Raw genomic sequence first — 57,434 nt, forward strand, 5'->3', positions numbered from 1 at the left:
ATCATGCGGGCATTGCGCCCGTCGAACAGGGCGGCGACCTTCTTGAGATTCATGCGCTGATGCGCAGGGGCCACGACGCAGACCGCCTGTTTCTTGTCCACTTCGACAACCAGCGTCTTGAGCACGTCTTCAGGTGGCACGCCGATCGCATCCGCAGCCTGCATTCCGATCAGACCGCCATTAGGGGCATAGTCATAATCATGAATGCTGAAGGGAATGTTCCGGGCCATCAGGAAAACGGTTGCGGCTGTTTCTCGGGTCATGTGCGTGCTCCGTTTCCAGAAGCAGGCCATATACGCCGGGCGGCTGAATTCCAGCAAAAATCAGCGAGGCCATCCCAGGTGGGACCTGCAGTATCGTGTTGCCTGTATGGGCGCGCGGAGGCGGGTTGGCAACATGACGGATGCTGGAAAGAGGCGGCCCGTTCTGCGCTAGGCTGACCCGGAGTTGCGAGATGTATCGTTATTCATGAGACACATGACGTTTTTTTCGTTATTGTTTAACGCTAAAGAGATTGCTGGCCGCTCTGGGGGCGGGAGAGTCGTCGTGACGATCCAGCAGGTCGGAAAGCTGTCGGGAGAGGCATCGTGAGTCAGAAAAGCATCTGGATCGGGACGAACTGGAAAATGAACAAGGGGCCGGCCGCAGCCATTGCGGACGCCCGGGCCCTCGCGTTTTTTCGGCCCCCCGAAGGCGTCCGGTGTTTTCTGGCCCCGCCCGCCACGTCTCTGCGGGATGTGGGAGCGGTCCTTCATGACAGTCCCCTGATGGTTGGCGCGCAGAACATGTACTGGGAAGAGAACGGGGCGTGGACGGGCGAAATTTCCGCGCCGATGATCGCTGAATGCGGTGCGTCCATTGTTGTGTTGGGGCATTCGGAGCGTCGGCTGCACTTCGGGGAGACGGACTGGACGGTCAATCTGAAGGTCCGCGCAGCGCTCCGGCATGGTCTGCGTCCCCTGATCTGCATTGGCGATACGCTGGACGAATATGAATTCGGCGTTTCGCAGGAGACTCTGGCGCGGCAGACGAAAATCGCGCTGCACGGGGTTTCACAGGAAGACCTTGAACGGGTTCTGGTGGTCTATGAGCCCGTCTGGGCCATTGGAGCGGCAGGCCGTCCTGCCGAACCGGCTTTCGTCTCGCAGATCCATACGACGCTGCGCGGCGTCGTGCAGGGGATCGTGGGTCAGGGCAGCTCCGTGCGGATTCCGCTGCTTTATGGCGGGAGCGTTTCGCGGGGCAATATCCGCGATTATGTGGCCCTGCCGGATGTGGACGGCGTGCTGATTGGCCGGGCAGGCTGGGATCCTGCGGATTTTATGGATCTGGTCGAGAGCGTGCGTGACGTGGTGTCTCCGAAGGTTCCTGCATGATGAATGCCCTGCTTACGGAAGGGCAGGCACTGTCCGGCCGCCGGCGCGGGATCCTTGATTATGTCACCGAACATGGCGTGGTGCCGGTCGCGGACCTGCTGAAACGCTTTTCGCTCAGTCGGGCGTCGATCAACCGGGATTTGCTGGCACTCTGCGCGCAGGGGCTGGTGCGGCGGGTCGGAGCAGATATTACGGCTCTTCCGAACATCAGCGCAGCGGGCAGCGTGATGTATCGAAGAGGGCAGGCTGTTGCCGAAAAACAGGCGATTGCGACGCTGGCCGCCTCCATGGTCAGCCAGGGCGACACCATAGCGCTCGATGATTCCACGACTGCCGGAGCAATGGCAGACAGATTGTTCGACATTGCCGGATTGACGGTCGTGACGAACAGCCGTGGGCTCGTCAGCCGTCTGGGGCCTTGCGAGACGGTCGGGTTGATTGGTCTCGGGGGGCGGTACAGTCCGACGTTCGACGCCTTTGTGGGCAGGATCTGCGAACAGACCGTGAGGTCCATGCGGATCAACACGGCATTCGTGTCGGCAGCGGCAGTCTCTGGAATGGCGGCCTATCATCAGGTCGAGGACATCATCCAGGCCAAGCGTGCCCTTATGGACGTTGCGGATTGCCGCGTTCTTCTGGCGGACAGCCGGAAGTTCGACACTTCGGCCATGAACCGGCTGGCGCTCCTGTCCGAATTTGATGTCGTGATTACCGATGACGGGATTGATCCCGTCCGCGCCGGGCTTTTGCGGGATGCAGGCATAGCCCTGAAGATTGCGGACGTGCCCCGTCCCGGTTCCGGAGTTACTCCGGACTGAGGGCCTTCTGCCGCGTTATGACCGGGGCGGCCGGCCAGAATGTGACGGAGACTTCCGCCTGCAGGGCTGAGAGTTCGTCCTGGATGTAGGTCATATATTCATGCAGTCCGCGGGAAATGATGTCCTCGGCCGTCTGGTCTTCGAGCGTGGCTCTTAGATTAATGATGCGTTCCTGAAGCGGCCCGCACTGGTGGCGGAGATTGTAGTGTGTGGACAGGGCGTTCAGCGTGCTTTCCACCTGCCGCAGATTGAGCATCAGCGACCGCGGAAAGCCCTCGTTCTTGAGCAGAAATCCCACGACATTGGCGGGTGTGGTTGTCACGGGCTGGAGGCGGCGGAAGGCGTGATAGGCGGCGGCCGAGCGCAGGACGGACCCCCACTGCGTCAGATCCAGCTGCGAGCCGAAGGTTTCGCCGCCGGGCAGCAGCGTGTGATAGCGGATGTCGATCAGACGGGTGATCTGGTCGGAACGCTCCAGATATTTCCCCAGCAGATAGAACAGCCATGCCTGATCGCGGTACAGCGTGCCCTCGGTGACGCCGAAATGCGTCTGGCAGTCCTGTTTAATGCGGTTGCACAGCCCGGACAGGCCATTACGGCGGATGTCGGGCGTTGAAAGCTCCATCATGCTCTGGGTGAAGATGTTGAGCTGCATCCACATTTCAGTTGAGATCAGCGGGCGCGCCGAACGGGCGTTTTCCCGAACCATGTGCGCCATGGCGCGGATGGAGGTGGGGTTGGTATTTTCCGTGATGTAGAAGGCGAGGATATTGTCTTCCGTCGCGGGCAGCGCATAGAGGGCGGCATAGCGCTCCTCATCCGAGTTGATCTGAAGGATGGAATCCCATCCCGGACTGCCGTCGGGATTGCGGACGAAGGCTTCCGTTACTTCCAGAATACGGGCCAGATTCTCGATCCGCTCCATATAGCGGGCGAGCCACATCATGCTTTCGCCATAGCGCGACAGCAGCGTGTTAAGATTGGCGAGCATGGCGGGAAAGCGTGTGCCAGTCTGTGTCATCGGGCCATCACCCAGGTGTCTTTCGAGCCGCCGCCCTGTGAAGAATTAACGACCAGCGAGCCTTTGCGAAGGGCCACGCGGGACAGACCGCCGGGGAGAACCCATGTGTTTTTCCCCGTCAGGGCAAAGGGCCTCAGATCCACGTGCCGCGCCTCCACGCCGCTGGGACAGAGCGTGGGGGAGACCGAGAGGTCGATGACGGGCTGGCTGATATAATTGGAGGGATCTTCGAGCAGCTTGGCGCGGAATTCGTCCAGTTCGGTCTGCGTGGCCTGCGAGCCGATCAGCAGACCATACCCGCCCGACTCGCCGACGGGCTTGATAACGAGTTTGTCCATGTTGGCGAGCGTGTAGGCCAGTCCCTCCGGCTCGGCGCAGATATGAGTCTGGACGCTGTCGAGGATCGGGTCTTCGCCAAGATAATAGCGGATGAGACGGGGCATGTAGGCATAGACGGCCTTGTCGTCCGCAACTCCCGTTCCCAGCGCATTGGCCAAGGTGACATTTCCACGGCGATAGGCCTCTACGAGACCGGGCACGCCGAGCATGCTGTCCGGATTGAACGCCAACGGGTCCAGATACTCGTCATTGAGGCGACGATAGATCGAATGGACGGGGCGGAGGCCTGCGACCGTGCGCATGTAGACGCGATGGTTCTCGACGATCAGGTCCCGGCCTTCGACGAGGGGCACGCCCATCTCGCGGGCCAGAAAGACATGTTCGAAATAGGCGGAATTGTAGATGCCCGGCGAGAACAGGACGACCTGCGGATCGGTCACGCCCTCGGGCGCGACCTCGCACAGGGTCTGATGCAGCTTGAGGCCGTATTCCTCAACCGAACGCAGCGGCATGCCTGAGGCAAGGTCGGGCATCAGGCGCAGCATCATGTGCCGGTTCTCGATGACATAGGAGACGCCCGACGGCGTGCGCGCATTGTCTTCCAGGACCATGAAACGGCCACTGCTGTCGCGGATCAGGTCGGTTCCGTTAATATGGACGTAGACGTCCCCCGGAACGCGGACGCCGACCATGGCTTCGCAGTAATTGGGGTTGCCGAGCACCAGACTGGCCGGAATGATGCCGTCCCGCAGGACATGACGCTCGTGGTAGATGTCGCGCAGGAACAGGTTGAGGGCCCTGACGCGCTGCTGCACGCCGCGGTCGATATGCTCCCATTCCGAGGCAGTCAGAACGCGCGGGATCATATCGAAGGGGAGAATGCGGTCGATCGCTTCGCGGTCGGAATAGACGGTGAAGGTGATGCCCAGTCGATAGAGCTGGGTCTCGGCCGTGCTGGTGCGATGGCGCAGTTCCGACAGATCAAAACCGGCCAGACGGTCGCGCACGGTCTTGAGCGACGACGGCATTTCGTCCGTCCGGCGCATGAGTTCGCAAAAGAAATCCGGCGTGTCATAGGCGGCGAAAATGCCTGCCGCAGCCTTCGCGGGGGGCAGTGCGGAGAGACTGTTCGTGGAGGGAGTGGTCGCGGAGGGATTGGGAGACTGCAAAACCGGCTTGTTCATTCTCTGCCTCACACCCTGTTTTTCCCCGACCCTGTGTGCTGAGGGAAAATCCGATCAGCCGTGCCGGTTCATTACGATAGTTTATTAACGGAGCAAGATTCCGGCGCTTTGCCAAGCGTGAAATTTGGCGTTTGGACAGATCGGGAAAAGTCTGGTGGAAATTGTTGCGGTTCCCGACAGGGCTGATAGGGTAATGTTCTGAACTGCCATCAGACCCGGTGGTTGCCGGAGCGGGATGGCCCGAAAATCCTGTGCCTGGAACGCGTTTCTGAAACTGATTGTCCACAGGGCCTGCCAAGCATGAATTCCCGCGTCATACTGCGCCACCATACCCGATATCAGTATGACCGGCCTGTCTTTCTGGGACGCCAGACCGTGCGGCTGTGCCCGGTGTCCCGGGTGGAGCCAATTATCCGGAATTATGCGCTCGACGTGTCGCCGGACAATGCGGATGTGCTGTGGCGTCAGGATGCGTATGGCAATCGCGTGGCGGAAATCCGGGTTCCGGAGCGTGTGACGGCGTTTGATGTATCGGTCAGCATGGACGTAGATCTGGGCAGCCGGCAGGATGCGGCCGAAGGGGTGGAAATGCCGCTCTGTGCGGCCTACCGGGATGTGGATGCGGCTGGGACGCAGGTGTCCCGGTTTGTCGAGGCCTGGCGGGTGGCGGGTGAGCAGAGGGCCCCATCCGTGGTGGCGGACCTCAACCGTGCCGTGGCGGAGCGTCTGACCTATCAGCGCAGGCTTGAGCCGGGCGTGTGGGCACCGGAAGAGACGTTGCGGCGGGAAAGCGGTTCATGCCGTGACAGCGCATGGCTTCTGGTGACGGTCCTGCGGCATCTGGGGTTTTCGGCGCGGTTCGTGTCCGGCTATCTGATCCAGCCGGATGACGCCGAAGGCCTGAGCTGTGACCTGCATGCCTGGGCCGAGGCCTGGATTCCGGAGAGCGGCTGGGTCGGTTTTGACACCACGTCCGGGCTCACGGTGGCGCAGCATCACATTCCGCTGGCGGTTGCCGGCCGCCCTGAGGAGGCCGCGCCCATTTCAGGAATGCTCGACCGGTGCCGCGCGACGTTTGATGTGACGATGCGGGCGGAGCCTTTTCTATCCGGGAGCGATACCCCGGAACTGGTCATGATCGGGCAACCCGGTGTAATGCGATCCTATGAAGCTCTTTGAGTGCCAGTCCTGCGGACAGATTCTCTTTTTTGAAAACACGGTTTGCGAGCATTGCCGCCATCCGATCGGGTATCTGCCAGAACAGTCGCTGCTGACTGCGCTGGACCCGGCTGGAGAACGCTTGTGGCGTCCGCTGGAGCCTTCGGCCCGTCAGGAAAGCGTGCTCTACTGCTCCAATCACGACTATGGCGTCTGCAACTGGTTGGCAGAGCCTGATCCCAATAATGGCAGGCCGTTCTGTTTTGCGTGCAGTTTCAACCGTACGATCCCAAGCCTTGATACGGCTGAAAACCTTGAGCGGTGGCGGAAAATAGAAGTCGCCAAGCACCGCCTGTTCTACACGCTGCTGCGCCTGAAGCTGCCCATCCGGAATCGGCGGCAGGACCCTGAAAACGGGCTGGTGTTCGACTTCCTTGATGATGCGCCCGATGGCTCTTCATCCGTCATGACGGGGCACTCCAACGGCGTCATCACTCTTGCGATCCGTGAAGCCGATGATGCGTCCCGTGAGCGGATGCGGATCGAGATGGGAGAGTATTACCGTACGCTCCTGGGGCATTTCCGGCATGAGATCGGACATTATTACTGGAATCTTCTGGTGCGTGATGCCGGAAAACTGGATGAGTGCCGAGCCGTCTTCGGAGATGACAGGGCGGATTACCAGCAGGCGCTTCAGGTCTATTATGACAGCCCTCCGCCGCCCAAATGGCAGGAGAGTCACGTCAGCGTCTATGCGACCTCTCACCCTTGGGAGGATTTTGCGGAAACCTGGGCGCATTACCTGCATATCGTCTCTACGCTCGAGACTGCGTGTGCCTTCGGAGTCAGCGTGAATCCGCGGCTTGAGGGGATCGGTCATGCTTCTGGTCGGACGTTGGGAGACCCTTATACGGAAGCGTCTTTCGAAGACATCATGCAGGCCTGGCTGCCCCTGACCTATGCGGTAAACAGCCTGAACCGCTCGATGGGGCTAGCGGATTTCTATCCGTTCGTGCTGACGGCAGGAGTCATGCACAAGCTCGCCTTCATCCATCGTCTGATCCGCGGAAGCCAGAGCGCCTGAGTTCAGGAAAAACTCTCCGGAACGGTTTTGCACGTCATGATGTAACGGGGCTGCTTCTCCTCAGTCCAGTCGGACTGAAGGGCGGACAAAGGTTTCGACCCAGTCCGAATAACAGGACATCAGACCCCGGTAATAGCCGAAAAGTTCCATCTGGTGCTGGCGGTAGAGCATCAGATGCGCCATGCGTGCCGAGAAGCCGTGTGAAATGCCTCCGCCCCAGACGGTGCCGCCGGGGAGGGCCGCCCAGCCGTTATATTTTCCAAGAGCCACGATCGCGCCCTTGTTATGGAAGACGCAGCCCGGGACTTTCCGGCCATGTTCGATCCATGCGGGGAGATACCGGGCAAGATGTTTGGCCTGCTGTCCCGCGACCTGAGCCGTGGCGGGCAGGGGGTCATCCTGAATGAAAGAGCAGTCTCCAAGCGCGAAAATACGTTCGTCATCAATGGATGAGAGGTTCGGATTGACGAGGATCTGACCAGTGCGGTTGATCGCCAGTCCGCCATAGGCGGTGGTGACTTCGGGGGCTTTGACGCCTGCCGCCCAGACACGCAGCTTGGCGGGGACGTAGGATCCGTCTTTCAGAATAAAGCCGTGGGCATCCGCCCCCGCAACGCGGGCATTGGTCTGAACGGTCACGCCGATATGCTCAAGTTCCTTCTGGGCAGCCGCAGAAACGGATTCCGGAAAAGCGGGAAGGATACGCGCGCCTGACTGAAGCAGCGTGACATGCAGCTTGGGGGGCGCCTTGCCGAAAGCGTGCAGATTATAGGGTCCAACGATCTCCAGAGCCTTGTGCAGTTCCGCGGCAAGCTGAACGCCGGTCGCACCGCCCCCGACAATCGCGATGTCCAGTTCCGAGGTGTTGGCGAACGCGCGAAGCAGTTCCATACGGAATTTCTCGTTGAAAGCGTTGGCCTCCACGAGATTGTCGATGGACATGCAGTGATCTTTAACGCCCGGCGTGCCGAAATCATTGGCGCAACTGCCGATCGCAATGACGATGGTGTCATACTTCATGCGGCGGCTTTCCAGAATGACCGAACCGTCGGCTTCCAGAAGCGGGCTGAGGATCACTTCGCGGTTTTCGCGGTCAATGGAAGCAACTTCGCCGGGCCAGAACTCAAAATGATGACCGCTGGCCTGTGAGATGAAATTCACCTTGTCGTTTTCATTGCTGAGCGTGCCGGAGGCAAAGCAGTGCAGCATTGGTTTCCAGACATGGGAGAAGCTTTTGTCGATCAGCGTGATACGCGCTTTTCCGGGTTTCCCCATCGACTTTCCGAGGCGTGTTGCGAGAGAAAGGCCGGCAACACCACCTCCGACAATCAGGATTTCAGGTCGAGACAGCATCGGTTTTCAGGCCTCCGTTGAGGGGACGGGCATCAGAAAAAGATACACGGGGAAAAGCTGTTCACGCCTCGCCACGGCAGTAAACAGTGAGGTTCGGAAGAGACTATTATGGGCATTCCGGATATGACGAAAATCATATTCAGGTGACTGTAATAAAGTCCGATGAGTTCTTTCCTGTTTCGCGTAATTTCAAATAAGCGTGATAAATTTTTACAAAATATACTGAAAGGGTTTTTCGCCCTGTCGCATTCCCCGTAGCGGGAAAGTCACGCTTTATTCGGAAGATCTAGAACCAGAAAATATCGTGGGCTAGTGCAAAATTGACAGAAAATGTCATTACAAAACGTTAAATGAAACAAAAGATTAACAAGAGAAATAATCAGAAACCAGTAAATGTCCCGCGCAGCGAGAGCAGATCTCCGTTTATTCCAGTTCAAGGCTCCAGAATGTCTTTCTCAAGTCGGTCTTTCGCGTTTGCGCTTTCAGTTTCCGTTCCGTGTCTTGTGCCTGTTGTCGCTTTCGCCCAGGATTCACAGAACGTTTTTTCTCTCCCTGCCCAGTCCCTGACATCCGCTCTGACGGCTTTTAGCCGCCAGACCGGTGTGCATGTCGCCTTCGATGCCAATGCGGCAAACGGTCTGCGTTCTGCCCCCCTTTACGGGAAAATGGACAATCTGAAGGCCCTGCGCAGGCTTCTTGGCAAACATGCCTTCAAGGTTGAGGTATCCAATCCGAAAAACATCACCTTGCGTGCAGGGGCTTCCAGAAAATCGACCAGTTCTGAAGCTGATATGGTGGACAACCTGACTGTAAGGGGAAGTCGCCATGAATTGCGGACCAAGCGTAATTTTGCAGGTGTCGTTGATTCGATCACTTATGATGATGCGTCCAATCTGGGCGGGGCGACGTCCATGGCCCAGTTGCTGACGCAGCTTCCGGGTGTCACGGGGATCCGTAATGGCGACGAACCGCGTTATATTAGCGTGCGCGGCGTCTCCTCGGATCTTAACCAGACGACACTGGATGGCATGACGCTTGCAAGTATCAGTGACGGCGGCAGCATCCGCAGGCGCGTGAATATGCAGAACATTCCGGCCGAAATGACCGGGGAAGACGATATTTACAAAACTTTTACGGCTGAACAGGATGGGGGTGCCATCGGTGCGGTCATCAACATGAATCCGCGCAGCGCCTTCGACCATGACGGGCTCTATAAATACATCAATGCATACGGGATTTACGGAACCGAAAAAGGATCGGCGGGCGCCAACCGAATTCCTGGGATGTCGCCGCATTTTGGACAGGGCGCCAAGGCTGTTTTCTCTGACCGGTTCGGGAAACACAAGGAATTCGGCATCATGACCTCATTCCGGTATCAGAGCCGGACCCGGAACACGACCAAGAAGTGGCAGGAAGACAGCTACAATTATTATAATACCAAGGGAAAAATCCTCAGCCCCAATGATCCAAGCACGCCGGGCTGGAATGGCATGACCGCCCCTCGCTATGTCGATGGCGGAAGTTATTCAAATAATCTGAATTCTCTGGGCGGCGCCGCGCGTCTTGAATGGCATCCCGAAAACAGCGGATTCAGTGCCTCCGTTATGGGATATGCTTACGAGAGGTGGGAAAACTCCTTTATGGAGCACAACGAATACCTGCTTGATGATACAGGGATCTGGAACCAGACCCCGACTTCCGGCCGTGAATACATCTACCGTGCCCGGACGATCGGCCGGAAAGACAACTGGCAGATGAATACCAATGGTGTTCTGGGAAATCTGAGCTGGCACGACAATATCTCGACGCTGAAATTGCGTGCGGGATACACGTGGGAAGATTATTATAATCACGAACCCTATGTGACTGCCCGGGTGTATCCGAAAGAGACTGCGAAAGGTGCTGTTTACGCCGATTATACGATCAACCGGGAAAACGTGGCCAATCTCGTCGACATTATCGACATGAACAAACTCCTCAACAGCGGTTACGCGTTCCAGACAGTCCAGCAGGAATACGATCGTGATCATGAAGGGGTTACAAACGTTCGTCTGGATTACACCCGCAATCTCAGTCCGGATTTTCACGGATTTGGATTTGCGAGCGGTTTTGAATGGAGAAGTCTGAATGCCACCAATTCTTCAGATCAGCTCTGGTATAAACCCGGTGGCAGTGCGACATCCAGCATGTTCATTCCGGATATGCAGAACCCGAACGGACCATTTTTTGACCTGACGAATTTCCCCTGGGACAAGCAGACCCTTGATCCGGCCAAATCCAAAAATTACACGCAGCTGGCGTATTTCCGGTATCAGGAACAGCTTTTTGATGGGTATGTCTCGCTGCACTACAAGTGGCGGAACTCACAGATCATAGCCGGTGTTCGTGCTGACTCGGTAAATTTCAACGCCTTTATTCCAGGCACTGACAGTTCGTCGAACCCGACAGGGAAAATTGACAAAAACCGGGGTGGCTACATCAATCCGCTCCCTTCCGTGACGTTTGTGCATGAATTTCCAAAGAACCTGATTCTGCATGCGGTTTATAGTCAGTCGGTTGGTCGTCCGCAGCCAACGGATCTTGCACAGGCTGCACAATATAGCTGTGGTGACTCCCAGAATACGCAGCCTGGAGATATCAACTGCTCGCTGTCACGGGGAAATCCTAATCTGATGCCGCGCAAAGCTCAGAATTTCGATATTTCCCTCGATAAATTCTTCAATCGTGGAAGAGGCGTCTTCAGTGTCGCTTACTTCGACAAAATGATCAAACACGACATCTATACAACCAGATCGACGGAAATCATCAATGATGAGCTGACCTACGTCACGCAGCCACGGAACGCCAACAACTCGTCTCTGATGGGGGTCGAGGTTTCGGTGGTGGATAAGAGCATCAAGGGACCGTGGAGGCAGTCGTTTGACATCAATGCCAGCGGAACCTGGATGCGCGGCCGGATGACGTATCAAGGTGTGAATGTTTCATACAAGCTGAAGCAGCTGACCGAACAGCCTTCATATGTCTTTAATGGTAGCGTGACATGGCACATCCCGCAGATCCGTGGTGCCGTCAAAGCGTCCTTTTCGTATTCCGCGAAGTATCTTGAAGGCCTCAATGACGACCCGACGCAGATGTATGGTTATGGCTCGCAGCCAAGTCTGGATATCGGAGCCTGGAACGATATTACGGACAGTCTTCGCCTGAAATACGAAGTCTATAATCTGGCCGGATCGCATACGCGGATGTATTACGGCGAGCATCTCAATCGGCTGGAAGCAAAAGAAGATTACGGCCGCAGCATCTATTTTGAACTGGTTTACAACTGAGGAGAATTCACGCGTCAGGACAAAGTCTGTCCTGACGCGTGATCTTATGCCCGCTGCCATTGCCCCCGGAGTTTGCTCCGGGGGCAACGTGCTTCAGGCGGCGAACACTTTTGAAATGGCGTCCTGTGCTTCCTGCTGAATGGCGCGCAGGTGATCCGCACTGACGAAACTCTCTGCATAGATCTTGTAGACATCTTCCGTGCCAGACGGACGGGCGGCGAACCAGCCGTTTTCGGTGACGACTTTCAGCCCGCCGATCGGAGCATCATTACCCGGTGCGCGCGTCAGCTTGCTGATGATCCTGTCACCGGCCAGCGTCTCCAGCGGGAACTGTTCGGGCGCGAGCTTGCTGAGCTTGGCCTTCTGTTCAGGATTGGCGGCCGCATCGATGCGCTCATAATATGGGGTGCCGAGGCGGGCGATGATCTCGTGATAATGGACGCTCGGGTTCTTGCCGGTCTTGGCCGTAATTTCAGCCGCCAGCAGGCCCAGAATGAGGCCATCCTTATCGGTGGTCCAGACTGAACCGTCGCGTCGCAGGAACGTGGCGCCTGCGCTTTCCTCGCCGCCAAAACCCAGAGATCCGTCCATCAGGCCGGGGACAAACCACTTCAGGCCAACCGGGACTTCGACCAGTTTGCGCCCCATCTCGGCAGCAACACGGTCGATCAGGCCGCTGCTGACGAGTGTCTTGCCCACGCCGAGTTCCGGGCTCCAGTCCGGACGGTTCTGGAACAGGTAGGAAATGGCCACAGCAAGGTAGTGGTTCGGGTTCATCAGGCCGTCGGGCATGGCGACGATGCCGTGGCGGTCCGCATCCGTATCATTGGCGAAGGCCACGTCGAAGCGGTCTCCCATCTCGATCAGGCGCGCCATGGCATAGGGGGAAGAGCAGTCCATGCGGATCTGTCCGTCCCAGTCGGCTGTCATGAAAGAGAAGGTGGGGTCCACCACATCGCTGACAATGGTGGCATTGAGACCATAGCGGTCGATAATGGGCTTCCAGTACGCGACGGCTGCGCCGCCCAGAGGGTCGATGCCAATCTTAACGCCGGCGTCCCGAATGGCCTGCATGTCGATGACGGAATCCAGATCGTTCACATAAGGTGTGATGAAATCGTAGCCCTGGATGCAGGCTTCCTGCCGCGCCTGTTCATAGGGCAGGCGTTTGACGTCTTTCAGGCCGTTGGCGAGGAAGTCGTTGGCCATGTCCTGAATGGCTTTGGTAATGGATGTATCTGCGGGGCCGCCATTGGTCGGGTTATACTTGAACCCGCCATCTGCCGGAGGGTTATGGGATGGTGTGATGACCACGCCATCGGCGAGGCCCGTGGTGCGGCCCTTGTTGTAGGTCAGGATGGCATGGGAAATGACCGGCGTCGGCGTATAGCCGTCATGTTCGTCAATCCGTACGTCAATGCCATGGGCCGCGAACACTTCGATTGCGGATTTCTGTGCCGGACCCGAAAGCGCGTGGCTGTCCATACCGATAAAGAGGGGGCCATCAATTCCTTCGGCCTTGCGATGGCGACAGATTGCCTCGCAGATGGCGAGGATATGGTTTTCGTTGAAACTGGTGTGGAGCGAGGAGCCGCGATGGCCCGAGGTTCCGAACGACACGCGCTGCGTGGAGACGGCCGGATCGGGGTTGCGATCATAATAGGCCGCGATCAGGGCGGGAATGTCGGTGAGCTGGGAAGAGGAAAGTGTTTTTCCGGCCAGAGGACTGAGATGGGCCATTGCTTCAGAGTTCCTTGCATCCACGTTGCAGCGTTGCCGTTCGTTGGCAGTCATAACGCATGAACGCCCTGTATGGGCGTGTCGTTCAAGGCAGGAGAACGTGTATCCGAAGCGATGTCCAGAGAGATGCGCCCATTTCATGAAGATTGAACATCAAGCGGTTCACGGGAAGCCAGACTTGAAAATATCCTTTTGGAATTTTGAGATATTTTTAAAATTTACGAATTCTTAAATAAAGTCAAATCAATAAACATCATAAATATCTATGCAATAATATATGGGAATACTTTAATAATAAAAGTTCCAAACCGATAAAAATTTATTTTTGTCATTGAAATAAATTTTCCGCATTTTAACGAATGATTCTACTTCGATAAAATATTCTCCGGGTATTGCAGAGTAAATTCATTTATATTTTTTTTGGAGCTTGTTATGTCATCTCCTCCATTAAGTCCTGAGGCACCCACTCCGCCCAAAGGGCCTGTGAAAGCACAAGCGACAGGTCAGGCGGGTCGTTCGACGACTTTGGATGCAGCGGAAATTTCAGCAAAAATTTCAGAATTAAAAACATCTTCCAAGGGGCTGACGTCGATGGAAGCTCAGGATCGTCTTGCCAAAGACGGTCCGAATGCCATTCAGGCCCATGAAGAAAGCCGCTGGAAAAAGCTTCTCGGCTATTTCTGGGGACCAATTCCCTGGATGATCGAAATTGCAGCGGTTATCTCTTTTCTGCGCGCAGACTGGCCGGATTTTTTCGTTATTTCCGGCTTGCTCCTCTATAACGCGGCCATCGGCTTCTGGCAGGACAACAAGGCAGCCAATGCACTTGCTGCTCTCAAAAAGGGGCTGGCTCTCAAGGTGTCTGCATGTCGCGACGGTGTATGGGGCACCATTGATGCGACTGATCTTGTGCCGGGGGATGTTGTAACGGTTGCATCGGGAGAAATCGTTCCCGCAGATCTTCTGTTGATTGACGGAAAATATCTGTCTGTCGATCAGGCGGCTCTGACTGGCGAATCTTTGCCGGTTTCGAAAAAAATCGGCGATGGCGCTTATTCCGGGTCGATTGCGCGTCAGGGGTCCATGATCGGTCTGGTCGTCGCGACAGGAAACAATACCTTTTTTGGTCGTACAGCAAAGCTGGTCGCATCGGCGGGTAGTAAATCGCATGCAGAACAGGCCGTCCTGCGTATCGGCGACTTCCTGATTATCCTTGCGGCGGCGCTTGCCGTTGTGCTGGTCGGGGCGCAGATCTGGCGGGATCTGGCCCATAACGGCGCTTGGCATTGGAGCGAGGCCGGGGCGATTGCGCAGTTTGTACTGGTGCTCCTCGTGGCTTCCGTGCCGGTTGCCATGCCTGCGGTCATGTCTGTGACAATGGCGCTCGGAGCCCTTGCGCTTTCGCGACAGAAGGCCATTGTTTCACGCCTGTCCGCGATTGAAGAACTGGCGGGCGTTGATGTGCTGTGCTCGGACAAGACCGGAACACTCACGCAGAACAAGCTGACACTGCAAGCCCCGATTCCCTTTGGCACCGCGAAGGCCGACGATCTCGTCATTGCCGCCGCCTTGGCGACACGAGCGGAAAGTACGGATGCCATTGATCTTGCCGTTCTCAAGGCACTGCCTGACAACAATCCACTGGCCGCATACAAGCGGGTGGATTTCATTCCGTTCGACCCCGTCAACAAGAAGACAGTCGGCATTGTGCAGGATGCTGCCGGACATAAGATCCGTTACGCCAAAGGTGCACCACAGGTTATCGCGACGCTGTGCGGGATTAAAGAAGAGCGGGTTGGCTCGAACGACAACTCCCCGACGACGGAATATTTCGGCAAGGTCTCGGAGCTGGCCAGTCACGGTACGCGATCGCTGGGTGTGGCGGTCTCGCATGACGACGGGGCGAGCTGGACCTTGCTGGGGCTTCTGCCCATGCTGGATCCGCCTCGTCCGGATGCGGCGGCGACTATTGCTCAGGCGAAAAAGCTGGGCCTGTCCGTCAAAATGGTCACAGGTGACGATGTCGCAATTGGCTCTGAAATTGCGCACCAGCTGGGGCTGGGCGAGCATCTGCTGAAGGCGACGGATATATTTTCATCCCATATGAACCCGAATAAAATTCCGGTTGATGCAGCACGTGCGGTTGAAGCCGCAGATGGGTTTGGGCGGGTTTTCCCCGAGCATAAATTTGAAATTGTCAAAGCCCTCCAGGAGCGTGGGCACATTGTTGCCATGACAGGTGACGGGGTGAATGACGCGCCTGCTCTCAAACAGGCCGACTGTGGTGTCGCTGTGAGCGGCGCAACGGACGCCGCCCGTTCGGCAGCTGCGCTTGTCCTGACAGCGCCAGGGCTCTCGACAATCGTGAATGCGATAGTGGAAGCCCGGGCGATTTTCGAGCGTATTACGTCATACATCTATTATCGTATCGCAATGACGATCGACATTATGTTTCTTGTTGTCGCCTCGTATCTTGTCTTCGGTTTTCAGCCTTTGACGGCTATCATGATTGTCGTCCTGGCTCTGCTTGACGATATTCCGATCATGACGATTGCTTATGATAACGTCGTAACCTCCGCCGAGCCGGTGCGTTGGGACATGCATCGCATCATTACGTTTTCTTCCATCATGGGCATTGCATCCCTGGCTGAAAGCTTTGGTCTTTTGCTGCTCGGAATTGCCTGGATGCATACGCCTTGGCTGATGGATATCGTTCCTCTTACGGCCGCTCATCTTCAAACGATGATTTTTCTGCAGCTGGCTGCTGGTGGCCACCTGCTTCTGTTCGTCGTGCGGACGCGGCATACGATCTTTCGGCCGCCTTATCCCAGTCGTCCGCTATTTCTGGCAGTGGTTGGAACGCAGATCGTGGCTGTGTTGCTCTGTGTCTTTGGTATTCTTGTTCCCGCATTGCCATGGATCATGATTGGCGTTGTCTGGATCTATGCCCTGATCTGGATGGTCATCATTGATCTCATCAAAATCGTTTCCAGTTCTCAAATAAAGCGTCGCGAAGAGAACAGCCTGAAACTCGGTCAGCCTGTTATTCACAACTAAATATAAAATTTAAAAAAAGGATATCTGTTATGGATTTGCGTCGTAAATTGATCGTCAAGCCGGGAACCACGGTTCGCCTTAAAGATGTCAACGCATCTTATCACGCTCACTACAAAACAGAACATGACGCCGACAAGGATATTGAAGAACATCAGGCACGTGTCAGCGCCTATCAGCAAAAACTATATGCTGAAAAGAAGCATGCCCTTTTGATTGTTCTTCAGGGAATTGATGCGGCTGGTAAAGATGGTACCTGTTGGCACGTCATGAAAGCGATGAACCCTCAGGGAACATCCGTGCATGGCTTCAAACAGCCAACAGAAGAAGAAAAGCTCCATGATTTCTTATGGCGCGTTCACCCTCACACGCCTGCTAGAGGACAGGTCAGTGTGTTTAACCGATCGCATTACGAAGATGTGTTGGTAACCAGAGTGCATGATCTGGTTACCAAAAAAATCTGGTCAAATCGCTATGACCTGATCAACGATTTTGAAAAAATGCTGGTTGCGAACAACGTGACCATCCTGAAGTTCTTCTTGTATATTACGCCGGAAGAACAGTTGGAACGCTTTCGTCAGCGTCTGGATGATCCGGCCAGACAGTGGAAAATCAGTGATGCTGATTACAAGGAGCGGGAGTACTGGGATAAATATACTGCCGCATATCAGGACATGATGGAAAAATGTTCAACAAAGCATGCTCCTTGGTACATTATTCCATCCAATAACAAATGGTTCAGAAATCTTGCCGTGTCTAATATTATCTGGAAAACCCTTCAGGACATGGACCTGAAATTTCCGGAACCTACTGTTGATATTGAGAAAATCAGAAAAGAATATCATCACGCGAAAAAGGAAAATATCTAATTCCGGGGCTCAGGGGCGGCCTTTTTGTTTGGGATTTGAGATTTCCGGTTTCTGGGCTGGTATGATTGATGAATATAACGCTTTTTATTTTCCTGATGGTTTATCTGGCAACGGGGCTGGGCAAATTGCCCGGCTTCAAAGTCGATCGTACAGGCGCGGCCATGATTGGTGCCATGGCGATGATGGCTGTGGGCAGTATAGGTGCCAAAGCTGCATGGGTGGCAGTCGATTATCGAACCATCGGTATGCTTTTCGGCTTGATGGTCGTGTCGGGTGCCTTCGCTGAATCCGGGTTTTATGAATGGACAGCACGCAAGGTTGCAACGCTTTCTGTAGGGCCAATAGCACTTCTGGCCGTCTTTGTAGCGGTGTCCGGTTGCCTGTCAGCGCTGCTGACGAATGATGTCGTTGTGGTCGCCATGACGCCTCTTCTGGTCTCCGTAACTTTGGCGCGTGGCCTTAATCCGGTTCCGTTTCTGCTGGCTTTTTGCTTTGCCGCCAATACAGGATCAGCCGGGACTTTAATTGGGAGCCCGCAAAATATGATTGCAGCTCAGGAACTTGGGATTTCATTTACAGGCTTTTTATCTGTCGCTGGAATACCGGCCTTGCTGTCCTTGCCTATTGTATGGGGGATTGTTGCCTGGATGTATCGTGGAAAATGGACTTTAGAACATGCAGGAGTTTCCAAGGAAAGAACCGGAACAAAAACGGAGCAAACTCCCTTAAATATTCAGGAGACCTGCAAAGCAATATTTATAACCATTTCCGTGATTATCGCATTTGTTTTGGATGTTTGGCCAAAAGAGCTGGTTGCGTTGACCGCTGCTGCAATTCTTCTTTTGAATAGAAAAATTTCATCGAGTGATGTTCTTCGTAGAGTTGACGCAAATCTTTTGTTGTTGATATCGGGTCTGTTTATCGTCAACGCGGCATTATCAAAAACAGGTTTGCCACAAAATATTCTACACCATCTTCATGGCTATGGAATTGATTTGAATGATCCCTTGTCCCTGTTTCTGACGAGCGCAACTTTGAGTAATATTATTGGAAACAACCCTACTGTCATGTTGCTGGTCCCATTCCTGAATTCAGGTGCAAACGTGAATGCCGTGGGGGCTGCTTTGGCACTGGGAACAGGTTTCTTCAGCAACCTGATCATCTTTGGCAGCCTTGCAGGGATTATTGTTGTCGAGCAGTCAGCGCGCTGCGGCGTGAAGATTTCATTCGCGACTTTTACGCGCGTGGGGGCCCCAATCTCTGCCGCCTGTATGTTGATGGCTGCAGGTTGGATCATTTTCCTGACGAGCCACCAGTCATACTGATGCCAGGAGGAATGAGGCTGGGCGGATACCATTTTTGATACCCGCCCGGTTTGACCGTCTCTGTAATAGGGGGGAAGGCGTTACGCTCTGGCTTTCTATGCGGCTGACTTCGGCAGGGATTCCATGGCAAGTCGGCAGGCTGCGAGATCCCACGCGGCACAGCCGACGCTTTTGAAAAAGACCGGCTGGTCCTGCTCAGGCTTCTCCTCAAGGAAATCCGCCAGAGCCCACACCTCTGACCAATTTTTCCCTGCCTGAAGAATGTCCCCCGCTTCGTGGGGTGCGCCAATGGGATCATCGACAACGCAAAGACTTTTCAGGACGATCCCCGGTCCGATCTCGATCATATCCGGTTTGTATGCGCCGACACCGATCACCAGTGTTTCCGGCGCAGCCTCCTGATCGAAAAGGATTTCCCGGCTGCTGGTAACGGAAATGACCGCATCGTAACGGTCTGCTGTCTCTCTCTCGGCCTGAATGCGAAGAGCGGGGTAAGGGCCCTCGATCAGGGGCTGGATACGCTGCGTGTTCCGCCCACGGATCGTCACGGAAAGGCCCGGATAGAGCTCATTCAGTGCTTCAAGATGAACCCGTGCCTGTGCGCCGGTCCCGATGAGCAGAACGTGTTTGAGGCGTTTTGGTCGAAAGCAGGACAGTCCAAGCATCGAGATCGCGGCGGTGCGCCGCTCGGTCGCGGTAATGCCGTCCATGGCGAACAAAAAACGTCCGTTTTGCCCATCCAGACACGTCACCTGTCCCTGAAGGGTCGGTAGAGCGCTATTTCCGGGAAAAATGGTCAACAGCTTGTGTGCGATCAGGTCCGGCCCACAGGCCACCATCGACAGCACCGTTCCAGTGCGGTCGGCGGTCGGCACGACAAGGCGTTCCGGACAGACGATGGTCCAGTCCCGATATTCCGTAATGGCTGTTCTCAGCGCTGCGATCAGGGGCTGAAAGGGCAGGGCCTGTCGTGTTTCGTCGGCAGAGAGAAGGCGCATGGAGGCTCCGGGATGGTGTCAGGGGAAGGGGAGTTTTGCCTCAGGAGCCGAGGCGTGCAACCAGCGTCATTTCGACTTTCCAGGCGGGGTCCACCAGACGGGCTTCCACCGTGGCCCGTGCAGGCTTGGCGTCCTGATCGAGCCAGGCGTCCCACGCTCTGTTCATCGCGCCGATCTCGGAAATATCCGTCAGGAAGATCTGGACGGAGACGATGTCGCTTTTCCGGCTTCCGGCCTGTGCCAGAAGGCTGTCAATCTGCTGGAGGACGTTGGCGGTCTGGCCTTCGGTGTCCAGGGTTTCGTCGGTGGTCACCTGACCCGCAAAGTGGATCATGCCATTGCAGATGACAGCACCGCTGAGGCGTTCGTGAGGATCCAGACGTGTGATCGACATTGCTGATGGTCCTTGTTCTTGGGGAAGGAAATTTCAGGAAATGATTTCGGGCAGCTGCATGACGTCCTGCAGATAGGCATCATAAAGACTGCGGAAAACCGGACCGGGAGCACCGCCGCCGACACCCACACCATCCATTTCGATAACGGGGACGGCGATCGTCGAGGCACTCGTATAAAAGACTTCCGCCGCGCCCAGAACGTCCGCCTTTGAAAATGGCCGCTCCACGATCGTCAGACCGTGACGTTTGGCAATTTCGATGATCGTGCGTCGCGTAATGCCCGGAAGAATATCCTGAGAAAGATTGCGCGTAATCAGTTCGTTGCTCGCACTAACGATGAATGCGGTCGAGGAAGCGCCTTCGGTGATCTCGTCGCCATCCAGCATCCAGGCCTCGTTCACCCCGGCCTGTTTCACGGCGTGCTTGGCCATGACCTGCGCCAGAAGCGATGTGGACTTGATATCCCGTCGCGCCCAGCGCAGATCGGGCACGGTAATGATCCGCCCACCGGTTTCGATGACCGGATTGGACTGGACCCGGTTGAACTGCGGGAACATCACCACGGTGGGCTCAAGACCGTTCTTGTACTGGAAAGCCCGTTCGGCCACACCGCGGCTGACCTGAATATAGATCAGCCCGTTGCGCAGTTCATTGCGGCGCATGAGTTCGGTCTCAACGCCAGTCCATTTCTCGATGCTGAACGGGTTGGCAATGCCGATCTCCGCCAGTGAGCGGTCCAGACGCCGGAGATGGTGGTCGTTATCCACCAGACGCCCCTCAATGACGGCCGTCACCTCATAGACGCCATCCCCGAAAAGAAACCCGCGATCCATGACAGGAATGACGGCCTCCCGAAGAGGAACGAATTTACCCATAACGAACCCGATACGGTTGTCGACAGTCGACACGATCCCTCCACTGCAAGCCGGTCTGTTGAGGCCTTGTATAAAAGAAGTTTCCCGCGCTGGCGTATCGGATATCCGGACTGGCTATTCATGGGCGTGATAGTGACCCACAACTGCCGATAGAGCGGACACTGGACGCACTCATGCCTGACATGGAGTATTTTTCGACTCGATATCATTCCCAGAGCAGGCAAGGACGACCTCCATGGACCATTTCGATCTCATTCTGAAAAACGGGACTGTCGTCACCTCGTCGCAGGAACGCGCCGATATTGGCTGCCGTGACGGAAAGATCGTCGCCATCGGAGATCTCGGTCGCGCAGAGGCAACCGAAGTCATCGACTGTACTGGTCTGCACGTCCTGCCCGGCATCATCGACCCGCATGTCCATCTGCGCGAACCGGGCAATGCCAGCGTCGAGACCATCCATGAAGGAACGAGGGGCGCCATTCTTGGCGGCGTGACGGCGGTTTTCGACATGCCGAATACGGCGGAATCAGTGGTTTCCCAAGAGGTTCTGGACCGCAAGCGCGCCATGATTCCGGGTAAGAGCTGGTGTGATATCGGGCTCTATGTCGGGGCGACGAAGAAGAACATCGACACGCTGGATATACTCGAAGTCCAGGACAATGTCTGCGCGATCAAGGTCTTTGCTGGATCATCGACGGGTGATCTTCTTGTGGAAGACGATGCCAGTCTCGAAGCCCTGATGCGGAATGGCACCCGCCGCGTCTGCTACCATTCAGAGGACGAAACGCGCCTTCAGGAACGTAAGAAGCTCTTTTCCGTCGGCCAGCCCTACCGCACGCATATGGAATGGCGGGACGTAGAATGTGCGTTTCTTGGCACCCGCCGCCTGATGTCGCTGGCGCGAAAAACAGGGCGCAAGACGCATATCCTGCATGTCTCCACCGCGGAAGAACTCGCCTATATGCGCGATTTCAAGGATATCGGAACGGTCGAGGTTCTGGTCAATCACCTTACGCAGGTCGGACCGGATGTTTACGATCGCCTTGGGGGTTACGCGATCATGAACCCGCCCATCCGTGACCAGCGCCACTACGATGCGTCCTGGGCGGCGGTCAATGCGGGAGATGTGGAGTGCATCGGCTCCGATCATGCCCCTCATTCCCGTGAGGCCAAGGAACGCCCCTGGCCGCTGACCTCTGCGGGTCTCACGGGCGTGCAGACGCTTGTCCCCATCATGCTTGATCATGTGAACGCCGGTCGTCTGCCGCTTGAGCGGATGGTATCGCTGATGTCCGCTGGTCCCGCGCGCGTCTATGGCGCGGTCGGGAAGGGGCATATCGCTCCGGGCTATGACGCGGACTTCACGATCGTCGATCTCGCGCATCGCCAGACAATCGAGGAAAGCTGGATTACGTCTCCCTGTGGCTGGACACCGTTTGCAGGGATGTCCTGCACCGGCTGGCCTGTCATGACGGTCATTCGCGGTCAGGCCGTCATGCGCGAGGACGAAATCATGGGATCGCCCCGCGGTGCGGTCGTGTCCTTTTCCTGATGCTCAAGGCTCTTTGGGAAGATCGGTCACAACCTCGCGGACGCGCTCCAGAAAAAAGCGTCCAAGTCGTGAAAGCGAGCGGTTCTCGGACCATATCGCATACGCGGCGACGGGAATGGCCGGTGCAAAGGGGCGGCTGACGAGTTTGAAGCGCCCCGACGAGGCCGTCAGCGGGTCCACAATTGCGACCCCCGCATTGGCTTCCGCAAGCGTACAGGCTGTGTTGGCGTAGCGGACTTCGGCAGAGAAGGTGAAACCCTCGTCTTCCTGATCGAAGGCCGCGCGTGTGGCTTCCCCGAGCTTGGTGCCGGATTCCAGAGCGATGAAATGATAGTCCCGCAGGTCCCAGGGGCGGATCTGCCGGCGTTCGCTGAGCGGATGACCCGGCGGCATGACGCAGACCATCTCGCCGCGATATAGAACTTCCGACGCCAGCCCTGGCTTGCCGCTGAAGCCGAGCGCAAATCCCAGTTCCGCCTTGTGGCTTTCCACACTGTTGACGACGCCTTCATAGCGCCGGACGTCGAAATACGTCCGGATTATCGGCCGAAGGGACTGCGTGCGCTGGATCGCCGTCGCCAGCATCCCGTATCCAATCGGCGGTGTGGCCACAAGCCGGAGCTGCCCGGCCCGGCTGTCCCGAAGATCCTGAATCCGGCCTTCGAGCCGTTCATGCAGGTCGAAGATTGCCTCCGCGTCATCCACGATGATCGTGGCTTCAGGCGTCGGGTAAATCCGGTTGTTGACCCTCTGGAACAGGGCGAAGCCCACCTGATCCTCCATCGTGCGGATGGCGTTGCTGATCGCAGGCTGCGACAGCCCCAGAACGCGCGCGGCTGCGACGGTTGTGTTGTGGCGAATGATCGCCCGGAGGATCTCGATCTGGCGGAGGTTCATCTATAAGTTTTTTGAATATGAAGGTGGGATATCTGATTAGCGGGATTATTGAGCTAACCGAAACAAAATGGCAATGAATTTGTAACCGGCCGGTGTGCGAAGGGGTTCGCCGTCGTGCTGCATATGAGACCCGGACGAGAGAAAATGACTATGGGACGGATCATTCGGATTGCCGCAGCCCAGATGGGCCCGACACAGAAAGCCGATGCGCGGAGCCATACGGTCGGGCGCATGATTGCCCTTCTGGAAGAGGCAGCCTCGAAAGGCGCCACGCTCGTTGTCTATCCCGAACTCGCGTTCACGACATTCTTCCCGCGCTGGCTGCTTGAGGGAGCGGAGCTCCTGAAGGAATACGAGCGTTCCATGCCCAATCCGGAGGTCCAGCCTCTGTTCGATCGGGCCAAGGAGCTCGGCATCGGCTTCTATGTCGGCTACGCGGAGATCACGCCCGAAGGCGAACGTTTCAATACCAGCATTATTGTTGCGTGCGACGGCACGGTCCTTGGCAAGTACCGCAAGGTCCATCTGCCGGGTTCGGTCGAGCCAAGGCCCGGCGCGCAGTTCCAGCAGCTCGAGAAGCGCTACTTCGAATATGGCGATCTCGGTTTCCCGGTTTATCGTGCGGGAGCGGAATGGTCCGGTGCCCTCATCGGCATGCTGATCTGCAACGACCGCCGCTGGCCGGAAGCCTGGCGCACGCTGGCCCTGCAAGGTATGGAACTGCTCTGCGTGGGCTATAATTCCGCCGCCTACGATCCAAACGGCGGCGATACCGAAAGTGCGGATCTGCGCACCTTCCATGCGCAGCTCGTCGCGCAGGCCAATGCGTATATGAATGCCTGCTGGGCCGTAGCCGTGGCAAAAGCGGGCGACGAGGACGGGTCCTGCCTGATCGGCGGAAGCTGCATCGTTGACCCGAACGGCCAGATTGTGGCCCAGACCACGACCCTTGCTGACGAAGTGATTGTCGCGGACTGTGATCTTGATCTCTGCCAGCAGGGCAAGACCAAGATGTTCAACTTCGAGGCACATCGGCGGCCGCAATGGTATACCCGCATCACAAGCCAGACGGGCGTCGTCTACCCGGAGGACGAAATCGGCTGATGACGTCGACATTCCGGACACTCCTGTCTCTGACGGCCTGTCTCCTCTGGGGGCATGTGGAGGGCGCACAGGCGTCTTCGGGAGTGCTCCGGATTGCGGTTAATCCGATTTATCCACCGCTTGAATTCCGCGATCCGGTCACGGACCGCCTGACCGGCTTCGACATTGATTTCGGAAATGCCCTGGCGGCCCGCATGGGTGTGAAGGCCGAATGGGTCGAGACGGCCTTCCCTCAAATGATCCCCTCGGTCCAGAGCGGCCGCACCGACATGATCCTCAGTGGATTTTCCGACCGTCCCGAACGCCGCGCCTTTCTGGATTTTCTGGACTATCTCAAATCCGGCGCACAGGTCCTCGTCCTGTCACAGGGCGATGTCCGGAGCCCCGAGATGCTGTGCGGCCAAAAGGTCGCCGCCAGCCGCGCCACATCCTTCCCGTCCATGATCCGGCAGTGGAGCCACGATCACTGCGAGGCGCAGGGACATCCCGCGATGGTGTTCTACCCGTCCGAAAGCGGGGCAGACGCCCGGATACAGCTCCTTCAGGGGCGCGTCGCGGCCATGGTGCAGGGGGGCGAGACGGTCGGATATTTTATCGACATCACCCATCACGCCTTCCGCCGACTGGGAAATCCGCTGTCGAACATGCTGCTGTCGATGGCTTTTTCCAAAGGACAGACTGCCCTTGAGGCACAGGTCGCGCACGCCTTCGCCAATCTCAGGGCAGACGGGACCTACGCACGCCTTCTTCAGCGCTGGTCCCTTCAGGACGCCGCACTTTCCGACCCGGACTCAGACGGATCAACACCATGACCAGAATGACAGAGTCTTCCCGGCTTCTTGCCCTGCCGCGTGGAAGGGGTATCGCATGGACGCAGATCGCCTCGGGCGTCGTGCTGCTCGCCCTCTGCGCCTGGATCATCCATGCCTTTGCCGTCGGGCAGATCGAATGGCGCTATGTCGGCCAGTTCCTGTTCGTGCCGTCCATCCTGCGCGGCGTCGGCGCCACGCTGCTGATGGCGATATGCGCCATGGTGCTGGGCATGATCGCGGGTATTGTTCTGGCGCTGGGCCGGCTGTCCACGGCCTGGCTGCCCCGGATCGTCTCGGGGCTGTATGTCTGGCTGTTCCGTGGCGTGCCGGTCATCCTGCAACTGCTGATCTGGTTCAACCTTGCGCTGATCTTCCCGCACGTCATCCTGCCGGGCATCGGCTCGTACCGGACGGTCGATCTCATGACGCCGTTTCTCTCGGCGCTGTTCGGGCTGGGCCTCAATCAGGCCGCCTATATTGCCGAAATCTTTCGCGCCGGTTTCCAGAGCGTGGATCGCGGACAGTATGAAGCCGCGTCCGCCATCGGCATGACGCGCCTGATGGCCATGCGCCGCATCATTTTCCCGCAGGCGTTCCGGACGGTTATCCCGCCGCTGGGCAACGAATTCATCAATATGATCAAGCTGACCTCGCTCGCCAGCCTCATCCAGTATCCCGAAGTCCTGCACAATGCGGAGACGATCTATTACGCCAACACGCGGGTGATCGAACTGCTGATCGTTGCAGGCTTCTGGTATCTGGCCGCCGTGACTGTTCTCTCGCCGCTGCAGCATCTGCTTGAACGCCGCTTTTCACGAGGAAAATCCTCATGACCGAACCTGCGATCTGGATCAGGAACCTGCACAAATCGTTTGGCACGAACCCTGTTCTGAAAGGTGTGTCGCTCGATATCCCACCCGGACAGGTCGTGTGCGTCCTCGGCGGTTCCGGGTCAGGCAAGACGACGATCCTGCGCTGCATCGCCCAGCTTGAGACAACGGAAGACGGACTGATCGTGATGAGCGGCGAACTGCTCGGCCTCCGGGAGCGGAATGGACGACTGGTCCCCCGAAGCGCGCATGACATTGCCCGTCAGAGACGTCTGGCCGGTATGGTTTTCCAGCGTTTCAATCTCTTCCCGCACATGACGGCGCTTGAAAACGTCATGGAAGGGCCGGTCCGCGTGCAGAAGCGCGCGGCTGCGGAAGTCCGCTCCGAAGCGCTGGAGCTTCTGCGCAGCGTCGGGCTGGAGCATCGCGCGGATCATTATCCCGCGCAGCTTTCCGGCGGCCAGCAGCAGCGCGTCGCCATCGCCCGCGCGCTGGCGTTGAAACCCACCGTCATGCTGTTCGACGAGCCGACCAGCGCGCTCGACCCGGAATCCGTAGGCGATGTGCTGGCCGTCATGAAAAGCGTCGCGGCCAGCGGCGTGACGATGCTGGTCGTCACCCATGAACTCTCTTTCGCCCGGGAAGTCGCCGATCGCATCCTGTTCATGGATGGTGGCGTCATTCTGGAAGATGCCCCGACCGCCGACTTCTTCGGAACCCCACGCGAAGACCGCACACGCGCGTTCCTCGCCGCCGTCCTCGGCCAGAAAACCACTGCCTGACTCTTCACACGCGGAGATACCCCATGACTCGCAGTTACGACGACGTTCCGATCCGCCCCTCGAACCTCGCAGGGGCAGCGCCTGAATTCCCTTGGCTCCACGGCATGCGGGCCGCGATGATGCTGTCCTTCGATATCGACGCCGAAAGTGCCATCACCAGCAAGGACCCGTCCCACGCGGACAAGCTCGTCTCGATGTCCTATGGCGGCTATGAAGCCCGTGTCGGACTGCCCAAGGTCCTCGAACTGCTGCGTGAACTGGACCTCAAGGCCACGTTCTTCACGACCGGCTGGGCAGCGGATGCCTACCCTGCGATGGTGGAAAGCGTTCTGCGCGACGGCCACGAAGTCGGCCATCACGGCTATCATCACCTGCTGCCCGATCCCGGATCGGCGCATATCGAGGACGAACTGGCACGCGGTTTCGAGGCGCTGGCCAAGCATGGCGTGCGCCCCGTGGGCTACAGGGCACCCTATGGCGAAAGCTGCGACGAACTGCGCACGGCGCTTAAGCGCGAAGGCATGCTCTATTCCAGCTCATGGCGCGACGATGTGCGCCCCTACCGTCAGATCCTGCCGGACCTGACGCCGGGCGTCGTCGAGCTTCCGCCCTCCTCCTGTTTCGATGACTGGATGCACGGCCTCAGCACCCGCTTTGGCGCTCGCTCGATCTTCCCGAAGGAACACGTGCTGTCCATGTGGAAGGACGAACTGGACGAAACACGCGCCTGGGGCGCCATGGTCGGCACCGTCCTGCACCCGCTTGTCAGCGGCCGTCCAATGCGCCTGCGCCTGCTGCGCAATTTCCTGGCCTATACGATCGAATGCCGCGACGTCTGGATCGCCACGGGCGAGCAGATCGCCCGTCACTTCGAGGCGTGTGAAGCGGCCGGATCGACCGCACCATGACCGCCCGTCCGATCCGCATTTCCGGCCTGCGACAGGCCGTCCTGTGGGACGAGCGCAGTGCGGGCCATGTCTATGCGCCCGACACCGACCTCGTGATCGAAGGCGGCAGGATCATTTTTGCCGGCCCCGCGTCGGAACTGCCGGACATGTATGCAGCACTTCCGGTCGATGTGGACGGGCGCGACCTCATGGCCATGCCGGGTCTGGTGGATGTCCACTCCCACCCGGCGACGGAACCCATGAGCCGGGGCATGTTCGATGAGCTCGGTTCCCCCGGCCTGTTCTATTCGTCCCTGTACGAATACATGCCGGTCTTCCGCGCCGATGCCGCCAGCAAGCCGGACTGCGCACGCGTGGCCTACAGCGAAATGCTGCTCTCGGGCGTGACCACGATCGTGGACCTCTCCACGCCGTGGGCGGGTTGGCTCGATGCGGCGACGGAAAGCGGGCTGAGGGTCTGTCTGGGGCCGATGTTCCGCTCCGCCGCGTGGAAAACTACGAACGGCTATACCGTCGATTACAGCTGGAGCGAGGACGGCGGCCAGCGCTCGATGGATGAGGCGCTGGAAACCGTGGACGCTGCACACGCCCACGCATCGGGCCGTCTGTCCGGCATGATCGTCCCCGCCCAGATCGACACCTGCTCCCCCGAAATTCTGAAAGCCTCCTTCGCCGCGGCCGAAAAACGGGACCTGCCGTGGCAGACCCATGCGGCGCAGTCGATCGTAGAGTTTCAGGAAATCACCCGCCGCCACGGCATGACGCCCGTTCAGTGGCTCGACAGTCTGGGCGTGCTCTCCAGCCGCAGCATCGTCGGCCATGCGATCTTTCTGGACGACCATCCGTCCACGCCCTGGCACACGAAACGCGATCTCGACATCCTCGCCAGCCGGGACGCGGGTGTCGCGCACTGCGCTACGGTTTTCGCCCGGCGCGGCTACGTCCTGCGCGATTTCGGGCGCTACAAACGCGCCGGAATCCGCATCGGTCTGGGGACGGACACCTATCCGCACACCATTCTCGATGATCTGCGTCTGACAGCCTATCTGGGCCGCGTGCAGGAACAGAGCCCCGAGGCCGTCTCCACGCGCGACGTGTTCGATGCCGCCACCTGCGTTGGGGCCTCGCTGCTTGGACGGGACGATATCGGCCGTCTGAAAACCGGTGGTCCGGCCGATCTGGTGCTGGTCGATCTGTCGCATCCGATGATGCGCCCCTCGATCGATCCGGTGCGCTCGCTCATTTTCTCCGCCGATGACCGCGCCATCCATTCCGTCTACGTGGCGGGCCGCAAGGTCGTGGAGAAGGGGAGGGTGCTCACGATGGATTATGAAGGTGCGACTTCCCGTCTGGTCGAGGAGCAGGCGCGGATTGTCGGCTCCGTTGCCCAGCGTGACCGGCTGGGCCGGTCCGTGGAAACACTCATTCCGCCGACTTTCCCGACCCGCCGCTGATGTGCCGCGCCATGCCCCCGTTTGTAGCGCGGTTCATGCCGCACTTCTTCGCGGTCATCGCGCTTCTGGGTCTCGGTGCCGCAAAAGCCGAGGCCCCTGATCTCCCGCTGGGGCTGTATCCCAGCTATCCGCCGCTCGACATGCGCGACACCACGACGGGCGTGCTCGAAGGCTTCGATGTCGATCTCGCAACGGCCCTGAGCCAGCGGATGGGCATGACGCCCCAGATGGTCGAGACGGGCTTTGCGCAACTCATCCCCTCTCTTCTGACCGGGCGGATCAGGATGTTTTTCAACGGCATGGTGGATACGCCCCTGCGACGCCAGAGCGTCTCCTTTGTCGATTACCTGCAATCGGGCTTCCAGTTCGTGACCCTCTCGGGGGACGATCAGGCCCCGTCCAGCCTGCCTGAACTCTGCGGCCGCAGGGTGGCCGCCAGCCGCGTGACCTCCGTTCCCGCCGAGCTTCTGGCCTGGAGCGAGCGCAACTGCGTGGCCAAAAATCGTCCGCCCGTCCTTCTCTTCGCGACCGAAAACTCCGCAGATGCGCGCCTGCAACTCCGCGAAGGCCGCGTGGTTGCTGCCCTGCAGGACAGCCTGACGCTTCCCTGGACGGTTGAAATCAGCGGCCACACGCTTCAGGCTGTGGGTGAGCCGTTTCATCTGAGCCCTTTGGGCATCGGCCTACCCAAAGGGGACGCCGCCTTCACTTGCCGCGTCTCAAACGCGCTTTTGGCGCTTCAGCGGGACGGAACCTATCTGTCCCTGATCCATAAATGGCACCTGCCCGAAAATGCTGTCCTTCCGGCGCAGCCCGTTCCCAAGGAGTGCACTGAACATGCTCCCTTACCGTATCCTCGTCATCAATCCCAATTCCTCGTCTCAGGTAACGCGCGCGATTGATGCGGCCCTCGCTCCGATGCGCGACCGCACGTCCTTCCGCATCGACGTGATGGATCTTCCCGAAGCCCCGCCGGGTGTCGCGCTCCAGAGCGACGCGGACGAAGTGGCCCCCATGGTTCAGCGCGCTATCCGCGACAATCCGGCCGAGGCTTACGCCATCGCCTGTTTCAGTGATCCGGGCGTTGCGGGCGCGCGTGAAAACACGCCGTCCGCCGCGGTCCGCGGGATCGGGGAAAGCGCCATCCTGCACGCCCTGACCCGAGGGGACCGCTTCGGCATCATCGCCCTGTCCGAAAAATCGGTCTTCCGTCAGCGCCGTCTGGTACGCGGAATGGGCGTGGGTGAGCGCTATGCCGGCAGTCTCGGCATCGGCACTACGGCTGCCGGTGCCACGGATCATGCGCTGCTCGACAGGATGGTTGATGCGGCAAAACGCCTCGTCGATCAGGGCGCCGATACGATCCTCATGGGCTGTGCAGGCATGGCGCATTTCCAGCCGCATCTTGAAGACATCTGCCAACGCCCCGTGATCGAACCCACCCGCGCGGCCGTCGCCCTCCTGATCGGAGACCTTACCCTCAGGCCCTGATAGGGGCTCGGACACAGGCCAGCGCTCCAACCCCCGCCAGCCCCAAAAACACCAGCATCCCATCCGCCAGCCACCAGTCCCCGAGAAGCGTAACACTCCACGACATGGCCAGCGGCACCACCGCAACGGACAGGTTCCCCAGAAACTGCGTCCACGATGACACCTGCGCCGTGGATGCCCCGCCGAACTCCTGTACGCAGGACCAGATCGAGATCTGGCCTAATCCCAGAAATGCTGCGGCGATGAGGGCGAGAGGGAGCATGGCTGTGCCGCTCGACATCATCAGGGCCACGGCCAGAAAGGCTGTCCCGCCGCCGAGCCCTGCGATTCCAAGCGGAACCCGTGCGCGCCATTGCGAAAAACCCGCGCGCAGCAGCATGTCCGACGCGACGCCGCCCAGCAGCTTCGACAGCAGAATGACAAGATAGGATGCAGAAACGTACCAGGCGACATGGCTCATGTTCAGGTGGAATGTGTTCCTCAGGTACAGGGGAAACAGGGCCAGAAAAAATCCTTCGACGCCCATGAGACAGAAATAGGCCCCTCCGATACTGAACAGGCGGGACAGGGCAAAGGGTTCTGTCATGCTGGCCCTGTTCTGCGGCACCGAAGGTTCTGCCGCTTTGCGGCTGTAGGCCAGAAGAATGCCGAAGAGCAGGATCCCTGCTGTTCCGTAGATCGCAAAACACAGACGCCATGACAGTGATGTCATAAGAAAAACGGAAAGAGGCGCGCCCACGACGGCTCCAAGGGAGAGTGCGGCCAGCAGGATTGCGATGACGGAAGAGCGGTGAATGGAACTGAAGCGTTGCTGCACGGTGATGAGTGCGGCCGTCCAGTCCGGCGCCTGCCCGATGCCGAGGAGCGCGCGGCACAGGATCAGTTCTGCGATCGTGGTGGCAAAGGCCGTGGAAAGCAGGGCAACGGACCAGAACAGGCAGGCCACCGCATAGGTCCGGGCCGCGCCCAGTTGGCGGCAGACCCAGCCAGCGGGGATCTGGCAGAGGGCATAGGTAAAAGAGTAGGCGGAAATGACATTGCTGATCTGCCCCAGACTGCAGCCGAGGCTGTTCTGGATGCGGGGCGCCATGACGACCATCGCCTGTTTGTCGATGGCCATCAGGAATGTCGCGGGGAGAAGAACCAGTCCGAGAATGCACCAGGGACTGTTCCAGTATCCTCTTGTCCTCAGGTCGTGGTCCAGATCATGGCGGGCAGGCGGGAAGGCATCTGGACTCTGCATCGTTGTTAGAAATCGGAGCTCAGGGAGAAGGCAACTGCAAAATCGCCGCCGACATAATAGGTCGGTGTCCCGGCGGCGACTGCTGTTCCGAAAATCCCCTTTGTTGCGCGGGCGTTCGTGGCGATGCCGTTCACGCCGGACAGATAGTGCTCGTCGCCGATATTCATCAGGTTGAGCTGGATCTGCGGATGCTGGGCCGGGCCGATTTTCCTGAAGCGGTAACCGGCGGACAGGTTGGCCGTCTTGAATGCCGGAATGCTCTGGTCATTCATGAAAGTGCTGTATTGTGAATCCACGTAGTTGAAAGTGAAGTTTCCGAAGAAACGGGTGTCGTCGTAGCTCAGGCCGATTGATCCGGTGAATTTGGGAGCGAGAACAGCAGCTTTTCCCTTGGTCGGCAGGTAATCGTTTCCGACCTGGATGTTGTTGCCCATTTCGGAATGGAGATACTGGCCCGAAATATAGGGGGAGAAATGATGCCATGCAGGGAGGCTCAGTTCCGCCTGTACGCCGCGGATCGTCTGACCGCCGCCATTGACCGAGAAGGACTGCGGGCTGTTGTTGACGTAGGTGATGCTGGAAATCTGGCGGTTGGTCAGATTGTAGTTAAACGCTGCCGCCGAGAAGTTGACTGCGCCGTAATGGCGATAGCCGATTTCTTCGGAGATCGAATATTCCGGCTTGAGGTTGCTCGAATGGCTGCTGGTCTTTCTTCCCGTTGTGGCGCTGTAGATGTCGACATAGGCGCTCAGAGCGGCCGGTTCCTTGAAGGCCGTCGACGCACTGAAATAGACCTGGTCATGGGGGGTGATCCGATAGCTGACTGAAAGCTGTGGCAGCGGCTCTGCATCGTTCTTGTTAACGGCATAAGTCGGGCCGGGCATCGCGCTGGTGGCATGGCGGGAGACCATGACTTCCTTGAACCCGGCATTCAGCACGAGGCGATCGTCGAAAAATTTCATCGTATCGTTGATGAAGAGGGCGTTTGTCTGCTGGATGAGATGACCATTATAGGTTCCGATGACCGTTCCCGAAGACGATTTGATCGGATTGCCGCCATACTCGTTCATCACGTTGCCGTTGGGTTCGACCGGTGTGTACGAGGTGTTTTCGTTGTGGTCGAAGTAATCGTACCAGTAGCCGACCTGAAGGGTATTGAATTTGTGCTTCCATGTCAGGGTTGCGTTCTGGCCACCCGCGGCCTGAGTATAGGCATCGACGTTTTCCACGGTAGCGACATTGTTGACGCTGTACGGTAGCTGCACCGTTCCGACCGACTGGTCTCCGACGAACATCGAATTCCCGTTGACGTTTGCACCGCTGTTGATGAAGCCGCGCGTATACATGATGTAAGGCGTGATCTTGAACGTCAGTTCCGGCAGGAGTTCGAACTCCGTCGGCATGGCGGCGATGACGTTCTGCCGCTGGTTGAAGCGCAGCTTGTAGTAATTGGATGTGCCGTAGGAGTATTTTCCGGCGTAGTTATAGGAAATTCCGTCCTGCTTCCACTGGCTCAGGGTGGGGTTGGTGTAGACGTCCGTGCGCATCCAGTTCCAGGCGAAGAACGGGGCGATGCTGTTATGGCCCCATTCCTTCAGAAAATGGCTGTCGACATGATAACGCTTCGTGTTGCCCGATCCACGCCAGTTGTTCACTTCCGTGTGGGAAAAGGACGTGTAGTTTCGGATACCGGTATGGCCGATTTCGCCGCTGTCGAGGCGGATAAACTGTCGGTTGAGGGATTTGTTGCCACCGCTGAGGTCGATGTACCCGCCCGCCTTGTGGGAAGGCTGCCGCGCAGAGGCCCTGATCTGACCGCCCACCGAGTTGTAGACAGGAGCATCAATATCAGGCGAACCCTGTGAAACCTCGAGATGGCTGATGTTCTCCGTATCGGACCACTCGGTTGCGAATGGTGTGTAGTAGAGGCGATCGCCTGCAGGCATGCCTTCGTATGTCGTGCCCAGTTCGGTCTGGTTCAGGCCGCGGATGGAGACGTTCATACGGTCGCTGAGACCCAGGGGATCATTGGCTGCAACAACGACGCCCGGGCTCATTGCAAGAAGGGTCACCGCATTGGCTGTCGGTGACTGTTTGGCAATGTAGTCCCGGGAGACGCCGCTGACGGATTTTGCAGCGCTCTGCACGGGCATCAGACCTCCGCCCGGCGTCGTGTTCGTAGCGCCGTTGGCATCGACAGCCTGTTTGCGGACCGAGATATATTCGTCCTTGTGCGCGGGAATGGCTTTGGGAGCGGGGTGGGAAGTTTCCCGGCTGCGAGGAGCATGATGTGTAGGAGCGGGTTTTCCGGTTTTCACACTGGATGCTGCCAGCGCTGGCTGGAAGTATAACGCACAGCCCGACAGAAGAAGGATTTTATAACCGTTTTTCGTCAGCATATCGGCAGTTCCGTTCCAGCCATAAAATTTGGTGTGATACAGAAACGATAAGCGATGCAAACAGCAGAATCTTGCTCTAAATCTATCATGATAATCAGAATTGGACCGGTTGGTATTTATTTTTATTATACCCCTTGAGGCTAGGGGAAGGCTGACTATAAGAAAGTTCCCGGTTGTAACGATCCGGGATGATTGCGTTCCAGGAAGATGATGCGGACACGGAAGTGACAGCAGTGGGAGGCGGCCGTTTCCGTGCTGTCTTTGATGTGTCAGGCCAATATCTGAGGACTCTCCCAGAAACCGGGGATCGCATGCGGCTGAATGTCAGGTCAGGACAGGAGTGATGATGGAAATGGATAACCGGATAGAGGCGATCCATGCCGGATTGCAGGCGATTGTCGGGGTGGATCAGGTCTTCGCGGGGTCTGCAACGGAGCGCTGGTCACGGGATTGGACAGGCCAGTTCGAGGGACAGCCTCTGGCCGTTGTCCGTCCCGAAAATCGTGAGGAGGTCGCCGCGATCCTGCGTCTTGCAGGCCAGTATCATGTTCCGGTCGTTCCGATCGCCGGGAATACCGGCCTCAATGGCGGAGCTTATGGACCGGAGGCCATTCTGGTTTCCATCGAACGGATGAACAGGATCCGCGAGATCAGAAATGATGCCCGTGTGGCCATTGTCGAAGCTGGCGTCATTGTGGCAGCGCTTGATTCCGCGGCCGCTCAGCACGGTTTGACGTTTCCGCTTGCGTTTGGAGCGGCGGGTTCTGCGATGATTGGGGGCGTGCTCTCCACCAATGCGGGGGGTGCGAATGTCCTGCGTTACGGCAACGTGCGCGATCTTTGTCTGGGGCTTGAAGTTGTGCTTCCGGACGGCTCTGTCCTTGATCTGATGACGGCCCTGAAGAAAGACAATTCCGGTTTCGATCTGCGTGATCTCATCATCGGAGCAGAAGGGCAGCTCGGGATCATTACTGCGGCCATCCTGAAACTGCATCCTCGACCTCTGTTTCATGCAACGGCGCTGGTCGCGCTTGAAGATCTGAGCGTAGCACCTGCATTGCTGAATGCTTTCCAGGATGCTTCTGGGAATGCCGTGACGGCCTATGAGTTCATGTCCCGCAGTTACGTTGCCGGATATGAGGCCCTCGTGCCGGCGGGCCGCCGGTTTTTCGATGTCTCCTATCCTGCGGTTCTTCTTGTGGAACTGGCGACTGTGCGGAACGAGGAGCTAGGGGAGATTCTGGAAGCAGTTCTGGCTGATGCTCTGGAGAGGGGGATACTGGTGGATGCCGTTATCGCCCAGAGTGACACACAGCGTCAGGAAATATGGGCGCTCCGGGAGGCCGCTGCAGAACTCGCCTTTCAACGCCATCCCGTCATTGATACTGATGTTGCCGTTCCGCTGGATCGGATTGCAGACTACCTCGACCGTATTCCGGAAATCATGGCTGCAATAGATCCCGGATTTACGGACATTGCCGTCGCGCATTTTGGTGACGGAAACATCCATTATACGGTGTGGCCCTCAGGAAGTGACCCCGCAGTCGAAGCGGCCCTGCGTGCAGCCATTGATGCTCTTGCAGTGGAAATGGACGGGACATTCTCGGCAGAACATGGGATCGGTCTTTGCAAGCTGCCATCCATGGCGCAGCACAAAAACGCTGTGGCTCTTGATATGATGCGGGCGATCAAGGCGGCTTTTGATCCTGGAAACATCCTGAATCCCGGCAAGACCCTGCCGGGTGTGAACGTGGGATAGTCCGCTCTTCAGACAGGTTAATTTTCTGTTCTCCGAAACTGTGCGAAAGCGTCGCGGATGATCTGACGTATCCAGGGATTATCTGCCGTACGCTGCCAGAGTAACGACACAGAATATTCGCCCAGATCAATGGGCGCCGCGCAGACCGTAAGGCCCGAAACAGCAGCGAGACTCCGGGCGGCATGGACTGGTAGTGTAGCAACAGCGCGCGTCCCGGTCAGGAATGGCGGTAGGGCAGAGAAATGCGTTAAAGCCGTTTGTACCCGTCGCGACAGGCCAAGATTCTTCAGGACATGATCTACAATGCCCTCGCGGCCTGAAAACGACACCAGAAGATGTGGCAGAGCCAGATAGTCTTCGAGACGCAGTGGAAGTGTAAGGCCACAGGCGATCGGATCAAGCAGACAGGCATAACCGGACTGTCCGATCTCCTGCTGCTGTAATCCGGAACGCACGTTTGGCTGTGCAACCAGGGCAAAGTCGATTTCGCCCGCTGCGAAAAGCGCCTCGACCCGGTGTCTGTTGGCCTGCCTGAACGTTACTGAAATACGGGGCGCTTCCGCTGCCAGCCGCCTTGCGATCAGTGGGCCGATTGCGATCTGGAAATCGTCTGACATTCCCAGGGAAAAGTGCTGTCGGCTGGTTGCCGGATCAAATGCCGTGACGGTCGAGAACGCTGTATGGATCCGGGCCACTCCGTCCTGAAGTGGCTCTGCCATGGCAATCGCCCGAAGGGTGGGCTGCATGCCCTCACGCGTACGGACGAACAAGGGATCATCTGCCGCTTCCCGCAAGCGCGCCAGAGAAGCGCTGACAGCCGACTGGCTCAGGGACAATCGGTGTGCCGCTCTGGAAACGCTGCGTTCTTCCCAGAGTGCGAGAAAGGTGGTGGCCAGATTGAAATCAAGGCGTGAAATATCGACCATGGTGATTTTGACTATCAAAACAATCAATTTGCCCGATAATGCAGGGAAGTCCACTCTCTCCGCCATTGCAATCCACCACCTCCATAAGAGATCCGGACATGAGTCAGCGTCGCGTCGCCGTCATTCAGGCAGGAACCAGTCTCTTCGACACCCCCCGCACACTGGATCGGATGGAAGCCCATTGCGAAGCTGCTGCGGCACAGGGCGTTGAGCTTGCAGTCTTTCCTGAGGCGTATGTCGGCGGCTATCCAAAGGGGCTAAATTTCGGCGCTGTTCTGGGCAGTCGTTTCCCGGAAGGGCGTGAGGACTATCTGCGCTACTGGAAAGCGGCAATTGATGTGCCGGGGGCAGAAACAGCGCGGATCGGCTCTTTCGCAGCGAAAATGAAGGCACATCTTGTCGTTGGTGTCATCGAGCGTGACGGCGCCACGCTTTACTGTACGGCGCTTTTTTTCGGGCCTGACGGAAATCTTCTGGGCAAACATCGCAAGCTGATGCCGACCGGAACCGAAAGGCTGGTCTGGGGGCAGGGGGACGGTTCGACCATTCCAGTCTTCGATACGGATATCGGGCGGATCGGAGCTGCAATCTGCTGGGAAAATTATATGCCGGACCTGCGTCAGAGCATGTATGCACGGGGCATCAATCTCTGGTGCGCGCCCACGGTGGACGAGCGCGACATCTGGCAGGCTTCGATGCGGCATATTGCCTATGAGGGGCGGACGTTTGTTCTCAGCGCCTGTCAGTACATGACGCGCGCCGACGCGCCAGAAAATTATACCTGCCATCAGGGCAATGACCCGGAGACCGTGCTCATTCGTGGCGGCAGCGTGATCGTCAGTCCGCTCGGGGAAATCATTGCCGGACCAATCTATGATCGCGAAGCCATCCTTACGGCCGATATTGATCTGGACGACGTGATCCGGGGCAAATACGATCTCGACGTTGCAGGCCATTATGCACGCCCTGACGTCTTCAGCCTGCGGGTTAATGATAGCCCGCAGCGCCCTGTAGTATTCTCTGAGCCAGTGAATACTTCGTCCGTTTTCAAAGAAACTTCCGAATAAATTCACCTGCCGTGCGTGATGCCGACGTAATTCAGCGGGTTACATGTCGTAAAGGCCTGAATCAGAGCCCGTATTTTCCCGATTATTTCAGGAATAACCCAATATTTTAAAAGTTGACCTGCCGCTTAATTATCTGTGAAATTTGCACAAGACTGCAATAAATCAGATGGTGTCCCATAGGGGATTCGAACCCCTGTTGCCGCCGTGAGAGGGCAGTGTCCTAGGCCTCTAGACGAATGGGACGAGGCGAAGGGCTTAATAGGAGGCCCTTCGGATCTTGGCAAGCATTATTTAGGAAGTTTTTTGTGTCAGGAGGGGACCCAGGCTTTTTCCGCCGAAGAGATGAACATGGAAATGGGGAACTTCCTGTCCGGAATTGGGGCCGGAATTGCTGATGAGTCGAAAACCTTCGTGGGTCAGGCCCTGTTCTTCAGCGATTTTTGAGACCGCGCGCCAGAAGCCCGTGATTTCTTCCGCAGAGGCTGTCGCACCGAAATCGGCAATGGAAACGTAAGGGCCCTTGGGGATGACCAGAACGTGGATCGGAGCCTGCGGGGCGATGTCGTGGAAGGCAAGGGCGAAGTCGTCTTCATAAACGGTATGCGCAGGAATTTCTCTGCGCAGGATGCGGGCGAAGATATTGCCGGGATCGTATGTCATGGTCGGGCTCCTGCTCAGCCGAGCTTTTCCTTGGGGCGGGCAGCTTTTTCGGCGATGCCGCTCGTGCCTTCGCGGCGCTTGAGCTCTGTCCAGACGTCTTCGGGTGAGACGCCTGCGTCCACCCACATGACGATCAGGTGGTACAGCACGTCCGCGCTTTCCCCGATCAGTTCCTTGCGGTTGCCGTTGACGGCTTCGATCAGGCATTCCACGGCTTCTTCGCCGAATTTCTGGGCGATCTTGTTGCGGCCGCGGGACATCAGGCGCGCGGAATGGCTAAGCGACGGATCAGTGCCACGACGGGACTGAACCGTGTCATAGAGGCGCTGGAGGACCTGTTCCTGCAGGGCATCAGACTTTTTATCGTCCTGCTGCTTCGAAGGCTTTGGAGCCGGTTTGGTGGCGGGTTTACCCATGATCTTATTCTCCAAGCCTGACCGGCAGGCCGGCCTTGTTCAGCGCGTTCTTGACTTCATCAATCCGGAACTGGCCGAAGTGGAACACACTTGCCGCCAGAAGGCCACTTGCGCCAACTTCTGCACCTTCCACGAAATGCTGTAATTCGCCCACACCACCAGAAGCGACGACCGGAACTGTCACGGCGTTGCAGACCGCGCGCAGCAGGTCGAGGTCAAAGCCTGCGCGGGTGCCGTCGCGGTCCATGCTGGTGAGCAGGATTTCGCCTGCGCCCAGATCCTGCATTTTCCGCGCCCATTCCACGACATCCAGCCCCGTGGGTTCGCGGCCGCCCTTGGCATAGACTTCCCATCCGCCCTGTCCATTGGATCGTGCGTCGATGGCGACGACAATGCACTGGCTGCCGAAGCGTTCAGAAGCTTCGCGGATCAGGGCCGGATTTTTGATGGCGGCCGAGTTGACGGCGCATTTATCGGCACCGGCCAGCAGGAGGCGGCGCATGTCTTCACAGGTGCGCACCCCTCCACCCACGGTCAGGGGGAGGCAGATAGCCTCGGCCGTGCGGCGGACGACATCAAGGATGGTGTCCCGGTTTTCGACGCTGGCCGTGATGTCGAGAAAGGTCAGTTCGTCAGCGCCGGCAGCGTCATAGAGCTTGGCCTGTTCGACCGGATCGCCCGCATCGCGCAGGGAGACGAAGTTCACGCCTTTGACGACGCGACCGTCCTTGACGTCCAGACAGGGAATGACGCGCAGTTTCAGCATGATCCGAGGACGTCCAGAGCGTCTTTGAGCGCGATGCGACCATCATAGAGGGCGCGACCGACAATGGCACCGGAAATGCCTGGAACGTCCCGTGCGATGTCGCGCAGGGCCTTGAGATGCTCCAGATTGCCGACCCCGCCGCTGGCGATGACGGGAATGGACAGGCGGCGGGCCATATCGGCGGTCTGTTCCAGATCCAGCCCGGCCAGCATGCCGTCGCGGGTGATCTCGGTGAAGATCACAGCGGCGACACCGGCATCTTCCATGCGCAGAGCAAGGTCGTTGGCTTCGAGTTCGGAGACTTCTGCCCAGCCTTCGGTGGCGACGCGGCCCTGTCGGGCGTCGATGCCAGCGACGATGCGCCCCGGGAAAGCACGAGCGGCCTGCCGAACCAGTTCGGGGTCCTTGACGGCCACGGAGCCGAGAATGACGCGGGAGACGCCCGCTTCGAGCCAGCGTTCAATCGCAGCCATATCCCGGATGCCACCGCCGAGCTGTACAGGAAGGCTTGTAGCCTTCACGATGGATTCAATGGCCGGAATATTGGTGGAGCGGCCAGCGAAGGCACCGTTCAGATCCACGACATGGATGTGACGGCACCCGGCCTCGGCGAACAGACGGGCCTGTGCCCCGGGATCGTCGGAATAATGGGTGGCGTCTTCCATTTCCCCGCGCCGCAGGCGGACGCAGGCGCCGTCCTTGAGGTCGATCGCCGGGTAGAGCGTCAGGCCGTGAGCCGGAGCGTGCGCTTCCGGTTCGGCGAGCGCATCGGGTGCGGAACCACTGGCGTCAGGCATCGCGATGCTGGACTGCCAGCGGGCGGCCTCGTTCTCGTTTGCCAGAAGTTTTGAGAGAAAAAGTCCGCGCACCGTCTGCCCTCCGATCCGTGCATAATAAGGATGCGTGCCCCAGTGTTCGAATTCGAATGACCGGAACAGCCCGATAGCGGCGACATGCGTTTCGCGGATGTCGCAGTTTACAACCTTGCAGCCAATGGCCTTTGCGCCCTTGAGCATGGCTTCCAGAAGCGCGCGTCCCAGACCGCGGCCTCGGGCATAGGGCGCCACGAAAAAGCCGGTCAGGTTGGCGGTTGCCGCATGGGCTTCATAACTTGCAGGGGGACGCACAAGCTGCCCCGCGCCGCAGATCACACCATTTTCGCGCACGACGTAGAAGCTGCGCTCCGGCACGAGCAGCAGCCCTTCGAAATAGCGCGCCAGAGCCTGCGGGCCGGGAGGCTGAAGCCAGCCGAAGCCGCCGCCGTCCAGAATGCCGGCCGATGTCGCTTCGATCAGGGCATCCAGATCTTCGGGTGATAGCGACGAGACGACCCGTTCGCAGGTGATCGTCATGAAGTCCACCGCAGGAAGTTGCCGAGGATGGTCAGGCCGACATCCTGGCTTTTTTCAACGTGGAACTGCGTGCCGCAGCGGTTCCCGCGAGCGACGATGGCCGGAACCTGCGTGCCGTACTGCGCGGTGGCGACCAGATCGCTGTCCGCGCCGTCATGCAGGGCATAGGAGTGAACGAAATAACCGTGATTGCCAGGCGTGAGACCGTCCGTCAGCAGATGCGCGCCGGGCGTGAAGTCCAGCGTGTTCCAGCCCATGTGCGGCAGGCGCAGGCCTGCACTGGCGGCTTCATCCATGCGGCGGATATTGCCGGAAATCCAGCCCAGCCCTTCGGTGCGTCCATGTTCGAGGCCATATTCGCACATAAGCTGCATGCCGACGCAGATGCCGAGAAAGGGTGTACCGTTCGCGGTTGCGGTTTCCAGCATGGTGCGCAGTTCCGGGCCGAGACCCTGCGCGCAGTCCGCGAATGCGCCCTGACCGGGGAGGATCAGGCGGTCTGCGGTGAGGATGTCGTCTGCGTCGCGGGAGATGACGACATCGGCCTCGATTCCCTTGCGCGTCGCGGCCTTGCGGGCAGCCTGTGCGGCCGAGGCGAGATTTCCGCCATTGTAGTCAATTACGACGACGCGCATGGAAACTCCGGGGATGTGCCGTAGGAAGGGGCGTATTGCTGCTGGTCCATCCAGCGCAGGAGCGCGATGTCCCGGCTGGGGGCGGCGATGGGCGTGCCGGGGACGCGGCCGTTCAGGCGCTGTTCCCACAGACGGATCTCAGCCGTGAAGCTGGCGAGCACGGCGTGGATGGCCACGATCAGGTCCAGCCGGGACCAGAATCCTTTCAGGACATGCAGCAGGATCATCGTCACGGCTGCGGCCAGAAGGGCGGAAATCCATGCGCCATAGGTCAGCAGACCAAACCAGCCGAAAAACAGGACGCGCCATGAAAAGCCGTCCTGCACCATAACGGGCATCTGCGGGCCGGTGGCTCCGGGCTTTGTGCAGGGAATGTAGAGCTTCACAGCACGCCCTTGGTGGAGGGAATGGCTCCCGCCGAACGCGGATCATGCGAGACCGCCACCTTCAGGGCGCGGGCAACGGCCTTGAAGCCGCTTTCGGCGATGTGATGGGCGTTGGTGCCGGCCTTGCAGGTCAGATGCAGGGCGATATGGGCGGACATGGCGAAGGCGCGGAAAAATTCTTCGAACAGTTCCGTGTCCATCGTGCCGATCTTCTCGCGGGGGAAGACGACATTCCAGGCGAGATAGGGGCGGCCGGAAATATCCACCACGGCCTCGCACAGGGCTTCGTCAAGCGGGACAAGCGCATGGCCGAAACGCTCGATGCCGCGCTTGTCTCCGATGGCCTGACGAAAGGCCTGCCCGAAAACGATGCCGACATCCTCGACGGTATGATGCCCGTCGATATGCAGGTCTCCCTTGGCCTTCAGGTCAAGGTTGAAGCCGCCATGTTTGGCCAGCGCCGTCAGCATGTGATCGAAAAAGCCGATGCCACTGTCCACGTCGGAGCGGCCTTCGCCGTCGAGCGTGAGGGCAAGTGTGATGTCGGTTTCGCTGGTGGCGCGATGCAGGCTGGCGTGGCGGATGTCGTTCATGACATCCCTGCTACACCAGCATGGCGCGGATTTCCACGTTGTCCGGCCAACATGAGTGCAAAATCCGTACGTAGGCAGAAAGAAAAAGCAAAGGCAGAAAAAGGGGGCGGGGAAAGTATGTTCTCGCGGGAGATGGCCCGAAAGGGCGTCACGTTTCCTTGAAGTGGGCAGTGTCAGGAAATTGCCCTTGGCGGGGAAGAGAGATGGGCCCATATTTCCTGATTATGGCACATCATCATTCTCCCCTCGACGTCCTTCTCTCCCGCGCCTCGACGGACCATCTCGTCGAGCCTCCACCGAAGGGGGATGACCTCCGCACCATTCTCTCCGCAGGTCTGCGGGCCCCGGATCACGGGAAGATGCGGCCCTGGCGCTATACGGTCATCAAGGGCAAGCATCGCGAGGCTTTTGCCGATCTCGTGGTGGAAGCGATGGGGCGGCAGGAGCCTGACGCGCCCGAGGCCAAGAAGACCAAGCGCCATCATCGCTTTTCCAATATGCCAATGATCATCGCACTCGGGATGCATCTTAAGCCGGAAGGAAAAATCCCGGTCATCGAACAGGAAATGGCTGTGGCGGCAGGGGCGATGAACGTCCTGAACGCGCTCCATGCGTCCGGATTCGGCGGCATGTGGGTGACGGGTCCCTTCTGCGAAGACCGCGTACTTCTTGAGTCGCTCGGGCTGCCCGAGCCGCATCGTCTGGCCGGTTTCCTGTTTGTCGGAACGCCCGCAAAGCATTCGGATGAGCGCAAACGTCCTGAAGTCGACGATTACATGGCGGTCTGGAAGGGAGACGCCATCAAGTTCGCCGCGGATGCCGGCTGAGCTGATGCGTTACGACGTTATTATCGCCGGTGGTGGTCCGGTCGGGCTGGCTGCGGCTCTCTCACTGGCGCGGGACGGACGCAGGGTCTGCCTTGTCGAGCGGTCATCTGTGGATGTGCTGGCCGATCCGCCTTTTGACGGGCGGGAAATTGCGCTGACACATCACGCGTCGGAATGGCTGAAGGCTGTCGGGGCATGGAACGAAATCCCTGCTGGCAGCATCTGCCCGATGTATACGGCCCGGATTGAGACCGGAAAGACGGGAAATCCGCCGCTTCTGTTCGATGCGCCAGCCGATGGCCCCGATGCGCTCGGACATATGGTGGCGAACCATCTGATCCGGCGAGCGCTGTATCGCGTGGTGTCGCGGATGCCCGGCGTGAAGATCAAGGCCGGAGAAGGCATTGCCAGTTCCTGGCACGATACGCGCTCGGCAGGCGTTGTTCTGGCCAATGGCGAGCGTCTTGAGGCTGATCTGCTGATTGCGGCAGACGGGCGTTTTTCACGCCTGCGGACCGAAGCCGGGATCGGGGCGATCGTTCACGATTTCCAACGCAACATCATGGTCTGCCGGATGCGGCATCCCGAGCCGCATGCCAATACGGCGCTTCAGTGGTTTGATGAAGGGCAGACGATTGCTCTTCTGCCGGTCGCAGCAGATGACCGTCCGGGCTCCTGTTCGTCGCTGGTTCTGACGCTGGAGCCGGACGAGATCGCGCGTCTCAAGGCGCTCGATGGAAAGGCCTTCAGCGAAGATATCACCGCCCGTACGCAGGGCCGTATGGGGCCAATGACGCTGGAGAGCGCGCGCTGCGTCTATCCGCTCAAGGCCGTTTACGCCCATCGCTTTCAGGCGCCGCGCCTGGCCCTGATTGGAGATGCCGCGGTGGGGATGCACCCGATTACGGCGCACGGGTTCAATCTTGGCCTCAAGGGGCAAGAGGTTCTGGCCAAGGCGATTGCGGATGGCCCGGGCGATGCGGGTGACCCATCCGTTCTGTCCCGTTTCGAACGCACGCATCGTCTGGCCACGGCGCCGCTTTTTGCGGCCACCAATGCGATTGCAACCGTTTACACCCGCGACGAAGCTCCCTTCCTCATGGCGCGCCGGGCCGGGCTTGCGGTGGCCAACCGGCTTCTGCCCTTCAAGGCAGCCGTGACGAACATGCTGATGGACCGTCATGGCTGAAACTCCTGTCGCTTTCTGAAGGCGGCAGGAGAGCGCCTGGAGTATTCGTCAGTTAAAATGCGCCCGCAGCAGCGGGGTGGATGAAATGCAGAGCATGATCAGTCCGAACAGCGCCATGACCTTGATGACGAAAAAACAGGCGTGATGACGGGCATCCGCGCCGGTGGCCAGCATCATGAACGGGTCAGGATCGGGAAATCCGGTTTTGCTGTTGATCTGCACGAGCTCCAGCGCGCGTTGACGACTGGGCGCCGCCTGTGCCCGGCGGCGCGTCATTTCAGTCCCGGAAATATCGGCTTTTTCGTGCAGGGCCGTAAGATAGAGTTCCAGATCCTCCCGGCGATAGGCAATTCTGCCATCAGGACCCTGCGTGTGCGCAGGCCCCGTGCCGAGAAGGGAAAGCAGCTTCATCCTGCGTTCTGGTAGCGCGAGATGGGCTGCTGCTTCCGCTCTGGAAAGCGTTTTGGAGCGCACAGGCAGATGAAAGACCTGTCCGCCTGACTTTTCACCGGGAATATGTGTCGGAGACGGCATCGGTCTGAATCCTGATTTCTCTGGACGGACTGACATTATGGTCAGTCCGTCCAGAAATCGAGTATTTCCCGGAGTCCCGCCCTGTATTTTTGATCAGGCTGTCGTGATGGCGATACCTTCGGAACGAAACCGGCGGAAGACGTCAAAAAGAATGGCATCCTGCACGCTGCTGGCGTCCCGGGCGGAGACGAGAGCGATACTCAGAGTCAGGGTCAGACTGTCTGCGGTAATGGCACTGACCCGAACTTTTGGGGCAGGTGTCGCGAGGACTTCGTCGCGATGTGCCGCAACTTCCAGCAGCATGGATTTTGCCTTTTCCGGATGGGTCGCCACCGGCACCTGAAATGTCAGGGTAAGGCTGCCCGTTGCTCCGCTCAGCGTGGCGTTTTTGACGCTTGTCGTGATGAACTGGGAGTTCGGAACGATCATGGTCGAACCATCGCTCAGCCCGATATCGGTCGCGCGGATGCTGATGCGTTTGATATCGCCCCGTGTGCCGGCAATCTCAACCATGTCGCCAACGCGCACCGGCCGCTCGGCCATGAGAATAACGCCGGAGACGAAGTTCTGCACGATGGATTGCAGACCGAAACCGATACCGACCGAGAGGGCACTGACCACCCAGGTCAGGTTTTGCACGGACACCCCGGCAATGGAGAGAATGCCGAGGCCAACGAGGATCCACGAGCAATAGGTGAAAATGCTGAGGATCGACGTCCGGCTGCCGATGTCGAGGCGGGTTGTGGGGAAGAAACGGTCCCTGATCCAGCTTCGGGTCTGGCGGATGATGTAATAGGCGGCCACGGCCAGCACGATGACCAGCACGACCGTATCGAGAGAGATCTTTACGCCGTGGATGGTGTTGCCGACGAACAGCAGCCAGAGCCTGTTGGTAATGTCCGTGACGCTGAAGCTGCCATCTGTCTGTGCAATGGAAAACAGCAGCAGAAGCAGCAGGATATTTCCAAGCCCGGAAAGGATCACTCCGATCTGCGACAGGCGGGGCTGGGGAAGGCCAAGCTGCATCAGGCGGAGGCTGAAGAAACTACCTTCCGAGAACAGCCGCTCCAGAACATCGCGCCAGCACAGACCCAGAAGTGCCACGATGGCCACGCCCGTGCCCAGCGAGAGCAGCCAGCCATTGAGTGTGAAGGCGAAGGCCACATAGCCCAGCAGGATGGAAATGACCGTGACGGTCAGAAGCAGGCTGGACACACCCAGTGCGGACGGCGCGAAGCCGCGCGTATCGTTCTGGTTGCCCAGTCGGCGGAACGTATCCACGGCACACAGGCCGATGGCGATGGAGAACACGATTTCCAGCAGGATCTGAAGCGTTGGGCCAAAAGCATCCTGGGCCTGAAACGCACGCAGCAGGTCCAGAAGAAGAATGCTGATCGCCAGAATCCAGTCCACTCCCCGAAGCGCCTTGCGCTCACCGGGATTGCCCTGTGCCAGAACGCCGCTCCGTCCGAATACTGGCAGACCGGCGCCAATGATGAAGCCGCAGACGGGAACGGTCTCACCAATGATCGCACCGATCGGGCCGCCACCATCGGGCAGGGTGGCCGCAGCCCAGATGAACCATGTCAGGGTAGCGATCAGGGCTTCCAGCGCACCATTGAGCGTGATGGCAATGATGCTGGCGGAGAGAGCCTCTTTCACGCTGTCTTCAGTGGCGGGGCGGAAATGGGCACCACAACGCTTGAGCAGACGCAGGATCAGGGGGGAGCTAAGGCCAATCACCGCGAAGGTGATCGCGCAGCCGATCAGGAGATGGAGCCAGTCCGCCAGAACACCGCCCGGATGAAACGAAGAGTGGTTTTCGGCGCGTTCGGTCAGGAGTGTATTCCAGAAGCGCGGAGCCAGCGGTGAAACCGTGTGTTCGGACAGGGCCGCGTGCTGAAGCTGTGTGCGGCGCGCGTTGATGGCTGTGTTGAGCTGCTGGGCCTGAAGATTATAGAGCCTGGCGCGGATCAGGGCCGATTTCACGGACTGCGCATTCTGCTGCATCCGCTGGCGCTGTGCCGTGACGGAGGGATCTTCGTTTTCCGCCGCGCTGGTGCCGAGGATTTTCAGAAAAGATTCGGTGATGTTGTCATAGGACTGGATCTGCGTGACGGCGTCCTGCGTGTTCTGCTGGACCTTCTGGATCCGGGACGACAGGCTGTCGAGCTCGCTGTTGCCCGTATTTTCGTCCTTGCGGTTCAGAACGGCGAAGACCTGCCGCAGAGTGGTGGCGCTGTCGTCGAGCTGATGAGCAATGGTGGTGGAAACCGCAGCCCATCCCAGACCGGACGTGGTGGGATCGGACTGTGAATCTTTTCCAACATCTTTTTTGGAAGGCACGGCGACTGCCGGGGCGGAAGCAGCCTGAGGCGCAGCGAGTGCGATAGGGGGAGCCAGTCCGGCAAATGCCAGCGCGACAGTGACGAACAGAACACCCAGAGTACGTCCACAAACGGCTCCGGACCGCTGTCTGCTGAAAGATGAAAAGGCGCGCGCGGCAGGCCGTGTGGTCATGCGTCGGGTGTTCCGTTCAGTGTCTTGATGGGTTTTCAACGGTTTGCAGAGACAGAGGTTCGATTGCTGCGGACAGTACGGATATGAAAAGGGCACCTTTCCCGGATCAGGAAAGATGCCCCGAACCGGGAAGGACCTGAGTGCTTAGTCCTGCCAGTCGATCCCATGGGCATCCGCGATCGACTCGAAGCCATCGCGGCGCATGGCGTCCAGAAGTTCCTGTTTCATGCGGCTCAGGATGCCGGGGCCCTGAAGCACGAAGGACGAATAGATCTGCACCATGTCCGCGCCCATGCGGATGCGGGCCAGAATGTCCTCTCCGGTTTCAATGCCACCGCAGGAAATCAGCGCCAGCCGGCCCTTGTTCAGCCCCGAGACAATCCGCAGCACATCCCGAGAGCGGGCTGCCAGAGGCCGTCCGGACAGGCCACCGGTCTCGCGGGCTGCCGGATCGCGCAGTGTACCGGGGCGGGCGATGGTTGTGTTGGTCAGGATCAGACCCTGCGCGCCGCCTTCGATGGCGGCCTCGAGGATCGGCTCGTAGGAACTGTCATCCAGATCCGGCGCAAGCTTGACCAGAAGCGGCGGCCGTTCGGGATTGCGCGTGTTGATGGCCGCGAGGAGTTCTTTCAGCATCGCCGCCGACTGAAGATCCCGCAGTCCCGGCGTGTTGGGCGACGACAGGTTCATCGTGATGTAGTCGGCATACGGGCGCACGCGGGCTACAAGTTCCGGATAATCCCGCAGCGGGTCGGAGCCGGTCTTGTTGATGCCGATATTCACACCCAGCGGCACAATCGGGCCGCGCATCCGGCCATTGGGCATCGGACGGTGCAGACGGGCGAGACGTCGGCAGAAGCGGTCCACGCCGCAGCCATTGAACCCCATGCGGTTGATGATCGCGCCGTCCTCGACCAGCCGGAACAGGCGTGGGCCCGGATTGCCGGGCTGGGGGCGAGGCGTCACGGTTCCGGCCTCGATATGCCCGAAGCCCAGCTTTGCAAGCGGGCGAATGGCGCGGGCGTCCTTGTCGAACCCGGCGGCCAGGCCGATCGGGTTGGGAAAGCGCAGGCCGAGCGTGCGGGTCGAGAGGGCCGGGACGTCTTTCGGAGCCTGGCCACCGAGGCCAAGAGCGAGAGAGTGAATGGCGAGTTCATGCGCCGTTTCGGTGTCGAAGCGGTGCAGGAGAGGGGTGACGAGCGTTCCGAGATCGATCATGAGTTGTTTCCATACTCCAATCCGCACTGTGAAGCACCTGCCTCACAGCCCTGGACGATGGGTGACGTCGTTTTGTCTTGGCCGTGGCGTGGGGACACGATAGACGCGAATGCATGTCCAATGCCTTCACCGCTGAATCCTATGACGAGCCTTACCTTGAGACGTGCTGCCGCTCGACGCTGCACCGGCTCCTGCTCTGTGGCGCGACGGGCCGTCCGACAGGTTTGAAGGACCAGCCCTGTCTGGAGCGGCTGGAGCGGCTGGGGCTGTCTGAACTGCGAGATGACGGACGCTTCGTCATCACGCAGGACGGTCTGAAGCGGCATCGCGAGGAAATCGGGCCGACCGAATGAAAATCAGGCCGTACCGGTCCAGGCCTGATTCAGTCCTTCGCGGCAGAAGCGGATGACTTCGTTCAGGTCACGGTCATAGAGGCTGTCCGGCACGCCGGATGAGAAGATCTCCACAGTGCAGGCGCCCCGAAAACCTGCATCCCATGTGGCATGCAGCATTTCATAAAGCGGAATGCAGCCATCGCCGGGGATCAGACGGTCCGCTGCGGACCAGGGTGTGCGCCAGTCGCTGACCTGAAGGACGTTGATCTTCCGGCCTGCGGCCCGGATGGCCGCGCAGACGTCTTTCTGCTGCCAGATGTTCCAGTAATCTAGGCACAGACCCATGGCGGAGTGTCCGACGCCGTCGATGATGTCCATCGCCTGTTCGATGGTCCAGATGGCACTTTCGGTGTTTACAGAGGTCGGGTTGAGCGGTTCCAGTGACAGGGAGACGCCCAGATCGTCCGCAAGCGGGCAGAGGTCACGCAGATAGCGCACCGTCTCGTCCATGGTGCGGCGCATGTTCCCTTTGGGTGGTGCGCCGGTATTGGTGACGAAAACACTGCCGGGCACATGCGGGGCAAGGGTTTTCAGGCTCCGGGTCAGACGTTCGACGCGGGCTTCGGGTGCGCCGGGTTCGGGCACCATGGCGCTGCCGAAAAATGTACGCACAGCAGGCTGCACGGCACTCACGGTCAGGCCGCTCTCTCTCACAAGGCGCATCTGTTCTTCGATGCGGTTTGGATCGAGCTTGGCTTCGCAGATCTCGATCGCATCCACGTCAAGCGCGCAGTAACGGGTGACGTCTTCCTCGAATGACCAGGGCTGGGTCGTGAATTCGTTCATGCCGAAGCTGAAAGGCAGTGTCGTCATGGGATCAGCTCTTCATGAAATCGAGAACGGTGCGGTTGAACTTTTCGGTCTCGTCGAGAAAGACCATGTGGGCGCTGTCCGTAAAGTCTACGCCCCGACAGTTGGGCATGTGCTGTGCGACCCAGGCGGGACCTTCCGGGTTCAGGACCTTGTCCTTGCGGGCCACCATCATCAGAGCCGGAAGCGTGAAACGCGGCAGGACATCGCGCCAGTCCTGCGTGGTGTGATCGGCCATCATGGCGCTGCGGGCATGTGCGGGACTTTGCGCCATCTCCCGAAGCAGGAAGGCCTTTTCCTCGTCCGCAATCGGATGACAGATGCAGTTTTCCAGATTGGCCAGGTCGAAGTCTTCCGGGGTGAGGGTCAGCTGCTGCTGTACGGCCGTCAGGCCCGCCTGGTCGTAACAGTCGGCATGGCCGAGCTTCCAGTCAGCAGAATAATACTGTTTCGGGGTCTGCTGGACGAATATGGCGTTGCGGATGCGCTCTGATCCGAACAGTTCCAGATACGACCAGATGACCGGGCAGCCGATCGACCAGCCCAGAACCGTGACGTCCCGCAGGTTCAGCGCCACCAGCAGGTCCCGCAGATCGGCGGCCAGACGGGCGATCCTGTAACCATGTGATGGTTTTTCCGAACGTCCGTGGCCGCGCAGGTCCACAGTGATGACGCGGGCCTGTTCGGAGATCGGGCCGACATTGCGGTGAAAGAAGCGTCCCGAAAACGTCCAGCCATGAATCATGACGATGGGCCGTCCGTGCCCCTGTTCCTCGTAATGGATGCGGATTCCGTCACTGGTCGTGATATGCGGCATGGTCTTCTCCGTAAAAGCACTGGCCGGATGGGCGTGGAAACTGTCACAGGCCATAGCGCGCGGACCGTAAGGCGGGTTGCGTTCAAAGGAGCGTTTGCGCTTGCGGGAGCAGGGCGGTAAATTGGAAGGGCCATGACTGTTTCCTCACCTTCCGTCACGCCCGACGCGCCTGAAACCGCCCCTCCGAACCGTGTTCTGAAACCCATTGATCTGGGGCAGGGCGTGGTGATCGAGGACCCGGTGATTCTCGCCCCGCTCTCGGGGGTGACGGATCTGCCGTTCCGTCAGCTCGCGCGCGATCTGGGAGCAGGGCTTGTCGTATCGGAAATGATCGCCTCCTGGGCGATGATCCGTGAGAACGAAAACACCATGCGTATGGCTCGGATGGCCGAGCGCGGGCCCAATGCGGTCCAGCTTGCCGGGTGTGATCCCGAAGCCATGGCGCAGGCAGCGAAGATTTCGGTCGATGGAGGGGCAAACCTCATCGACATCAATTTTGGCTGTCCGGTGAAGAAAGTGGCGATCGGGCAGATGGCTGGCTCCGCACTGATGCGCGACGAGGTTCTGGCCGGGAAGCTGCTGGAAGCCACGGCGCGGGCCGTGAATGTGCCGGTGACGCTTAAGATGCGCATGGGCTGGGACCACAACTCCCTCAATGCGCCGCGTCTGGCAAAAATCGCGGAAGAGAGCGGGATCCGGCTTGTGACGGTTCACGGTCGCACCCGGCAGATGTTCTATAACGGCACGGCGGACTGGCGTTTCGTTAAAACGGTGAAGGACGCGGTGTCGCTGCCGGTTATCGTCAATGGCGATATCAACACCATCCGCGATGCGCGTGAGGCGCTACACCAGTCTCAGGCCGATGGCGTCATGATCGGGCGGGGTTGCTATGGCCGCCCGTGGTTCACGGCACAGGTGGCGCAGTCCCTGCGGACAGGTGAAGACGTGCTGGATCCTGATCTGGCCACGGAAAAAGAAATCGCCCTGCGTCATTATCGCATGATGCTTGACCATTTTGGCGAGCGTCCGGGTCTGCGTCTCGCACGTAAGCATGTGTCCTGGTATTCCGCCGGGCTGCCGGGGTCTGCGACGTTCCGCTCTACAATCAATAATGTGGATAATGCCGCTGAAGCCATCGCGCTGCTTGAAGGCTTCTATGACCGTCATATCGAAGCCGGTGTTGTCCGCAACCGCGAAGCCGGGCCGGCCGGCAGTCTGAGCCGCGATGGCACGCGTGAGGCGGCCTGAGATCATGCGCCGTTCATGACGGAAGCGTCCGTATCCGGTCTGGTCGAGCAGGGCTGTCATCCGGTTTTCCTTTACGGGGCCTCCCGGCTGGACCGGCAGGACGTGGCCCGCAGGCTGCACGGCCACAGCCCGCGCGCGCAGCGCCCTTTCGTGGTGGCGGCTCTAACCGCCACCCCGCGCGCACTGCGCGAGGCGGCACTGTTCGGGAGCGCCGAGGCGGGCTGGATCCAGCAGGCACAGGGTGGAACCCTTCTGCTGGACGAGATCGACTGTCTGTGCCCTACGATGCAGGACCGGTTCGTGGACTGTCTTGCGCAGACGGATCTGCGCGTCATCGCCGGAAGCCGTCACGATCCGCTCCTGCTTCTGAGGCAGGGTGGTCTGGCGGCAGGACTGCATCAGTGGCTGTCGGCACTCCCGTCGGCGCAGCGGATGGGGCCTGAACGGATCAGCGCGGTCTGTCGTCTGGCGGCAGGTACGGGCACGGCACGTCCCCGCGGTCTGGAGCGGGCGCTGGAAAGGCCTTTGTCCGAATATCTTGAGGGTGACCTGGAAAACGGCGCGGGCGATCTGCATGCCTGCGTGGTGGGGGAAGTCGAACGGCCGCTGATTACGATGGTCCTGCGCCGCACCTGCGGCAACCAGTTGCGCGCCGCCGCCATTCTGGGTGTAAACCGCAACACCCTGCGCAAGCGTATCCGAGAACTGGACATCACGATCCCGAAAGGCATCGACGAGTGAAATTTCGTTCCCTGAGGCGCCTGTTTGCAAGGCTGACGAGTGCCAACGGGGCGGTTCTTCTGACAGTTATGGCGCTTGTGCTGGCTTTTGCCACGTTCGTCGTGCTGTCAGGCGGCATGTCTCTGGCGCATCGCCCGCAGGTTCAGGCGATCGTGTTCCTGCTCGATTTCATCATGCTCATGCTGATTGCGGCTGCCGCCGTGGTGCAGATCGGGCGGATGGTGGCCGAGCGCAGACTCGGCCTGGCGGGTGCGCGTCTGCATGTACGGCTCATTACGCTGTTTGGCATTGTGGCGGTCGCCCCGACCATCGTCGTGGGGGCGGTGGCGACGCTGTTTTTCCATTATGGCGTGGAAATCTGGTTTTCCAACCGTGTGAACGATGCGCTGACGGAGGCACGATCGGTCGCGGTCGGTTACCTGCAGGAGCATAACGACAATGCCCGGACCGAGGCCTTCGCGCTCGCGAACACGCTGATCACGGTCCAGAACGACGAGCTTTTCTCGCGCGGCACCGATCTTTTCCATGACCCGGCGCGTCTTCAGGAATTTCTGGACGACGAAGTGACGGAACGGGGCCTGACGGATGCGGAGGTCTTCGATCCCCTGACATCCAAGGTGCTGGCCGTCGGTGGCCTTCTGGGCAGCGATGCCGATATGTCCACCGCGCCCCCCCTTCCGCCGAAATCGGTCGTGGAACTGGCCCGGCATGGAGAGGCCGTGATTCTTGACCGCCCGGATCAGCGCAAGGTGCGCGCCGTAGTGGCGCTGGGCGGCAATTCGGGACTCATGCTGGTCATCACCCGTCCGGTCGATCCGGATGTCGTCGAACACATGCGCCGGACGGACACGCTGGTTACGGATTACCAGCGGCTGATTGCCAATCGCGGCAAGACGCAGGTCCTGTTTGCGGTCATTTTCGCGCTTATGGGCCTGCTGGTTCTGGCGGTGGGAATGCTGACGGGTCTGGCGCTGGCCAACCGGATCGCCAATCCGCTGGGCCTTCTCATCCTGGCGGCCCAGCGGATTTCCAAAGGGGATCTCGGGGTGCGCGTTCCTGTTCCCGACGATGCGGGGGAAGACAAGGATGACGAGGTGACGGGGCTGTCCCGTGCGTTCAACAGCATGACAGACCAGCTCGAAAGCCAGCGTTCCGAGCTGATGCAGGCCTATGACCAGATCAACGAGCGCCGCCGCTTTACCGAAACCGTGCTGGCAGGCGTTTCGGCGGGCGTGATCGGGCTTGACCGGGCGCAGGTGATCGAACTGCCGAACCGCGCAGCCTCCAGTGTCCTCCAGCGTGACCTCCAGCCCGCCATCGGCCGGAAACTGACGGAGCGTGTGCCGGAGTTCTCCGCTCTGCTGGAGGCGGCACGCATGGCGCCAGAGCGCGTCCATACGGCCGAAATCCAGGTGGATACCGAAGGCGCGCAGCGTCCAGGTGGACCGGGCGAGGGTGCGGGTGCGGGTGCGGGCCGCACGCTGCTTGTCCGGGTCGTGGCAGAGCTGCGCGGGCAGGATGTCGCGGGCTATGTCGTGACCTTCGATGACATCACGGATCTTCAGTCTGCCCAGCGCAAAGCCGCTTGGGCGGATGTGGCCCGGCGGGTGGCGCACGAGATCAAGAATCCTCTGACCCCGATCCAGCTGGCGGCAGAGCGCCTGAAGCGGCGCTTTCTCAAGGAAATCCACTCCGATCCTGAGACCTATACGCAGCTTGTCGATACGATCGTGCGGCAGGTCGGCGATATCGGGCGAATGGTTGACGAGTTCTCCGCCTTTGCACGGATGCCACAGCCCGTCATGCAGCCGGAGGACTTCTCGCGGCTGTGTCGGGAGGCGTTGGTGCTCCAGAGAAATGCCCATCCCGAAATTGTGTTCGAGACGGCCGGACTGCCGCCGTCAGGGCCGATCGTGCGCTGTGACCGGCGACTCATCGGACAGGCACTGACAAACCTGCTACAGAATGCAGCCGATGCCATCAGCATGGCAGGCCGCGGAAAACCGGGAGAAAATGTCTCCGGACAGCCCGCAGGACAGGTAGTGCAGCCAATAGGACACATTGTGGTGGGCTTGCACATTCACGGCGGGCATGTCCTGCTAGACATAGAAGATGACGGGATCGGCCTGCCGACGGTGGAACGCCACCGGCTGACCGAGCCTTATGTAACCCACAAGGCGAAGGGCACCGGCCTCGGCCTTGCGATCGTCAAGAAGATCATGGAGGACCATTCCGGGATGCTTCAGCTCACTGATCGGGAACCAGACCTTTCCCGTGGCCCGACATCCGGGCAGCGGGGAACGCGCGTCACCCTGTCCCTGCCGTTATGGGAGCAGGAGAGCCATGTCCCGGGTGGAACGGACCTTCAGACCATGAGGACAGCAGATGGAACATGAGATCCTGATCGTCGATGACGAACCGGACATCCGGTTCCTCATCGAGGGCATTCTGAACGATGAGGGCTACAGAACCCGGACAGCCGCCAACTCGGATCAGGCGCTTGAACTTTTTCGCGCGCATCGTCCGTCTCTGGCGATTCTGGACATCTGGCTTCAGGGCTCCCGGCTGGATGGAATCGAACTGCTCAAGATTTTCCAGACCGAGGAACCTGGGCTGCCGACGCTCATGATCTCGGGTCACGGCACCATCGAGACGGCAGTGTCGAGCCTCAAGCTCGGCGCCTATGACTTTATCGAAAAACCCTTCCAGTCGGACCGGCTGCTGGTGGTGGTGCGGCGCGCGCTTGAAGCCGCGCGCCTGCAACGTGAGAATGCGGAACTGCGTCTGAGGGCCGGCCCGGAAACGACCCTTTCGGGAGAGGGGGCCGTCATTTCGGCCATCCGCGCCCAGATCGAGCGTGTTGCGCCCACCAATTCCCGTGTGCTGATCAGCGGTCCGGCCGGATCGGGCAAGGAAGTGGCGGCGCGGATGATCCATGCGCGCTCGCGCCGGGCAGAAGGGCCGTTCATTGCCCTGAACTGTGCGACGCTGGCGCCCAACCGCTTCGAAGAAGAACTGTTCGGCCTTGAGGGCGAAGACGGTCAGCCGATGCGTCGTGGCGTGCTGGAGCGCGCCCATCGCGGAACGCTCCTGCTTGATGAAGTCGCGGACATGCCGCCTGAAACGCAGGGCAAGATTGTCCGCGCGCTTCAGGACCAGACCTTCGAGCGTCTGGGCGGCAATACGCGGGTGAAAGTGGATATCCGCGTCATCGCCACCACCAACCGCGACCTTCAGTCCGAGATTGCCGCGCACCGGTTCCGGGAAGACCTGTATTACCGCCTTGCGGTCGTGCCGCTACGGATTCCCTCCCTGCGCGAACGGCGCGAAGACATTCCGGGTCTGGCGCGGCACTTCCTTGACCGCTGCGCCCAGTCTTCCGGGCTGCCGGTCCGGGAGCTGTCGGTCGATGCACTTGCCGCGCTGCAATCCTATGAGTGGCCGGGAAATGTGCGGGAGTTGCGCAACCTGATGGAGCGGCTGCTGATCATGATGCCAGGGACCGGCAATGATCCGATCCGGGCAGACATGCTTCCCTCCACCATCAGTCAGGGCGCGCCGTCCATGACACGCCTCAATTCGGGAGCGGATGTCATGAGCCTGCCGCTGCGTGAGGCACGGGACCTGTTCGAGACGCAGTATCTTCAGGTGCAGCTCATGCGCTTTGGGGGTAATATCAGTCGCACGGCCAGTTTCGTCTGCATGGAGCGCAGTGCGCTCCATCGCAAGCTCAAGCAGCTTGGCGTGACGACAAATGAAGACCGTGCGCCTGCGTCGTCCACGCCAGTGAGTGGTTGAAATGGCCCGTCGATTTTCCTTCTCTTTCCTCTGTCGACTGATAACAGCGTGACTTCAGAACATTCCTCTCCTGTCGGTTCTCGTGCCGTTCAGGAGGTTTTCCTTGACCATCTGCGCCGGACGGAAGCCTCCGTGACCGTCTTTCTGGTCAATGGCGTAAAGCTTCAGGGAATCCTGGCCCAGTCGGATGCGCAGACCCTGCTGCTGCGGCGTGATGGTCATGTGCAGCTTGTTTACAAACACGCCGTCAGTACGATCATGCCGGTAACGGCGATGAATTTTGTGGAAGAAGAGCTTTGAGCGGTTTCGAGACCAAAAAACCCGCAACACGCGCCGCGGTCATCCTGCCGTGGGAAAAGTCCGGACCGCAGGAAGAAATTCGTGCGGCGG

The 57,434-nt window shown here is 59.1% G+C and carries 52 protein-coding genes and 1 tRNA gene (2 of these 53 cut by a window edge); 28 read left to right on the forward strand and 25 right to left on the reverse strand.

The window, feature by feature from the left end; translation table 11 throughout:
• Positions 1–263 carry the 5' portion of a YbaK/EbsC family protein gene (locus HK22_RS01565; protein WP_062109834.1) on the reverse strand. Its footprint begins 217 nt before the window's first position, so 263 of the gene's 480 nt are visible here — the first part of the coding sequence; its start codon is at positions 261–263; its stop codon lies beyond the left edge, outside the window.
• Between the two features lie 321 nt (positions 264–584).
• On the opposite strand from HK22_RS01565, the gene HK22_RS01570 reads away from it, so the two are divergent.
• Both HK22_RS01570 and HK22_RS01575 read left to right on the forward strand, forming a co-directional pair.
• Positions 585–1,376 (forward strand): triose-phosphate isomerase, encoded by a 792-nt coding sequence (locus tag HK22_RS01570; protein ID WP_077803218.1) that lies wholly within the window; start codon positions 585–587, stop codon positions 1,374–1,376.
• Positions 1,373–2,194 carry a DeoR/GlpR family DNA-binding transcription regulator gene (locus HK22_RS01575; RefSeq protein WP_233142326.1) on the forward strand — a complete coding sequence of 274 codons (822 nt, stop codon included), beginning with the start codon at positions 1,373–1,375 and terminating at the stop codon, positions 2,192–2,194. The genes HK22_RS01570 and HK22_RS01575 overlap by 4 nt, the downstream gene beginning before the upstream one ends.
• On the opposite strand, the gene HK22_RS01580 is transcribed toward HK22_RS01575, so the two are convergent.
• Positions 2,181–3,215, reverse strand: coding sequence for an alpha-E domain-containing protein (locus HK22_RS01580; RefSeq protein ID WP_231865291.1), 1,035 nt, complete (start codon positions 3,213–3,215; stop codon positions 2,181–2,183). The two genes, HK22_RS01575 and HK22_RS01580, sit on opposite strands and share 14 nt — an antisense overlap.
• Positions 3,212–4,738: a circularly permuted type 2 ATP-grasp protein gene (locus tag HK22_RS01585; protein WP_086648093.1), complete on the reverse strand. Its 1,527-nt coding sequence runs from the start codon at positions 4,736–4,738 to the stop codon at positions 3,212–3,214. The genes HK22_RS01580 and HK22_RS01585 overlap by 4 nt, the downstream gene beginning before the upstream one ends.
• Before the next feature lie 300 nt (positions 4,739–5,038).
• Between HK22_RS01585 and HK22_RS01590 the strand changes: the two genes are divergently transcribed.
• Entirely contained in the window at positions 5,039–5,917 is an 879-nt protein-coding gene (locus tag HK22_RS01590; protein ID WP_086648094.1) for a transglutaminase family protein, read from the forward strand.
• Entirely contained in the window at positions 5,904–6,980 is a 1,077-nt protein-coding gene (locus HK22_RS01595; protein ID WP_086648095.1) for a putative zinc-binding metallopeptidase, read from the forward strand. The genes HK22_RS01590 and HK22_RS01595 overlap by 14 nt, the downstream gene beginning before the upstream one ends.
• 60 nt (positions 6,981–7,040) lie before the next feature.
• Here the strand turns inward: HK22_RS01595 and HK22_RS01600 are convergent, their stop codons facing one another.
• Positions 7,041–8,333 (reverse strand): NAD(P)/FAD-dependent oxidoreductase, encoded by a 1,293-nt coding sequence (locus HK22_RS01600; RefSeq protein ID WP_086648096.1) that lies wholly within the window; start codon positions 8,331–8,333, stop codon positions 7,041–7,043.
• A gap of 446 nt (positions 8,334–8,779) precedes the next feature.
• On the opposite strand from HK22_RS01600, the gene HK22_RS01605 reads away from it, so the two are divergent.
• The gene (locus HK22_RS01605) at positions 8,780–11,659 is read left to right on the forward strand and encodes an outer membrane beta-barrel protein (RefSeq protein ID WP_062109843.1); all 2,880 of its coding nucleotides are present in this window, start codon (positions 8,780–8,782) and stop codon (positions 11,657–11,659) included.
• A 93-nt stretch (positions 11,660–11,752) separates the two neighbouring features.
• Here HK22_RS01605 and pgm read toward each other — a convergent pair whose 3' ends face one another.
• Positions 11,753–13,399, reverse strand: coding sequence for a phosphoglucomutase (alpha-D-glucose-1,6-bisphosphate-dependent) (gene pgm / locus HK22_RS01610; RefSeq protein WP_077803212.1), 1,647 nt, complete (start codon positions 13,397–13,399; stop codon positions 11,753–11,755).
• A 432-nt stretch (positions 13,400–13,831) separates the two neighbouring features.
• On the opposite strand from pgm, the gene HK22_RS01615 reads away from it, so the two are divergent.
• The 3 genes from HK22_RS01615 (at position 13,832) to HK22_RS01625 (ending at position 18,647) form a co-directional block, all read left to right on the forward strand.
• Positions 13,832–16,456, forward strand: a complete 2,625-nt coding sequence (locus HK22_RS01615; RefSeq protein WP_086648097.1) for a plasma-membrane proton-efflux P-type ATPase — start codon at positions 13,832–13,834, stop codon at positions 16,454–16,456.
• Positions 16,457–16,485: 29 nt separating this feature from the next.
• Positions 16,486–17,322 (forward strand): polyphosphate kinase 2 family protein, encoded by an 837-nt coding sequence (locus HK22_RS01620; protein WP_086648098.1) that lies wholly within the window; start codon positions 16,486–16,488, stop codon positions 17,320–17,322.
• A gap of 68 nt (positions 17,323–17,390) precedes the next feature.
• Complete coding sequence (locus HK22_RS01625) at positions 17,391–18,647, forward strand: SLC13 family permease (RefSeq protein WP_086648099.1); 1,257 nt, start codon at positions 17,391–17,393, stop codon at positions 18,645–18,647.
• A 95-nt stretch (positions 18,648–18,742) separates the two neighbouring features.
• Here the strand turns inward: HK22_RS01625 and HK22_RS01630 are convergent, their stop codons facing one another.
• From HK22_RS01630 to HK22_RS01640, 3 genes are read right to left on the reverse strand one after another with little or no spacing between them, the layout of a single operon-like run.
• Positions 18,743–19,645: a delta(1)-pyrroline-2-carboxylate reductase family protein gene (locus HK22_RS01630; protein WP_086648100.1), complete on the reverse strand. Its 903-nt coding sequence runs from the start codon at positions 19,643–19,645 to the stop codon at positions 18,743–18,745.
• Between the two features lie 40 nt (positions 19,646–19,685).
• Positions 19,686–20,039: a RidA family protein gene (locus HK22_RS01635; protein ID WP_086648101.1), complete on the reverse strand. Its 354-nt coding sequence runs from the start codon at positions 20,037–20,039 to the stop codon at positions 19,686–19,688.
• Positions 20,040–20,072: 33 nt separating this feature from the next.
• Positions 20,073–20,948, reverse strand: a complete 876-nt coding sequence (locus HK22_RS01640; RefSeq protein WP_198945451.1) for a D-amino-acid transaminase — start codon at positions 20,946–20,948, stop codon at positions 20,073–20,075.
• Positions 20,949–21,150: 202 nt separating this feature from the next.
• On the opposite strand from HK22_RS01640, the gene HK22_RS01645 reads away from it, so the two are divergent.
• Positions 21,151–22,467, forward strand: coding sequence for a dihydroorotase (locus tag HK22_RS01645; protein WP_086648102.1), 1,317 nt, complete (start codon positions 21,151–21,153; stop codon positions 22,465–22,467).
• 3 nt (positions 22,468–22,470) lie between these two features.
• On the opposite strand, the gene HK22_RS01650 is transcribed toward HK22_RS01645, so the two are convergent.
• Entirely contained in the window at positions 22,471–23,364 is an 894-nt protein-coding gene (locus HK22_RS01650; protein WP_086648103.1) for a LysR family transcriptional regulator, read from the reverse strand.
• 150 nt (positions 23,365–23,514) lie between these two features.
• Here HK22_RS01650 and HK22_RS01655 point away from each other — a divergent pair, with 150 nt between their 5' ends.
• Genes HK22_RS01655 through HK22_RS01690 form a run of 8 tightly spaced genes read left to right on the forward strand, consistent with a single transcriptional unit; the run spans position 23,515 to position 30,745 of the window.
• The gene (locus HK22_RS01655; RefSeq protein ID WP_086648104.1) at positions 23,515–24,468 is read left to right on the forward strand and encodes an N-carbamoyl-D-amino-acid hydrolase; all 954 of its coding nucleotides are present in this window, start codon (positions 23,515–23,517) and stop codon (positions 24,466–24,468) included.
• Positions 24,468–25,280 carry an ABC transporter substrate-binding protein gene (locus HK22_RS01660; protein WP_158093528.1) on the forward strand — a complete coding sequence of 271 codons (813 nt, stop codon included), beginning with the start codon at positions 24,468–24,470 and terminating at the stop codon, positions 25,278–25,280. The genes HK22_RS01655 and HK22_RS01660 overlap by 1 nt, the downstream gene beginning before the upstream one ends.
• A complete protein-coding gene (locus HK22_RS01665) occupies positions 25,277–26,113 on the forward strand; it encodes an amino acid ABC transporter permease (protein WP_086648106.1) in 837 nt (278 codons plus the stop codon). The genes HK22_RS01660 and HK22_RS01665 overlap by 4 nt, the downstream gene beginning before the upstream one ends.
• Positions 26,110–26,892 (forward strand): amino acid ABC transporter ATP-binding protein, encoded by a 783-nt coding sequence (locus HK22_RS01670; protein WP_086648107.1) that lies wholly within the window; start codon positions 26,110–26,112, stop codon positions 26,890–26,892. The genes HK22_RS01665 and HK22_RS01670 overlap by 4 nt, the downstream gene beginning before the upstream one ends.
• Positions 26,893–26,915: 23 nt before the next feature.
• Positions 26,916–27,800, forward strand: a complete 885-nt coding sequence (locus tag HK22_RS01675) for a polysaccharide deacetylase (RefSeq protein WP_086648108.1) — start codon at positions 26,916–26,918, stop codon at positions 27,798–27,800.
• A complete protein-coding gene (locus HK22_RS01680; RefSeq protein WP_086648109.1) occupies positions 27,797–29,254 on the forward strand; it encodes an amidohydrolase family protein in 1,458 nt (485 codons plus the stop codon). The genes HK22_RS01675 and HK22_RS01680 overlap by 4 nt, the downstream gene beginning before the upstream one ends.
• Before the next feature lie 11 nt (positions 29,255–29,265).
• Positions 29,266–30,156: an ABC transporter substrate-binding protein gene (locus tag HK22_RS01685; protein WP_158093529.1), complete on the forward strand. Its 891-nt coding sequence runs from the start codon at positions 29,266–29,268 to the stop codon at positions 30,154–30,156.
• Positions 30,092–30,745 (forward strand): aspartate/glutamate racemase family protein, encoded by a 654-nt coding sequence (locus HK22_RS01690; RefSeq protein ID WP_086648111.1) that lies wholly within the window; start codon positions 30,092–30,094, stop codon positions 30,743–30,745. The genes HK22_RS01685 and HK22_RS01690 overlap by 65 nt, the downstream gene beginning before the upstream one ends.
• Here the strand turns inward: HK22_RS01690 and HK22_RS01695 are convergent.
• Both HK22_RS01695 and HK22_RS01700 read right to left on the reverse strand, forming a co-directional pair.
• Positions 30,735–31,988 carry an MFS transporter gene (locus tag HK22_RS01695; protein WP_086648112.1) on the reverse strand — a complete coding sequence of 418 codons (1,254 nt, stop codon included), beginning with the start codon at positions 31,986–31,988 and terminating at the stop codon, positions 30,735–30,737. The genes HK22_RS01690 and HK22_RS01695 overlap by 11 nt on opposite strands.
• A 5-nt stretch (positions 31,989–31,993) precedes the next feature.
• Entirely contained in the window at positions 31,994–34,387 is a 2,394-nt protein-coding gene (locus tag HK22_RS01700; protein WP_086648113.1) for a TonB-dependent receptor, read from the reverse strand.
• A gap of 343 nt (positions 34,388–34,730) precedes the next feature.
• Between HK22_RS01700 and HK22_RS01705 the strand changes: the two genes are divergently transcribed.
• Entirely contained in the window at positions 34,731–36,146 is a 1,416-nt protein-coding gene (locus HK22_RS01705; protein WP_198945452.1) for an FAD-binding oxidoreductase, read from the forward strand.
• Between the two features lie 17 nt (positions 36,147–36,163).
• On the opposite strand, the gene HK22_RS01710 is transcribed toward HK22_RS01705, so the two are convergent.
• Positions 36,164–37,072, reverse strand: coding sequence for a LysR substrate-binding domain-containing protein (locus HK22_RS01710; RefSeq protein ID WP_086648114.1), 909 nt, complete (start codon positions 37,070–37,072; stop codon positions 36,164–36,166).
• Between the two features lie 98 nt (positions 37,073–37,170).
• Here HK22_RS01710 and HK22_RS01715 point away from each other — a divergent pair, with 98 nt between their 5' ends.
• Positions 37,171–38,139 carry a carbon-nitrogen hydrolase family protein gene (locus tag HK22_RS01715; protein WP_086648115.1) on the forward strand — a complete coding sequence of 323 codons (969 nt, stop codon included), beginning with the start codon at positions 37,171–37,173 and terminating at the stop codon, positions 38,137–38,139.
• A 167-nt stretch (positions 38,140–38,306) separates the two neighbouring features.
• Here HK22_RS01715 and HK22_RS01720 read toward each other — a convergent pair.
• The 8 genes from HK22_RS01720 to hisB all read right to left on the reverse strand — a co-directional run bounded on the left by HK22_RS01720 (position 38,307) and on the right by hisB (position 42,947).
• A tRNA-Glu gene (locus HK22_RS01720) sits at positions 38,307–38,382 on the reverse strand.
• A 48-nt stretch (positions 38,383–38,430) separates the two neighbouring features.
• Entirely contained in the window at positions 38,431–38,799 is a 369-nt protein-coding gene (locus HK22_RS01725; protein ID WP_062109904.1) for a histidine triad nucleotide-binding protein, read from the reverse strand.
• A 14-nt stretch (positions 38,800–38,813) separates the two neighbouring features.
• The gene (locus HK22_RS01730) at positions 38,814–39,215 is read right to left on the reverse strand and encodes a phosphoribosyl-ATP diphosphatase (RefSeq protein ID WP_062109905.1); all 402 of its coding nucleotides are present in this window, start codon (positions 39,213–39,215) and stop codon (positions 38,814–38,816) included.
• 4 nt (positions 39,216–39,219) lie between these two features.
• Positions 39,220–39,981 carry an imidazole glycerol phosphate synthase subunit HisF gene (gene hisF, locus HK22_RS01735; protein ID WP_062028934.1) on the reverse strand — a complete coding sequence of 254 codons (762 nt, stop codon included), beginning with the start codon at positions 39,979–39,981 and terminating at the stop codon, positions 39,220–39,222.
• Positions 39,975–41,333: a 1-(5-phosphoribosyl)-5-[(5-phosphoribosylamino)methylideneamino]imidazole-4-carboxamide isomerase gene (gene hisA, locus HK22_RS01740; RefSeq protein ID WP_062029011.1), complete on the reverse strand. Its 1,359-nt coding sequence runs from the start codon at positions 41,331–41,333 to the stop codon at positions 39,975–39,977. Before hisA ends, hisF begins: the two co-directional genes overlap by 7 nt.
• Positions 41,330–41,968, reverse strand: a complete 639-nt coding sequence (gene hisH / locus HK22_RS01745) for an imidazole glycerol phosphate synthase subunit HisH (RefSeq protein ID WP_086648116.1) — start codon at positions 41,966–41,968, stop codon at positions 41,330–41,332. The genes hisA and hisH overlap by 4 nt, the downstream gene beginning before the upstream one ends.
• Positions 41,953–42,354 carry a hypothetical protein gene (locus HK22_RS01750; protein ID WP_086648117.1) on the reverse strand — a complete coding sequence of 134 codons (402 nt, stop codon included), beginning with the start codon at positions 42,352–42,354 and terminating at the stop codon, positions 41,953–41,955. Before HK22_RS01750 ends, hisH begins: the two co-directional genes overlap by 16 nt.
• Entirely contained in the window at positions 42,351–42,947 is a 597-nt protein-coding gene (gene hisB / locus HK22_RS01755) for an imidazoleglycerol-phosphate dehydratase HisB (protein ID WP_086648118.1), read from the reverse strand. Before hisB ends, HK22_RS01750 begins: the two co-directional genes overlap by 4 nt.
• A gap of 224 nt (positions 42,948–43,171) precedes the next feature.
• On the opposite strand from hisB, the gene HK22_RS01760 reads away from it, so the two are divergent.
• Together HK22_RS01760 and ubiM are read left to right on the forward strand one after the other, a co-directional pair.
• A complete protein-coding gene (locus tag HK22_RS01760; protein WP_143412363.1) occupies positions 43,172–43,774 on the forward strand; it encodes a nitroreductase in 603 nt (200 codons plus the stop codon).
• A gap of 4 nt (positions 43,775–43,778) precedes the next feature.
• Entirely contained in the window at positions 43,779–44,963 is a 1,185-nt protein-coding gene (gene ubiM / locus HK22_RS01765; RefSeq protein ID WP_086648167.1) for a 5-demethoxyubiquinol-8 5-hydroxylase UbiM, read from the forward strand.
• 48 nt (positions 44,964–45,011) lie between these two features.
• Here ubiM and HK22_RS01770 read toward each other — a convergent pair whose 3' ends face one another.
• The 3 genes from HK22_RS01770 to HK22_RS01780 form a co-directional block, all read right to left on the reverse strand.
• Positions 45,012–45,497: a hypothetical protein gene (locus HK22_RS01770; RefSeq protein ID WP_062028944.1), complete on the reverse strand. Its 486-nt coding sequence runs from the start codon at positions 45,495–45,497 to the stop codon at positions 45,012–45,014.
• Positions 45,498–45,590: 93 nt separating this feature from the next.
• The gene (locus HK22_RS01775; protein ID WP_198945453.1) at positions 45,591–48,017 is read right to left on the reverse strand and encodes a DUF3772 domain-containing protein; all 2,427 of its coding nucleotides are present in this window, start codon (positions 48,015–48,017) and stop codon (positions 45,591–45,593) included.
• Between the two features lie 144 nt (positions 48,018–48,161).
• A complete protein-coding gene (locus tag HK22_RS01780) occupies positions 48,162–49,235 on the reverse strand; it encodes a quinone-dependent dihydroorotate dehydrogenase (protein WP_086648120.1) in 1,074 nt (357 codons plus the stop codon).
• Positions 49,236–49,348: 113 nt separating this feature from the next.
• Between HK22_RS01780 and HK22_RS01785 the strand changes: the two genes are divergently transcribed.
• Positions 49,349–49,588: a hypothetical protein gene (locus HK22_RS01785; protein ID WP_062028947.1), complete on the forward strand. Its 240-nt coding sequence runs from the start codon at positions 49,349–49,351 to the stop codon at positions 49,586–49,588.
• Positions 49,589–49,591: 3 nt separating this feature from the next.
• Here the strand turns inward: HK22_RS01785 and HK22_RS01790 are convergent, their stop codons facing one another.
• Positions 49,592–50,443: a sugar phosphate isomerase/epimerase gene (locus HK22_RS01790; protein WP_086648121.1), complete on the reverse strand. Its 852-nt coding sequence runs from the start codon at positions 50,441–50,443 to the stop codon at positions 49,592–49,594.
• Positions 50,444–50,447: 4 nt separating this feature from the next.
• On the reverse strand, positions 50,448–51,257 hold the full coding sequence (locus HK22_RS01795; protein WP_086648122.1) for an alpha/beta fold hydrolase: 810 nt from the start codon (positions 51,255–51,257) through the stop codon (positions 50,448–50,450).
• Positions 51,258–51,389: 132 nt separating this feature from the next.
• Here HK22_RS01795 and dusB point away from each other — a divergent pair, with 132 nt between their 5' ends.
• The 6 genes in view from dusB to hflX are tightly spaced (at most 48 nt apart) and all read left to right on the forward strand, a layout consistent with a single transcriptional unit that may run on beyond the window.
• A complete protein-coding gene (dusB, locus tag HK22_RS01800; protein WP_086648123.1) occupies positions 51,390–52,505 on the forward strand; it encodes a tRNA dihydrouridine synthase DusB in 1,116 nt (371 codons plus the stop codon).
• Between the two features lie 15 nt (positions 52,506–52,520).
• Positions 52,521–53,246, forward strand: a complete 726-nt coding sequence (locus HK22_RS01805) for a sigma 54-interacting transcriptional regulator (protein WP_086648124.1) — start codon at positions 52,521–52,523, stop codon at positions 53,244–53,246.
• Complete coding sequence (locus HK22_RS01810; protein WP_086648125.1) at positions 53,243–55,642, forward strand: PAS domain-containing sensor histidine kinase; 2,400 nt, start codon at positions 53,243–53,245, stop codon at positions 55,640–55,642. Before HK22_RS01805 ends, HK22_RS01810 begins: the two co-directional genes overlap by 4 nt.
• A complete protein-coding gene (locus tag HK22_RS01815) occupies positions 55,632–57,044 on the forward strand; it encodes a sigma-54 dependent transcriptional regulator (RefSeq protein ID WP_062028959.1) in 1,413 nt (470 codons plus the stop codon). The genes HK22_RS01810 and HK22_RS01815 overlap by 11 nt, the downstream gene beginning before the upstream one ends.
• A gap of 48 nt (positions 57,045–57,092) precedes the next feature.
• Complete coding sequence (hfq, locus tag HK22_RS01820; protein ID WP_062028961.1) at positions 57,093–57,344, forward strand: RNA chaperone Hfq; 252 nt, start codon at positions 57,093–57,095, stop codon at positions 57,342–57,344.
• Positions 57,341–57,434 carry the start of a GTPase HflX gene (gene hflX / locus HK22_RS01825; RefSeq protein WP_062028963.1) on the forward strand. The gene runs 1,220 nt beyond the window's last position, so only the first 94 of its 1,314 coding nucleotides appear in the window; the start codon lies at positions 57,341–57,343; the stop codon falls past the right edge of the window. Before hfq ends, hflX begins: the two co-directional genes overlap by 4 nt.

Source organism: Gluconobacter sp. DsW_056, assembly GCF_002153595.1.
GTDB classification, from domain to species: Bacteria; Pseudomonadota; Alphaproteobacteria; order Acetobacterales; family Acetobacteraceae; genus Gluconobacter; species Gluconobacter albidus.

Bases quoted from the DNA above. Each gene is read 5' to 3' on its own strand.
- hisB (WP_086648118.1), bottom strand. From the start codon at position 42,947: ATGAACGACATCCGCCACGCCAGCCTGCATCGCGCCACCAGCGAAACC.
- HK22_RS01700 (WP_086648113.1), bottom strand. From the start codon at position 34,387: ATGCTGACGAAAAACGGTTATAAAATCCTTCTTCTGTCGGGCTGTGCG.
- HK22_RS01635 (WP_086648101.1), bottom strand. From the start codon at position 20,039: ATGTCGATCACACGTCTGGATCCTCACGAACGCCTCAGCGGTGCTGTC.
- HK22_RS01670 (WP_086648107.1), top strand. From the start codon at position 26,110: ATGACCGAACCTGCGATCTGGATCAGGAACCTGCACAAATCGTTTGGC.
- HK22_RS01680 (WP_086648109.1), top strand. From the start codon at position 27,797: ATGACCGCCCGTCCGATCCGCATTTCCGGCCTGCGACAGGCCGTCCTG.
- HK22_RS01665 (WP_086648106.1), top strand. From the start codon at position 25,277: ATGACCAGAATGACAGAGTCTTCCCGGCTTCTTGCCCTGCCGCGTGGA.
- hisA (WP_062029011.1), bottom strand. From the start codon at position 41,333: ATGACGATCACCTGCGAACGGGTCGTCTCGTCGCTATCACCCGAAGAT.
- HK22_RS01785 (WP_062028947.1), top strand. From the start codon at position 49,349: ATGTCCAATGCCTTCACCGCTGAATCCTATGACGAGCCTTACCTTGAG.
- HK22_RS01580 (WP_231865291.1), bottom strand. From the start codon at position 3,215: ATGACACAGACTGGCACACGCTTTCCCGCCATGCTCGCCAATCTTAAC.
- pgm (WP_077803212.1), bottom strand. From the start codon at position 13,399: ATGGCCCATCTCAGTCCTCTGGCCGGAAAAACACTTTCCTCTTCCCAG.
- HK22_RS01575 (WP_233142326.1), top strand. From the start codon at position 1,373: ATGATGAATGCCCTGCTTACGGAAGGGCAGGCACTGTCCGGCCGCCGG.
- HK22_RS01600 (WP_086648096.1), bottom strand. From the start codon at position 8,333: ATGCTGTCTCGACCTGAAATCCTGATTGTCGGAGGTGGTGTTGCCGGC.
- HK22_RS01725 (WP_062109904.1), bottom strand. From the start codon at position 38,799: ATGACATACGATCCCGGCAATATCTTCGCCCGCATCCTGCGCAGAGAA.
- HK22_RS01630 (WP_086648100.1), bottom strand. From the start codon at position 19,645: ATGCGCCTTCTCTCTGCCGACGAAACACGACAGGCCCTGCCCTTTCAG.
- HK22_RS01770 (WP_062028944.1), bottom strand. From the start codon at position 45,497: ATGCCGTCTCCGACACATATTCCCGGTGAAAAGTCAGGCGGACAGGTC.
- HK22_RS01695 (WP_086648112.1), bottom strand. From the start codon at position 31,988: ATGCAGAGTCCAGATGCCTTCCCGCCTGCCCGCCATGATCTGGACCAC.
- HK22_RS01730 (WP_062109905.1), bottom strand. From the start codon at position 39,215: ATGGGTAAACCCGCCACCAAACCGGCTCCAAAGCCTTCGAAGCAGCAG.
- HK22_RS01780 (WP_086648120.1), bottom strand. From the start codon at position 49,235: ATGATCGATCTCGGAACGCTCGTCACCCCTCTCCTGCACCGCTTCGAC.
- HK22_RS01760 (WP_143412363.1), top strand. From the start codon at position 43,172: ATGGCACATCATCATTCTCCCCTCGACGTCCTTCTCTCCCGCGCCTCG.
- HK22_RS01625 (WP_086648099.1), top strand. From the start codon at position 17,391: ATGAATATAACGCTTTTTATTTTCCTGATGGTTTATCTGGCAACGGGG.
- HK22_RS01775 (WP_198945453.1), bottom strand. From the start codon at position 48,017: ATGACCACACGGCCTGCCGCGCGCGCCTTTTCATCTTTCAGCAGACAG.
- HK22_RS01795 (WP_086648122.1), bottom strand. From the start codon at position 51,257: ATGCCGCATATCACGACCAGTGACGGAATCCGCATCCATTACGAGGAA.
- HK22_RS01605 (WP_062109843.1), top strand. From the start codon at position 8,780: ATGTCTTTCTCAAGTCGGTCTTTCGCGTTTGCGCTTTCAGTTTCCGTT.
- HK22_RS01645 (WP_086648102.1), top strand. From the start codon at position 21,151: ATGGACCATTTCGATCTCATTCTGAAAAACGGGACTGTCGTCACCTCG.
- HK22_RS01710 (WP_086648114.1), bottom strand. From the start codon at position 37,072: ATGGTCGATATTTCACGCCTTGATTTCAATCTGGCCACCACCTTTCTC.
- HK22_RS01650 (WP_086648103.1), bottom strand. From the start codon at position 23,364: ATGAACCTCCGCCAGATCGAGATCCTCCGGGCGATCATTCGCCACAAC.
- ubiM (WP_086648167.1), top strand. From the start codon at position 43,779: ATGCGTTACGACGTTATTATCGCCGGTGGTGGTCCGGTCGGGCTGGCT.
- HK22_RS01615 (WP_086648097.1), top strand. From the start codon at position 13,832: ATGTCATCTCCTCCATTAAGTCCTGAGGCACCCACTCCGCCCAAAGGG.
- HK22_RS01805 (WP_086648124.1), top strand. From the start codon at position 52,521: ATGACGGAAGCGTCCGTATCCGGTCTGGTCGAGCAGGGCTGTCATCCG.
- HK22_RS01685 (WP_158093529.1), top strand. From the start codon at position 29,266: ATGCCCCCGTTTGTAGCGCGGTTCATGCCGCACTTCTTCGCGGTCATC.
- HK22_RS01655 (WP_086648104.1), top strand. From the start codon at position 23,515: ATGGGACGGATCATTCGGATTGCCGCAGCCCAGATGGGCCCGACACAG.
- HK22_RS01690 (WP_086648111.1), top strand. From the start codon at position 30,092: ATGCTCCCTTACCGTATCCTCGTCATCAATCCCAATTCCTCGTCTCAG.
- HK22_RS01705 (WP_198945452.1), top strand. From the start codon at position 34,731: ATGATGGAAATGGATAACCGGATAGAGGCGATCCATGCCGGATTGCAG.
- HK22_RS01660 (WP_158093528.1), top strand. From the start codon at position 24,468: ATGACGTCGACATTCCGGACACTCCTGTCTCTGACGGCCTGTCTCCTC.
- HK22_RS01715 (WP_086648115.1), top strand. From the start codon at position 37,171: ATGAGTCAGCGTCGCGTCGCCGTCATTCAGGCAGGAACCAGTCTCTTC.
- HK22_RS01815 (WP_062028959.1), top strand. From the start codon at position 55,632: ATGGAACATGAGATCCTGATCGTCGATGACGAACCGGACATCCGGTTC.
- HK22_RS01590 (WP_086648094.1), top strand. From the start codon at position 5,039: ATGAATTCCCGCGTCATACTGCGCCACCATACCCGATATCAGTATGAC.
- hisH (WP_086648116.1), bottom strand. From the start codon at position 41,968: ATGCGCGTCGTCGTAATTGACTACAATGGCGGAAATCTCGCCTCGGCC.
- HK22_RS01675 (WP_086648108.1), top strand. From the start codon at position 26,916: ATGACTCGCAGTTACGACGACGTTCCGATCCGCCCCTCGAACCTCGCA.
- HK22_RS01620 (WP_086648098.1), top strand. From the start codon at position 16,486: ATGGATTTGCGTCGTAAATTGATCGTCAAGCCGGGAACCACGGTTCGC.
- HK22_RS01595 (WP_086648095.1), top strand. From the start codon at position 5,904: ATGAAGCTCTTTGAGTGCCAGTCCTGCGGACAGATTCTCTTTTTTGAA.
- HK22_RS01585 (WP_086648093.1), bottom strand. From the start codon at position 4,738: ATGAACAAGCCGGTTTTGCAGTCTCCCAATCCCTCCGCGACCACTCCC.
- dusB (WP_086648123.1), top strand. From the start codon at position 51,390: ATGACTGTTTCCTCACCTTCCGTCACGCCCGACGCGCCTGAAACCGCC.
- hisF (WP_062028934.1), bottom strand. From the start codon at position 39,981: ATGCTGAAACTGCGCGTCATTCCCTGTCTGGACGTCAAGGACGGTCGC.
- HK22_RS01790 (WP_086648121.1), bottom strand. From the start codon at position 50,443: ATGACGACACTGCCTTTCAGCTTCGGCATGAACGAATTCACGACCCAG.